Below are 57671 nucleotides of genomic sequence, written 5' to 3' on the forward strand. Positions count from 1 at the left end.
CTGCGCCCATGGCACTTCAACATCATTGTCGCAGCCCCGACCCGCGGTCACGAGCGGGGGCTCCTATCTTTTTAGTGCCCTCGGATTGGGTCATAGTGTCTGTTCGCGCCAAAACATCGGCGTTGCCATGGCCCAGATGCGGCACTTGGGGACGTTCCTTTTGTGCCGGCACTTGGGGACGGTCCTTGCAACAATCTGTCGATTGAACGTCGTTGTGCGTTCGCGCTATCATGCATGGTTACAATTGGTTAGCCGTGGCAAACGGTTAGCCAAGGTAAACTAAATGCAACGCCCTGTGGGCGTCGGGGGAGGAGCACGGACGTGAAGCTCGATACACTCGAGATTGGAAAGGACGCCGTTGTCGCATCGGTGGCATCGGACGATCAGGCACTCCGACAGCATATTTTGGACATGGGTCTAACGCCGGGCACCGAAGTCACCATGATGAAGTACGCCCCCATGGGTGACCCGCTCGAGATCCGCCTACGTGGCTACGAGTTGACGCTGCGCAAGGACGATGCCGCACGCATTGAGCTCGTGGATGTGCACGACACCGATACCGGCCCGCGCGTTAACGCCGCAATCGGCACGACGGACCACCCGGCCCTGGGCGAGGGGACGTATTCACCCCGTGCGGCAAAAACGGCCGTGCCCGAGGGCGCGCCGCTGCATTTTGCCCTTGCCGGTAACCAAAACTGCGGCAAGACCACGCTGTTCAACCAGCTTACGGGCTCCAACCAGCACGTCGGTAACTTTCCCGGCGTGACGGTCGACCGCAAGGACGGCACCATTCGCAACCACCCCGAGGCGAGCGTTACCGACCTGCCCGGCATTTACTCCCTGTCGCCGTACACAGGCGAAGAAGTCGTGAGCCGTCAGTTCATCCTCGACGAGCGCCCGGACGCCATCATCGACATCATTGACGCCACCAACATCGAGCGCAACCTGTACCTGACGCTGCAGCTTATGGAGCTCGACCGCCCCATGGTCATCGCGCTCAACATGATGGACGAGGTGACGGCCAACGGCGGCGCCGTGGACGTCAACCTGCTCGAGAGCCTGCTGGGCGTGCCCGTTGTCCCCATTAGCGCTGCCCGCAACGAGGGTATCGGCGAGCTGGTGGATCATGCCTTGCACGTGGCGCGGTTCCGCGAGCGTCCCGGTCGCCTGGACTTTTGCGCACCCGATGGTCCAGACGGCGGTGCGCTGCATCGCTGCATCCACGGCATCGCCAACCTTATCGAGGACCATGCCGCGACGGCGCACATTCCCGTGCGTTTTGCGGCGACCAAGCTGGTTGAGGGCGACGAGCTGGTGACCGAGGCGCTTCACCTGGATCGCAACGAGCTCGACGCTATCGAGCACATCATTACTCAGATGGAGGGCGAGGCCGGCACCGACCGCCTGTCCGCGCTGGCCGATATGCGCTTTAGCTTTATCGGCGACGTGTGTGGGCGCTGCGTCGTCAAACCGCACGAGAGCCGCGAGCACGTGCGCTCCGTCAAGATCGACCGCATCCTGACGGGCCGCTACACGGCCATTCCGGCGTTCCTGGTGATCATGGGCCTCGTCTTTTGGCTGACGTTTGGCGTGATCGGCGCGGCGTTGCAGGGGCTCATGGAGGACGGCATCGCTGTCATCATCGCCTCGGCCGATGCGGGCCTCAAGGCGTTCGGAACCAACGACGTGGTGCGCTCGCTGGCTGTCGACGGCGTGCTTACGGGCGTGGGCAGCGTGCTGACCTTCCTTCCGATTATCGTCGTGCTCTTCTTGTTCCTCTCCATTCTGGAAGACTCCGGATACATGGCACGCGTGGCCTTTGTCATGGATAAGGTGCTGCGTCGCTTTGGCCTGTCGGGCCGCAGCTTCGTGCCTATGCTCGTCGGTTTTGGCTGTACCGTGCCGGCTATCATGTCGACCCGTACGCTCCCATCCGAGCATGACCGCAAGATGACGGTCATGCTCACGCCGTTCATGAGCTGCTCGGCCAAGTTGCCGGTCTATGGTCTGCTGTGCGGGGCGTTTTTCCCACAGGCGACGGTTCCCGCCATGGTCTCGCTCTATCTGATTGGTATTGCGGTTGGTTGCATTGCGGCTTTGGTGCTCAACCGTACGGCATTTAAGGGCGACCCGGTGCCGTTTATCATGGAGCTTCCCAACTACCGCCTGCCGAGCGTCAAGACGACGGTGATGCTGGCATGGGATAAGGCCAAGGACTTTATTACCAAGGCCTTTACCATTATCTTTGCCGCTACCGTGGTCATCTGGTTCCTTCAGACGTTCGATATCCGCTTTAATGTGGTCGCCGATCAGTCGCAGAGTCTGCTTGCCGGTCTGGGTAGCATCATCGCGCCGGTGTTGACCCCGCTCGGTTTTGGCGACTGGCGCGCCTCGACGGCGCTCGTCACGGGACTCATCGCCAAGGAGAGCGTCATCTCGACGCTCACGGTGCTTTTGGGCGCAACGTCGCCCGCGGTGCTGTCAACCATGTTTTCGCCGTTTACCGCTTACGTGTTCCTGGTCTTTACGCTGCTGTACCCGCCCTGCGTGGCGTCCATCGGCGCCGTCAAGAGCGAGCTGGGCACGCGCTATGCCGTTGCTGTGTTCGCGTTTCAGGTGACGGTCGCCTGGATCGTGGCGTTTGTCGTGCATTCGGCGGGCATATTGCTGGGTTTGGCTTAGTTATTTATTGACGGCGCAACCTCTGTGTATTGAGTTGATTGCGGCCCCGCATCTGTACTGACGGATGCGGGGCCGTTGCTATATAATCGCCCACCGCCCAAGACAATCGGAGAGGTTTCCTACATGACTCAGGCAAGACAAGATGGCATCTCACTCAAGCAGTGGCTCCCGCTTATTGGGCTCGCCTGTTGCGCGTTCGTATTCAACACGTCGGAGTTCATGCCCATCGGTCTTCTGACTGATATTGCCGCATCGTTCTCGCTCACGGAGGCCCAAGCAGGCATCATGATCTCGGTCTACGCCTGGGGCGTCATGCTGCTGTCGCTGCCGCTTATGGTGTTTGCCTCGCGCTTTGAGTTCAAGCGGATGCTGCTCGGCGTGCTCGCCGTGTTCTCGCTGGGCCAGTTCCTGTCCGCCGTGGCGCCCACCTATCCTATTTTGGTTTGCGCACGTCTGGTGGTCGCCTGCGCGCATGCCGTGTTCTGGTCGGTCGCCTCGATTATGGCCTCGCGCCTGGTCGACAGTCGCCACGGAGCGCTCGCCATCAGCATGATCGCCACGGGCTCGTCCATCGCGCAGATCTTTGGCCTGCCGATCGGCCGCGCCATCGGGCTGGCCGTGGGCTGGCGCATGACGTTTGCCGTGGTCGGGGCCCTCTCAGCCATCGCGGTCGTCTACCAGGCCGCGGTGTTCCCGGCCATGCCGGCGGGTGAGCGCTTTACCGTCAAACAGCTGCCCGAGCTGCTCAAGAATCCGTTCCTGGTCGCGCTCTACGCGGTCACGGTTTTTATGGCGACCGGCTATTACGCAAGCTACAGCTACATTGAGCCTTTCCTGGCGCAGGTCGCACACGTCGACGCGGGCGCCATCACCATGACGCTGACGGCGTTTGGCTTCTCCGGTCTGGTGGGCAGCTGGCTGTTTGGCCGCCTGTTCGACGGGCATCGCTTCCCGTTCTTGGCTATCACGCTCTCCGGCGTGCCGGTGGCTCTGCTGCTTATGGGTCCGGTCGCATCGTCGCTCGTGGCAGTGCTTGCCGTCTGCGCGCTGTGGGGCTGCTGCGCCACGGCCTTTAACGTGGCGTTCCAGGCCGAGCTCATCAAGTACACGCCGGCGGATTCGTCGGCCGTCGCCATGTCGATCTTCTCGGGCCTGTTCAATCTGGGCATCGGCACGGGCACCGCAATCGGCGGTGCCGTGGTTTCGGGTCCCGGTATCGCTTGGATTGGCTTCGTGGGCGGGGCGATTACCGTCGTGGGCGTCATCCTCGCCATCACCGTGCTGTTCCCAGCCATCCGTCGCGCCAAGCCCGTCGCCTAATCACAACCCAGGAGGGTCGGGGTGGCTAAAAGAGCCCCGTCCCAAATTAACTACTCTGCTGGGCATACAATGGATGTCGTTGTGTTGAGCTTACCGGGAGGTTGCTATGTGGGCATACGAGACGACGTTCTATCAGATCTATCCGCTGGGCTTTTGCGGGGCTCCGCGCGAAAACGCTGCACCCGTTGCCGAGGATGAGCTCGCCCAGGCTGCCAACGCCGCGCCCAACCCCGATGCGCCCATCATGAAAATCGCCCAATGGGCCGACTACCTGCAAGAGTTCGGTATTGGCGCTGTGCTGATCAACCCGCCGCTCGAGTCTGATAGCCACGGCTATGATACGCGCAGCCTGCGCCATATCGACCGCCGCCTGGGTGGGGATGCCGATTTTGCCGCCGTATGCGAGACGCTGCACGCCCATGGCATCCGCGTGGTGCTCGATGCCGTCTTCAACCACGTCGGTCGCGGCTTTTGGGCCTTCCGCGATGTGCAGGAGCGCAAGTGGGACTCGCCCTACAAGGACTGGTTCCACATTAGCTTTGATGGCGACTCCTGCTATGGTGACGGCTTTTGGTACGAGGGTTGGGAAGGCCATTTTGAGCTTGTGAAGCTCAACCTGCAAAATCCCGCTGTGGTCGATTACCTGCTTGAGTCCGTGCGCCGCTGGGCCGAAGTCTTTGGCGTCGACGGTCTGCGCCTGGACGTTGCCTATATGCTCGATCGCGATTTTATGCGCCGCCTGCATACTTTTACCCGTGAGCTCAAGTCCGACTTTGTGCTGATTGGTGAGACGCTCCACGGCGACTACAACCAGATCGTCAACGACGAGATGCTCGACTCCTGCACCAACTACGAGTGTTACAAGGGCCTTTACTCCAGCTTTAATTCGGTCAACATGTTCGAGATTGCCCATTCGTTGCATCGCCAGTTTGGCGGCGATCCGTGGTGCATCTACCGCGGCAAACACCTGCTGTCGTTTGTCGACAACCACGATGTGCCGCGCCTGGCGAGCATCCTTACCGACAAGTCTTGCCTACGCCCCGCCTATGGCATGCTGTTTGGCATGCCAGGCATTCCGTGCGTCTATTACGGTAGCGAGTGGGGAATTGCTGGCGAAAAGGGCGGCCCCGATGGCGACTGGGCGCTGCGACCTGCGCTCGATGAGCCTGCGCCCAACGAGCTGACGGCCTTCATCAAGCAGCTCACGCACCTGCGCTCGGCCGACGACGCGGCGGCCCGTGCTCTCAACTACGGTGCCTATCGCAACGTGGTGATCCAGAACAAGCAGCTGCTGTTCGAGCGCGCCTGCGACGACGCGACGGTGCTTGTGGCGGTCAATGCCGTGAACGAGCCCTATACCTTTGGAGCCGGCGAACTCAACGGCTCCTTCGTCGACCTACTTGCCGACGATGCTCCCACGGTCGAGCCGACGGGTACCCTTGAGCTTGCACCCTACGAGGTGCGCTATCTGCTGAGGGCCTAGCTCGTGGCCGCGCCGGACGAGGGCTATCAACATATTGAGCATGGGTTTGAACCCGTGTTTGACGAGCGCTCGCGCGTTTTGGTGCTCGGGTCGTTTCCCTCGGTGCTTTCGCGTGCCAATGCCTTTTATTACGGTAACCCTCAGAATCGCTTTTGGCGCGTGATGGCCGCATGCCTCGGTGTGCCCGTGCCGCCCAACGAGGGCGACCCTTTGGCAAGCGGTGAGCCTGCGACGCTCGACGCCTCGATTGTCGCCAAGCGCTCCATGCTGCTGAACGGCGGCGTGGCCCTGTGGGACGTGATCGAGAGCTGTGACATTAAGGGCTCGAGTGACGCGAGCATTCGCAACGTTGTGCCGGCACATATCGAGCGCATTACCGGCGCAGCTCCCATTGAGCAGGTGATATGCAACGGAGGTACAGCTGGCCGGCTCTACAAGCGCTATCTACAAGAACGCACCGGGCTGCCCGCCATCGTCCTGCCCTCGACGAGTCCCGCCAATGCCGCCTGGCGTCTGGAGCGTCTTGTTGAGCGTTGGCACGAAGCCGTTGACTGGGCCGCTCTCTAATTTAGATATCTGATTGGGCGCGGGCGCCGAGGCGTTTCAGAACGCCTCGCCAGATCGGCGCGGGCACGGCTGGCTCGGCGCAAACCATGCCGTCGACGTTGACGTTGACGGCATTGCCGCCGCCAAGTCGCTGCGCATGCTCAATGGAGCATCCCATGCGCACAGCGCCCACAAGCTTATCCATCGCTTCCGAAAATGGTCGGCGCAAGAGGCCCATGCGTGGGGAATGGCGAAGCGCCGCAATACCGCTGCCGGCACAGACGACAACGCCGCCACACCACAATTGGTCATGGCGCTCACATGCCTCGTGCAGACGAACGGCGGTCCCGCGCGCCTGCTTAGCGCCCTCTTGTGCGGCTCGAATCGCGGCATAGACGCGCGTTCCCGTACCGCCAAAGCGCTCAAGCGCCTGCTCGATAGCTGTCAACGTCTCATCGTCAGCCACATCTTCAATGGCCAGCACGATGCCATCGACTGCACCGGCATCATCCGCTTCTAAATCGATCGGGCGGGGGAGCGTGGTGCCAGAAAGCTGAGTATAGGCGGCGATGGCATCCTGCAGATCCCAGAGCAAAAACTCAAGATCGGCGCTATCGGGAATGCTGATATACGCAATGGTTCGCAACGTTTTTGGTACATCGCCGCGTGTGGTCGTCTCCATGCCGCCTCCTTTCCGGTTGGTTTCCGTTTAGGTTACACCGTCTGGCGGTACATCGCCGCGCTATCCTAGTGCAACCCTTACGAAAGGAACGCCATGCGTCTGCCCATGAACACCTCGCTTGCCACGCTCAAGCCCTCCGGCATCCGTCGGATTAACGCGCTCGCTGCCCAGTACCCAGGATGCATTGCGCTCGCGCTCGGCGAGCCCGATTTTTCCACGCCCGATATGATTAGCGCCGAGGTGACCGCTTCGTTGGACCGCGGCGACACGCACTATCCGCCCAACAACGGTCGCCCCGCCCTGCGCGAGGCGCTGTCTGCCTACATGGGGAACGCGGGCCTGGCGTTTTCGGCCGACGAGGTCATCCTGACCGACGGCGCGACCGAGGCCCTGTCGGCAGCATTCATGGCTATGCTCAACCCCGGCGACGAGGTCATCATCCCCACGCCGGCCTTTGGCCTATACGAGAACATCGTCGTGGCCAACCACGCCAAAGCGGTCTTTTTGGATACGGAGCCTGCGCAATTCCAGATTGACGAGGGCGCACTTCGTGCCTGCGTAACGCCGGCGACCAAGGCCATCGTCATCTGCACGCCCAACAATCCTACGGGCTGCATCCTCAACGCGGCATCGCTCGACGCCGTGGCGCGCGTAGCGGAGCAGGCGGGCATCTACGTGGTCTGCGACGACGTATATAACCGCCTGGTCTATGTGGATGGCTACGAGCGATTTGCCCAGCGCCACCCGGAGCTGCGCGAGCAGACGGTCGTTATCGAGAGCTTCTCCAAGCCCTGGGCCATGACCGGCTGGCGCTTGGGCTGGCTCGCAGCCGCAGCCCCCGTCATCGCCGAGATCGCAAAGGCCCACCAATACTTAGTATCGAGTGCCGTCTCCTTTGAGATGGACGCCGCAGCGCGAGCCCTGACCGTCGACCCAACCCCCATGCTCAAAGTCTACCGAGCCCGTCGCGAACGCGTGCTCGCAGCCTTAGACGCCATGGGCCTCGACGTAGTGGAACCGGCAGGAGCCTTCTACGCTTTCCCGAGCATCAAACAATTCGGCCTAACAAGCGAAGACTTCTGCATCAAAGCCATCAAAGAAGCCAACGTAGCCCTAGTTCCGGGTGACTGCTTCGGCACCGAAGGCCACATCCGCCTAAGCTACTGCGTCTCCGACAAAGATCTGGACGAAGGCCTAAATCGCCTGTCCACCTTCATTTCAACCTTATAGCCCAACGGGACGCAATACATCAGCCCACCGACCCAAGCATTATGAGTGGGGCGCGTCGCTCAACGGGCGCGAGGATTCGCAGCAAAGGCAACGTAGCTCCGGCCGGGAGGGGCAGGGCGAGTTTTCCGTAGATTCCGCACGAGCCGAAGGCCACTTAATGTGGCCTTCGTGCGAGCCCAGGACTTGACCGAGCGGAAAACTCGCCCTGCCCCTCCCGGCCGGAGCGTATGCAGGGTTTGTGTACGAATCCTCGCGCCCGTTGACCGACGCCGGGGTCCCCGCCATAATACTTTCGGTTCACGCACGAATCCGCTGCCAGAGACAGCCGGTGCAAACGGGCATCGCCCGCGAGCTTAATGGGATATCCCGCCAGCCGAGGTGGTCGAGTAGATATGTCTTCTCGCCCCCGTCGCTCATGCAGCGCGGGGGCTTTCTTTTTGGACATGCCCCCGTCACGTCCTTGTGGCGGACCGTGCCCGGAAAGAATTCGAGGAGGTGTAATTCATGCCCCAGCAGTACAAAATCGACAAGGTTGCAGAGATCGAGTCCCGTATCGCCGAGAACGCCGGTCTGTTCGTCGTCAACTACAACGGTCTGACGGTTAAGCAGGCTCAGGAGCTGCGTCATCAGCTTCGCGAGTGCGGCGCCGAGATGAAGGTCTACAAGAACAACCTGGTCAAGATCGCTCTCAAGAACCAGGAGCAGCCCGAGCTCGACGAGATCCTCGCCGGCCCCGTCGCTTATGTGTTCTACGAGACCGAGCCGGTCGAGGCCGCTAAGACCCTTAAAGACTTCTCCGCTAAGTCCAAGGGCGTCCTTGAGATCAAGGGCGGTATCTCCGACGGCAAGGTCGTTTCCGCTGATGATGTTAAGGCTATCGCCGAGCTGCCCACCAAGGACCAGCTTCTCGGCCAGATCGCCGGTCTCATCTCCGGTTTCGCTCGCGACATCGCTGTCTGCGTCAACGGCGTTTCCTCTGGTCTCGCTCGTTCGATCCAGCAGGTCTCCGAGCAGAAGGCAGCCTAGTCGCTGTTTTCACCCGCGGCGGCAACGCCGCACCCCTGGCGCATTCGCGCCGTGTTTTAACTGATCTCCGTGCACAGACACGGAAACCGAAAGGACTTAGAAATGGCTAAGCTTACCACCGATGAGATCATCGATGCTCTTAAGGAAATGACCCTTCTCGAGGCTTCCGAGCTCGTTAAGGCTATCGAGGACACCTTCGGCGTTTCCGCCGCTGCTCCTGCCGCCGTTGTCGCCGCTCCCGCTGCTGGCGCTGCTGAGGCCGAGGAGAAGACCGAGTTTGACGTCGTGCTCGAGGGCTTCGGCGACAACAAGATCCAGGTCATCAAGGCCGTCCGTGAGCTCACCAACCTTGGCCTGAAGGAGGCCAAGGAGGTCGTCGAGGGCGCTCCCAAGGCTGTTCTCGAGGGTGCCAAGAAGGAGGACGCCGAGGCTGCCAAGGAGAAGCTCGAGGCTGCTGGCGCTGCTGTCACCCTCAAGTAATCAGGCTTTCTCGCCAGATTTCTTTGCAGACGGGGTTCGCATTGCGAACCCCGTCTTTTTCGTTTTGATCCCTCTATTTTGTTGGCTCGGCATACAAATTGCTGCCGCTTGCGGTGCTTTGGCGTTGCTACCGTTGGGCGATAAAATTGCACCATTCGAGCAATAATTTGCGTTGACCTGCTGAAGAATGGCGCTTGCCTACATTAACGTTAATTAACGGCGGTAAGATAAACCGGTATCGCAATTTGGTCTGCGGCCGCCGTGCCGCACGCACAGGGCGCATCCTGCGCCTGCGAAAGGATCCTTGAATAACATGAAGGCAATCATCCCCGCCGCCGGTCTTGGCACGCGTTTTCTGCCTGGCACCAAGTGCACGCCTAAAGAGATGCTGCCGGTGCTCGACAAACCGGTCATCCAGTACGTCGTTGAGGAGGCGCTCGACCCCGATGAGGTCGACGATGCTATTATCGTCACCTCTCCTGGCAAGCCCGAGTTGCTGAGCTACTTCCAGCCCGATCGCTCGCTCGAGAACCTGCTTCGCGAGCGTGGCAAGGACGCCTACGCCGACGCCGTCGCCCATGCTGGTGGTATGCCGGTCGACTTCCGTTATCAGTACGAGCCCAAGGGCCTTGGCCACGCCATTCGCTCTGCCGCCGACGCTGTGGCAGGGGAGAACTTCCTGGTTCTTCTGGGCGATTACGTTGTGCCCAACCGTGACATCTGCGACAAGATGCTTGCCGTCTCCAAGGAACACGGTGGCGCTTCTGTTATCGCCGTTGCCGCGTGCGCTCCCGAGGAGGTCAGCCGCTATGGCGTTATCGCCGGCGATCGCGTGGGCGCTCTCGAGGGCTTCGAGAATGCCGCCGACGACGAGCCCGGTGCCGTTTGGCGTATCGGCGGCCTGGTCGAGAAGCCCGCTCCCGAGGCGGCTCCGTCCAACCTGTACATCGTCGGTCGCTACCTGCTGAGCCCGTTGGTCATGGATCTGCTGGCCGATCAGCAGGCCGGTAAGGGCGGCGAGATCCAGCTGACCGACGCCATGGCCCGCTCGCTCGACCGCGAGGCCATGTATGCCGTCGTCATCGACCCGCTGTCGGGCTACGATACCGGTACCCCGTCTGGCTGGATGGCTACCAACGCCCTCATGGCTGCAAGCGATCCTCGCTTTGCCGGCGCCTTCTGGGATGCCATCGACGAGCGCGGCGGTTTGATGCGCAAATAAGCCTTTCGGGCATCGACATTTACGGGTGCGGACTTCGGTTCGCGCCCGTTTTTTTATAAGAGCTGCGATTGCCAGCCTTCTGTTCACAGAAAATATATGAACAGGTGTTCGATACACATACATTTACCTGCGCATTTTCTGTCGAAAAACTTTGCTACTCCAAAAACTCAATCGCGTCAAGGCTTTTCTTGCTCAACGGTCGGTACCTGATAAACTATTAGGTTGCGATAACTGGCGAAGCTATGCCTCGCCAATCCACCGAGCATTTCCGTGAAGGAGGAAAAACCTGGTGACCTACGCATACACTGCCACTGAGCGCAAGCGCGTCAGCTTCGGGAAAATCCCGGAGGCCATGGAGCTCCCCAACCTTATCTCTGTTCAGAGGGAATCCTTTGAGCGTTTTAAGGACGAGGGCCTTCGTGAGGCGTTCAAGGAATCCAGCCCCATCCAGAGTCAGAACCATGTTCTCGAGGTTACCTTCGGCGAGCATCAGTTCGGCGACCCCGCGCACACCGTCGAGGAGTGCCGCGAGAAGGACATGACCTATCAGGCCCCGCTTCTGACTGACGTCCGTCTCACCAACAAGGAGACCGGCGAGATCAAGGAGCAGCTCGTCTTTATGGGCGACTTCCCCATGATGACCGATCAGGGCACCTTCATCATCAACGGTACCGAGCGTATCGTCGTCTCGCAGCTCGTCCGCTCCCCGGGCGTGTACTACAGCTCCGAGATGGATTCGGGCAAGCAGATCTACAAGGCTCAGATCATCCCGTCCCGCGGTGCCTGGCTCGAGTTTGAGGTCGACAAGCGCGACCAGCTCATGGTCTCCATCGACCGTAAGCGCAAGCAGAGCGCCACGATGTTCCTGCGCGCCCTTGGCATCGCCGTCACCAACGACGATATCATCGAGCTGCTCGGCAACTCCGATGTGATCAAGCGCACCCTCGAGCGCGATACCGCCCTCACTCGCGAGGACGCCCTCATCGAGATTTACCGTCGTCTGCGCCCGGGCGAGCCTCCCACCGTGGATGCTTCCCGCAGCCTGCTCGAGGGCCTGCTCTTCAACCCGCAGCGCTACGATCTGGCCCGCGTCGGTCGTTACAAGGTCAACAAGAAGCTCAACCTCACCACCGAGGAAGAGGTCACGGTGCTCACCGACGAGGACATCGTCGCTACGCTTCGCTACCTGCTGTCCCTCGCTGCCGGCGAGCAGGGCTTCAAGGTCGACGACATCGACCACTTTGGCAACCGCCGCATTCGCACCGTCGGCGAGCTCGTCGCCAACCAGTTCCGTATCGGCATGAGCCGTATGGAGCGCGTCGTCCGTGAGCGCATGAGCTCCCAGGACATCGACGAGATCACCCCGCAGTCGCTCATCAACATCCGTCCGATCGTGGCCTCTATCAAGGAGTTCTTCGGTTCCTCGCAGCTCTCGCAGTTCATGGACCAGGCGAACCCCCTGACCGGTCTGACTCACAAGCGCCGTCTGTCCGCACTCGGCCCTGGCGGCCTTGCCGGCCACAAGTCGGGCTCCAGCCGCCGCACCAACGTGCCGACGGCCGTCCGCGACGTTCACAACTCGCACTACAGCCGCATGTGCCCGATCGAGACCCCCGAAGGCCCCAACATCGGCCTGATCGGCTCGCTCGCCCTCTACGCCCGCGTCAACGAGTATGGCTTCATCGAGGCCCCGTTCCGTCGTGTCGAGAACGGCGTTGCCACCGACCAGATCGACTGGATGACCGCTGACGAGGAAGAGAAGCACGTCATCGCGCCGGCCAACACGCCGCTCGATCCCAAGACCAACGAGTTCATCACGACCGATGCCGAGGGCAAGATCGTCCGTCCGCATACCGTGATCGCCCGTACCCGCGACTTCGACGGCTCCTTCGGCGCTCCCGCCGACGTGCCTGTCGAGGACGTCGACTACATGGACGTCTCGCCGCGTCAGATGCTCTCCGTCGCAGCCACGCTGATTCCGTTCCTCGAGCACGACGACGCCAAGCGTACGCTCATGGGCGCCAACATGCAGCGTCAGGCCGTGCCGCTGGTTCACCCCGCCGCTCCCTATGTCGGTACCGGCATGGAGCGTCGCGCCGCCCTGGACTCTGGCGAGGTTACCCTGGCCAAGAACGCCGGCGAAGTCATCTATGCCGACGCCTCCAAGATTATCGTCAAGCACGCCGGCGGCATGGACGAGTATCACCTGGCCAAGTACCAGCGCTCCAACCAGTCCACCTGCATCAACCACCGTCCGCTCGTGCGCGTCGGTGACACCGTTGAGCAGGGCGAGCCTCTGGCCGACGGTCCTTCGACCGATCATGGCGAGCTCGCACTGGGCCAGAACCTCACCGTGGCATACATGCCGTGGGAAGGCTTCAACTACGAGGACGGTATCGTCGTGTCCGAGCGCCTGGTGGCCGAGGACCTGCTGACGACCATCAATATCACCCGTCACGAGATCGACGCCCGCGACACCAAGCTCGGCCCCGAGGAGATCACTCGCGAGATCCCGAACCTCTCCGAGGACATGCTTGCCAACCTCGACGAGGACGGCATCATCCGCATCGGCGCCGAGGTCGGCCCTGGCGACATCCTGGTCGGCAAGGTCACGCCTAAGGGCGAGAGCGCTCTGACCGCCGAGGAGCGCCTGCTGCGCGCCATCTTCGGTGCCAAGGCTCACGATGTTCGCGACACCTCCCTTAAGATGCCTCACGGCGCTTATGGCCGCGTCATCGACGTCGTCCGCTTTAGCCGCGAGAACGGCGACGACCTGGCCCCCGGCGTCAACGAGCAGGTGCGCGTCTACGTCGCCCAGCGTCGTAAGATCCAGCAGGGCGATAAGATCGCCGGTCGTCACGGCAACAAGGGCGTTATCTGTAACGTTCTGCCGGTCGAGGACATGCCCTACATGGCTGATGGTACCCCGATCGACGTTATCCTCAACCCGCTGGGCGTTCCTTCGCGTATGAACGTCGGTCAGCTGCTCGAGTGCCACCTTGGCTGGGCTGCTGCCTGCGGTTGGGATACCGAGGATGCCGACTCCGACAAGTATGTCCCCGGTCCGTTCTTCGTCTCGACGCCCGTCTTCGACGGCGCCAAGGAGGACGAGATCGCCGAGGTCATCCGTCGCGCCAACAAGAACATGCTCAACAAGGCCACCGCTGCCTTTGGCGATCACATGCGCCCCGAGTTTGTCACCCAGCTTGACGAGCGCGGCAAGACCCGCCTGTTCGACGGCCGCACCGGCGAGGAGTTCCGCGAGCCCATTACCGTGGGTACGTCCTACATCCTCAAGCTCGGCCACATGGTCGACGACAAGATCCACGCCCGTTCGACCGGCCCTTACAGCCTGGTTACCCAGCAACCGCTGGGCGGCAAGGCTCAGTTCGGCGGCCAGCGCTTCGGCGAGATGGAAGTTTGGGCACTGTACGCATACGGTGCTGCCAACGTCCTGCAGGAGATCCTGACCGTCAAGTCCGACGATACCGTGGGCCGCGTCAAGACCTACGAGTCCATCGTCAAGGGCGAGAACGTCCCGGTTCCGGGTATCCCCGAGTCCTTCAAGGTTCTCGTCAAGGAGATCCGTTCCCTCGCACTGGACATCGAGCCCATGCACGATGCCGACGAGGACGCCTCCGCCCCTGTGACCGCCGAGGAGACCTCTGCTCTCGACGACCTGGCTGCGCTCGCCGGCGTTGACACCGACGTCGAGGCCCAGGATGCCGAGACCGCCGAGGCACCCGAGGCTGTCGCCGCCACGACCACTGATAAGGAGTAGTTGACTGTGGCAGATTTCGAAGCTACTGATTTTGACTCGGTAAAGATCTCCCTTGCCTCCGCCGACCAGATCCGTTCCTGGTCGCACGGTGAGGTCAAGAAGCCGGAGACCATCAATTACCGTACCCTCAAGCCCGAGAAGGACGGCCTGTTCTGCGAGAAGATCTTCGGTCCCGCCAAGGACTGGGAGTGCTCCTGCGGCAAGTACAAGGGCATCCGCTTTAAGGGCATCGTCTGCGAGCGCTGCGGCGTCGAGGTCACCTCGGCCAAGGTTCGTCGCGAGCGCATGGGTCACATCGAGCTCGCCGCTCCCGTGTCCCACATCTGGTACTTCAAGAGCCCCACGAGCTTCCCGATGAGCCGTATGCTCGACATCAAGTCCAAGGACCTCGAGAAGGTTCTGTACTTTGCCAGCTACATCATCACCGAGGTCGACTACGAGGCTCGCGAGGCCGACGCTGACGACCTGCGCGAGGAGCTCGCCGCCGATCTGGAAGAGATCGATGCCGAGTGCGCCCGCCAGATCGAGTCCCTCAAGGAGCAGGGCAACCCCGAGAACTTTGACGAGTTCTCCGACGAGGAGCCGCTGACCCCCGAGGAGATCGCCTCTGGCATCGTCGACATCGAGGAAGAGTGCAAGGACGAGAAGCAGCTCCGCACGGACGCCTTCAACGCCTTCATGAAGCTCACCGAGCGCGACCTCATCTCCGATGAGCCGCTGTTCCGCGAGATGACCCGTTACTACTCCATGTACTTCAAGGGTGGTATGGGTGCCGAGGCCGTCCGCGACCTGCTCGCTGCCATCGACCTCCCCTCCGAGGCCGAGAAGCTCAAGGCCATCATCGCCGACGAGGATTCCCAGAAGCAGAAGCGCGAGAAGGCCGTTAAGCGCCTCGAGGTCGTTGACGCCTTCCTGAAGGGCGGCAACAGCCCCGCGAACATGATCCTGGATGTCATCCCGGTCATTCCGCCCGATCTGCGCCCGATGGTCCAGCTCGACGGCGGCCGCTTCGCCGCGTCCGACCTCAACGACCTGTATCGTCGCGTGATCAACCGTAACAACCGACTCAAGCGCCTGCTCGACCTGGACGCCCCTGCGATCATCGTGAACAACGAGAAGCGCATGCTCCAGGAGTCCGTGGACGCCCTGTTCGACAACGGCCGTCGTGGTCGCCCGGTCTCTGGCCGTGGCGGTCGCCCGCTTAAGTCGCTCGCCGAGGCCCTCAAGGGCAAGCAGGGTCGTTTCCGTCAGAACCTGCTGGGCAAGCGTGTCGACTACTCCGGCCGTTCGGTAATCGTTACCGACCCCAAGCTGCTGTTGCACCAGTGCGGTCTGCCCAAGACCATGGCACTGGAGCTCTTCAAGCCCTTCGTCATGAAGCGCCTGGTCGAGCTCGGCAAGGTCGAGAACATCAAGGGCGCCAAGCGCGCTATCGACCGCGGTGCCACCTTTGTGTGGGATATCCTCGAAGAGGTCATCGACGGTCGCGTCGTGCTGCTCAACCGTGCACCGACCCTGCACCGTCTGTCCATCCAGGCCTTTGAGCCGGTGCTGGTCGAGGGCAAGGCTATCCACCTGCACCCGCTGGTCTGCTCGCCCTTCAACGCCGACTTCGACGGCGACCAGATGTCTGTCCACGTGCCGCTGTCCAGCCAGGCTCAGGCCGAGGCTCGCGTGCTCATGCTCTCTGCGAACAACCTGCGCTCGCCGGCATCCGGCAAGCCGGTTAACATCCCTTCGCAGGACATGATCATCGGTGTGTACTACCTCACCCAGGTCCGCGACGGCCTGCCCGGCGAGAACCACGTGTTCGCCAGCTTCGACGACGCGCTACACGCCTATGACTGCCGCTCCGAGGTCGACATGCAGGCCAAGATCCAGGTTCGCGTGTCCGCCGAGAACGCCAACGTCATCAACGAGGACGGCACCCGTATCTTCCGCGTCAAGAACGGCAAGAACGAGTTCGTCGACTACGACGTCACCGGCAACAAGACCGCGCGCTTCGAGACCTCTATCGGCCGCATCATCTTCAACCGCCAGTGCCTGCCCGAAGACTACGAGTTCATGAACTACAAGATGGTCAAGGGCGATGTGGCCAAGCTGGTTGCCGACTGCTGCGATCGTTACCCCGAGGCCAAGGTCGGCCCGATCCTCGACGCCATCAAGTACTCCGGCTTCCACTACGCTACCCGCGCCGGCCTCACCATCTCGGTGTGGGACGCTCTCATCCCTGCCGAGAAGCAGGAGCTGCTCGATCGCGCCCAGGCCAACGTCGACCAGATCAACGAGTACTTCGAGGAGGGCTTCATCAACGAGACGGAGCGCCACATCGAAGTCGTTAACGAGTGGACCGCTTGTACCGACAAGGTCGCAGCGCTCATGCTCGACTTGTTCGACGAGGAGAACCCGCTCTACATGATGGCCGACTCCGGCGCCCGTGGTTCTAAGACCCAGCTGCGTCAGCTCGGCGGCATGCGTGGCCTGATGGCAGACATGTCCGGCGAGACGATCGACCTTCCCATTAAGGCGAACTTCCGCGAGGGCCTGCTGCCGCTCGAGTACTTCATTTCGACCTACGGCGCCCGTAAGGGCCTGGTCGATACCGCATCCCACACCTCGGACTCTGGTTACCTGACCCGTCGTCTGGTCGACGTGGCCCAGGACGTCATCGTCCGCGAGGAGGACTGCGGTACGCACGAGGGCGTTACCTACAACCTCATCATCCCCGGCACCACCGACCTCAACGCCGACCTCGTCGGCCGTTGCTTCATCGAGGACGTTGTGGCTCCCGATGGCACCGTGCTCTTTGAGCAGGACGGCTACATCGAGAAGGTCGCCGACATCCAGAAGATGGTCGATGCGGGCCTCAAGAAGGTCAAGCTTCGCGCGCTGCTCACCTGCCGCTCCAAGTACGGCGTGTGCCAGAAGTGCTACGGCTGGGATCTTTCCACCCGTCGTCCGGTCGCCATCGGTACCGCGGTCGGCATTATTGCCGCCCAGTCCATCGGCGAGCCCGGTACGCAGCTTACGATGCGTACCATTCACTCCGGCGGCGTCGCTGGCGTCGACGATATTACGCAGGGTCTGCCTACGGTCAGCCGTATGTTCGATATCGTCGGCAACGTCAACGAGAAGATCCTGGGTCGCGAGGCCGAGCTGGCTCCGTACTCCGGCCACCTCTCGATTAAGCCCGAGAAGTCCGAGTACGTGTTGACGCTCACCGACTCCGAGGATCACACCCGTGTCCTCGACGAGCGCCGCGTCCCCGCTTCGGTGCGCTTTATGCCCGAGATCGAGGACGGCTGCGAGGTTCGCGCCGGCGATCAGATCACTAAGGGCTTCGTCAACTTCCGCAACCTGCGCAAGCTGACCGACATCGAGTCGACGATGCACACCTTCGTCGAGAGCGTTAAGGACGTATACACCAGCCAGGGCGTCGACCTGAACGACAAGCACATCGAGGTGCTCGCACGTCAGATGCTGCGTCGCGTTCAGATCACCAACCCCGGCGACTCCAAGTACCTGCTTGGTCAGTACGTCGACCGCTACGAGTTCGCCGACGAGGTCGAGCGCGTTGCCCGTCTGGGCGGTCAGGCTCCCGTGGCCGAGCCCGTCATCCTGGGTACGCTCAAGGTCGCGTCCAACATCGACTCCTGGCTGTCGAGCGCTTCGTTCATCCGTACCGCTGGCGTCCTTACCGAGGCTGCCATCGAGGGCAAGGTCGATCACCTGCTCGACCTTAAGTCCAACGTCATCGTCGGTAAGAAGATCCCGGCCGGTACCGGCCTCAAGCCGTACGCCAACGCCAAGCTGACGTATCGCACGGCCGACGGCTATGTTGACATCGACGGTCCGGCTTCGCCCAACGCCAAGTCGCTGCCCGAGTGGGCTCCGGTTGAGCTCAAGGACCTGGACGAGCAGCTCCCGCAGCAGCTCGACTGGGCCGGCTACGACGAGTTCGGTGGTGCTGACGGTTCGTTCACCCGCAACGGCCATACCATCTCCGCCGAGAAGGCTCGCCTGTACCTGTTCGACGACCTGGGCGTGTCGCAGCGCTGGACCAACAAGTTCAGCGAGGTCGGCATCGAGACGGTCGGCGACCTGGTCGGCAAGTCCGAGGAGGATCTGCTGCGCATCGATGGTATCGGTGCCAAGGCGATCGAGGAGCTCCGTGACGGCCTGGAGGCCCACGACCTGCTCTACATCCTCGAGAACAACGACGACGTTGCCGACGAGGAAGACCTCTCGCAGCTGCTGCAGATGGTCTTTAGCCCCGACGGTCCGGACGATATCCTGCTGGGTACCTCCGCTCCGACGCATCACGCCGACGCCGACGAGGAGCTCCTGGGCGCCCCGATCGACGACAAGAAGGCTCCCGCCAACGGCGCGATCAACGAGGACATGGCTTCCCTCGACGAGCTGCTCAACCAGCTCGTGGACACTGACGACGCCGAAGAGGCCAAGGACAACGACGAGGAGTAACTAGTTCCGCCGTTCTAACGAACGGCGGCGACCTCCGTCGCTGCGCGGCCCCCAGAGCTACAATCTGTCATTCAAAAGGCAGGGCATGACCAAAAGGTCAATGCCCTGCCTTTTTCATGCCACCTTGTACGCTCTGGGGGCCGCTCGCTTGCGTATGCTCAACCTGTTGCGTTCCGTTGATCCCTTGCCAATAAGGGACAGGCTTATTTTGGTAGGTTTTTCCTGCTTGAATTTGAAACATTTCGTTCGGTCAAAGCGTATCTATGGTGAGGGCCTCAACAAGAAACATCAGCATCACCGGGAGGTGATTATGGAAGAACAAGCATTTAGACAGGCGGTCGAGGATCACCGTGATGTCGTGTTTCGAATCGCATTGACGTACCTGCGCGATCGTGCCGACGCCGACGATGTTGCCCAGGATGTCTTTCTTAAGCTGCTTAAAAGCGATGGACACTTTGAAAGTTGGGAGCATCTTCGCCGCTGGCTTATCCGGGTCACGATCAATGAATGCAAATCGCTCTTTCGAAAGCCATGGAGGCGTGTGGAGGATATTGAGAACCTGGCCGATTCGCTTTCGGCGGCGCAGGATGAGACCAAGGCGGTCCTGTCAGACGTTATGCGACTTCCGGAGCGATTCCGCGTCCCCATCGCGCTCTATTACTATCTGGGCTTTTCGACCTCAGAGATTGCCGAGTTACTGCATGTGCCAGCCGCGACCGTTCGAACGCGTTTAGCTCGCGGTCGATCGAAGCTCAAATTCATCCTAGAGGAGGGCGACCGTGAAATCCAATCAAATCAAGCAGGCCTTCGAGTCCATCCAAGCCGATAGCGATCTTGCCGATCGCGTTCTTAATGCAGCTGAAGGCGAGCCGCTTCGCAAAAGGGGTCATGCTAAGCCCCTCTATGTTGCGGTTATCGGGTGTCTTGTCGGAGCGTTGGCGACCGGAGGGGTCGCCTACGCCGTTATCAATTCCAGCTATTTTGCCTCAGCCTGGGGAAACCACGGCAACGGGGATTCCATTACCTGGACTAATGGCGGCTCATCGGGGACTAAATACACCTACACCAGAGAGTTTGGTGACGGCATTGTGCCCCAAAGCCTGGAGGGCACAGTCCAGAAGGTTAATCTGTCCGTCGAGGGTAACGGCTATACGCTTGATATCCATGAGATGGCTATCGATAAAAACGGTTGCGGTGCCGTGACGTTTACGCTGTCCAATCCAAATGGCGTTAACTACTACAAGCCGGCAGCAGAGACAGGCGAACTTGTTCTCTATGGTGAAGAAGAACAAGGCATCGGCACGCCCAGCATGAACTTCGGCGAGGAATGGGCTGACACACGCTGCACAATTGATAAAGACACATCAAGCGACACGGTCATTAACGGCACGATGTACTTTGCATCTTGGAATCGCGATCGAGATTTACGACGCGCTGTCACTTGGAATATCTCCTGGACAGAGGGCGAAGGCGAGGATGCGAAGCCGTTCGAGGCATCGACGCCCGAGTTTAGCGTCGGAGCGTACGTCGATACAAAGGAACTCCGCTCCGATGACTCGCCTCTCGAGATCAGCCCGTTTTCCATCCAGACGCACATCGATGATCTGGGCATTGACGCAGTCACGAAAAAGTTGACCGTTACCTACAAGGATGGATCGGAGCAGATTATCGAAGATGATACTGCGGGCGCGTACAATTTCTATGTCTCGCTGACGCGCAATAGCGGAGAGAACATCTCGGTGCCGACAAAACTGATCAATGTCGATCAAGTGGTCTCGGTAACCCTTGAGGGCACGAGGTACACATCAACAGGAGAGACCGAAACAGAAGTACCCTTTACCATCGTTTATTCGTAAAGTCTGGGCCGCTTCCCAAGGGGGGAAGCGGCCTTTTTAGCGTTATATGGACGAGTGGATTGGACGTTATTCGTCTGATTCTCGGAAGAACGTAGCAAATGGATGCGGATCACCGTGAAGAGTGGCGTTTTTCCAGATAAAACCGACCAAAATAAACCTGTCCCTTTTTGGCAGGGAACGTTGCCCCGACGAGCACGTCGGATTCCCGGGCCGGGCGGCACAGGGGTTAAGTTTGTCGCGAGTTCCGCACGCAAAGGAAAGCACTTAATGTGCTTTCCGTCTTGCGCAGGACTGTAGAGCAGCAAACTTAAACAGCGGGCGGCCCGTTCCGGGAATCTGCCCCCGCGCACAGAAGGGGATTCCTTTTGTGTAGGCTTTGCGGAAATGTGCCAATTTTGGGATACGCCCGGCGGCGTGGTCTGTTGACGGCACAGCTAACGCCACGTATCCTATCGAACTGCGTGTTTCGTAGGGGGATGCTGACCCCTCGATTCAAGCCGTTGCACTTTACAGAAAGCTGGAATCATTCGAGAAGGAGTACGCTTTGCCTACTATTAACCAGCTGGTTCGCCAGGGCCGTCGTTCCGTGCCCAAGAAGTCCAAGAACGCTGCTCTGCAGCACAACTCCCAGAAGCGCGGCGTGTGCACCCGCGTCTTCACCACGAGCCCCAAGAAGCCGAACTCGGCTCTTCGTAAGGTTGCCCGTGTTCGCCTCGTCAACGGCATCGAAGTTACTGCTTACATCCCGGGTGAGGGCCACAACCTGCAGGAGCACTCCATCGTGCTCGTCCGCGGCGGTCGTGTCCGTGACCTCCCTGGTGTCCGTTATCACGTCATCCGTGGCGCCTACGACGCTGCTCCGGTCCAGAACCGTATGCAGGCCCGTTCCAAGTACGGTGCTAAGCGCCCCAAGGCCAAATAAGCCAGATAACGTTTTGATACTTTCGCCGTGTGCCGCCTAAGCGCCGCACGGTAGACACTTAAGGAGATTTCACATGCCGCGTCGTGCAGCAGCTAATCGTCGTGAGGTTCAGCCTGACGCCGTTTACAACAACCGCCTGGTGACTCAGCTCATCAACAAGGTCCTTCTTGACGGCAAGAAGGCCACCGCTGAGCGCATCGTTTACACCGCTTTCGAGATCGTTGCCGAGAAGTCCGAGGGTGGCGACGCTCTCGCTACCTTCAAGAAGGCTATGGACAACGTCAAGCCTACGCTCGAGGTTAAGCCCAAGCGTGTCGGTGGCGCTACCTATCAGGTCCCGATGGAGGTCAACTCCCGTCGTTCCACCGCTCTGGGTATCCGCTGGATCGTCAACTTCTCCCGCGCTCGCAAAGAGAAGACCATGGCCGAGCGTCTCGCCAACGAGATCCTCGACGCTTCCAACGGCCTGGGCGCTTCCGTCAAGAAGCGTGAGGACGTCTTCAAGATGGCCGAGGCCAACCGCGCGTTCTCTCACTATCGTTGGTAAGTTAAGGTAAGGAACTAACATGGCTAAGCCTAAGTACAAGCTTTCCGATACCCGTAACATCGGCATCATGGCCCACATCGATGCCGGTAAGACCACCACGACCGAGCGTATTCTTTACTACACCGGTAAGACCCACAAGATCGGTGAGGTCCATGAGGGCGCTGCCACCATGGACTGGATGGTTCAGGAGCAGGAGCGCGGCGTAACCATTACCTCCGCTGCTACTACGTGCTTCTGGAACAAGGACGGTAAGGACTACCGCATCCAGATCATCGACACCCCGGGCCACGTTGACTTCACCGCCGAGGTCGAGCGCTGCCTGCGCGTCCTCGATGGCGCTGTCGCCGTCTTCGACGCCGTTGCCGGCGTTCAGCCCCAGTCTGAGACCGTTTGGCGTCAGGCTTCTACCTTCAACGTCCCCCGCATCGCCTTCATCAACAAGTATGACCGCGTGGGCGCTGACTTCTTCAACGCTATCGAGACCATGAAGGATCGTCTCGACGCTAACGCCGTGGCCGCTCAGGTCCCGATGGGCGCCGAGGACAACTTCTGGGGCGTCATCGACCTCGTCACCATGACTGCATGGGACTTCAAGGCCGACGAGAAGGGTATGACCTACCCCGAGCCGATGGACGAGATCCCGGCTGAGTTCGCCGACATCGCTGCCACCAAGCGCGAGGAGCTCCTCGACGCTGCTGCCAGCTTTGACGACGAGCTCATGGAGAAGATCCTCATGGAGGAGGACTTCACCGTCGAGGAGCTCAAGGCCGCTCTGCGCAAGGGCGTTCTGGCCAACGAGCTCAACCTCGTCTTCGTGGGCTCCGCCTACAAGAACAAGGGCGTTCAGGAGCTGCTCGACGCTGTCGTCGACTACCTGCCCAGCCCGCTCGACGTTGAGGCCGTCACCGGTACCGATCCGGACACCGGCGAGGAGATCCAGCGTCATCCTTCCTTCGACGAGCCCTTCTCCGGTCTGGTCTTCAAGATCATGACCGACCCGTTCGTCGGTAAGCTCACCTATGTCCGCGTTTACTCCGGCCGCGCCGAGTCCGGCTCCTACGTGGTCAACGCTTCCAACGGTCAGCGCGAGCGCCTCGGCCGCATCCTCGAAATGAACGCCGCCGAGCGTATCGACCGTGACGACGCTGCCGCCGGTGACATCGTCGCTTGCGTCGGCTTCAAGAACTCCACCACCGGTGACACCCTGTGCGAAGAGGGCAAGGAGATCGTTCTCGAGAAGATCGAGTTCGCTAAGCCCGTTATCGACGTTGCCATCGAGCCCAAGACCAAGGCCGAGCAGGACAAGATGTCCCTGGCTCTGACCAAGCTCGCCGAGGAGGACCCGACCTTCCAGGTGTCCACCAACCACGAGACCGGCCAGACCATCATCGCCGGCATGGGCGAGCTGCACCTCGAGATCATCGTCGACCGTCTGCTCCGCGAGTTCAAGGTTGACGCTAACGTCGGTAAGCCCCAGGTTGCCTACCGCGAGACCGCTGGTCACGACGTCGAGAAGGCTGAGGGCAAGTTCGTCCGTCAGTCCGGTGGTCGCGGTCAGTACGGCCACGCCGTCATCAAGCTCGAGAAGATGGAGGAGGGCTTCGGCTACGAGTTCGTCAACGCTATCGTCGGCGGCGTCGTGCCCAAGGAGTACATCCCGTCCATCGACAAGGGCATCCAGGAGGCCCTGAACACCGGTGTTATCGCCGGCTTCCCGGTCCTCGACGTTAAGGTCACCCTGTTCGACGGTTCTTACCACGAGGTCGACTCCTCCGAGGCCGCCTTCAAGATCGCCGGTTCCATGGCTATCAAGGACGCCCTCAAGAAGTCCGATCCGCAGCTGCTCGAGCCGATCATGGCTGTCGAGGTCGAGACCCCCGAGCAGTACATGGGCGACGTTATGGGCAACCTCTCCGGTCGCCGCGGCAAGATCGAGGGCATGGAGGATCGCAAGAACAGCAAGCTCATCCGTGCCAAGGTGCCGCTGGGCGAGATGTTCGGTTACGCTACCGACCTTCGCTCCCAGACCCAGGGCCGTGCATCCTACACGATGCAGTTCGACTCTTATGAGCCCGCGCCCAAGTCCATCGTGGACGAGGTCATGAGCAAGAACGCCTAAGTTCGAGCTCCCTGTTACGTAATCCGCGAGAACATCTCTCGCACTCTTTGGAGGTTTAAGTTGGCTACCCAGAAGATCCGCATTCGCCTCAAGGGCTATGATCACGAGGTCGTCGATCAGTCCGCGAAGCTCATCGTCGAGACCGCTCAGAAGACCGGCGCTCGCGTTTCCGGTCCTGTCCCCCTGCCCACCGAGCGCAACCTGTACACGGTTATCCGCTCGCCGCACGTGAACAAGGACTCCCGTGAGCAGTTCGAGATGCGCACCCACAAGCGCCTCATCGACATCCTCGACCCCACCTCGGGCACCGTTGATTCGCTCATGCGTCTCGACCTCCCCGCTGGTGTCGACATCGACATCAAGCTCTAAGCGATATCGCTCATAGCTTAAAGGGCCTCGCTGCCGTTTCGGTAGCGGGGCCCTTTTGTTTTGAATGATGGTTTGGACTGCCGGGTAATGCTGCCGAGTAGGTGGTTGCGGCGCCCTATTCGCTCAAGGGACGCAGCGATGCCTCCTCAAAATGGAAGGATCGCAAGTCGTCTTCCGTTTCGATGCACGCGCGACCAAAGTCATCGACCGTTTTAAAGATGCCTCGCGTCAGCTCGTCTCCAGCGGGGGAGCGGGCGATAACGTGCTTCCCAATCCAATTGAGGTGAGCGATATATTCGTCGTGGACGGGCGCGAGCGGACCGGCGTCTTCTTCCTTGGCGTTGAGGCGTTCTGCCCAGGCATCTACAGCGTCTATAACTGCGTGATAGACCTCATCGAGGAGCATGTCGACGGCGGGAACGTTCTTGTTGAGGTCTGACAGGCCGATTGCGGGCAGGCCGCCATCGGGAACCTCCGCGGGCACATAGTTCACGTTAACGCCGATGCCACAGACCGCAAAGGGGTTGCCTTCGTTATCGCGTGCGGCCTCGACCAGAATGCCGCCGAGCTTGCGTCCTCGCGCGACAAGGTCGTTGGGCCATTTAAGGCGAATCTCGTTTGCAAGACCCTGCTTTTCGAGTGCTTCGAGCACCGCTAGGCCGCTGACGGCGGCAAGACCAGAGAACTTTGCAGGATTAACGCATGGGCGCAGGACAAGCGAAAGCAATAAGTTGCCGGCGGTTGAATCCCACTTGTGGCCGCGCCGGCCGCGTCCTGCTGTTTGAGCCCGGGCGGCAAGTCCTGTGCCGTGCGGCGCTCCCTGTTTTCCTGCTTCGAGCAGGTCATCGTTGGTCGATCCGGTTACGTCGACTATCGTTAATTGGGCATTCATAACGGTTGCTACCTCCTAAGTTAATAAGGCAATCGCGTAATGGTGTCGAGAGATAGACACTATGTGAAGCCTTTGTCGCATTTGGACAATTTAATGTTAATACGTCAACAACGACTAAAATGCGCTATCCTCTCTTGGTCGATGTAAACACGTCAACAATCCAAAGGAGGTTAGTGATGGGTTTCACGATTCTTGGAACAGGCTCGGCGCTTCCTAAGCGCAGTGTTTCTAATGACGAGATGTCTGAGTTCCTCGATACCTCGGATGAGTGGATTTTTACCCGCACAGGTATCAAGAGCCGCCACGTCTGCACCACCGAGTCACTTGACGACCTTGCCGTAGCGGCGAGCGAGCGGGCACTCCAGGTGTCCGGAATCGACGCGAGCCAGCTGGATCTGATCGTCTGTTCGACGACGACGGGTGACCACCTTGTTCCCGCTGAGGCGTGTGCCGTTGCTGAGCGACTTGGCGCGACGTGCCCTGCCTTCGATGTCTCGGCGGCCTGCGCCGGCTTCGTATTTGCGCTCGATGTCGCCGAGGGCTATATCGCCCGCGGTCGCGCCGAGCGCGTGCTTGTCGTTGCTGCCGAGCAGATGACGCGCGCGCTCGACTGGACCGACCGTGCCACCTGTGTGCTCTTTGGCGATGGGGCAGGCGCCGCAGTGATTGAGGCTGGGGGAGACAGTCCCCTTGCCGTTGAGCTTTCGACGGCGCCCGACGTCGAGACGTTGCGCGTTCCCGGTCTGGTCGGCACCTCGCCGTTTAAGGCTTCCGCAGATAGCGCGAGCGTGCTGTCCATGAATGGCCGCCGCGTGTTCAAGTTCGGCGTCAACGCCATCTGCGACACGGTCAACAAGCTCGCCTGCGACGCGAGTATCGCGGTCGAGGACATCGATCATTTTGTATTCCATCAGGCTAACGAACGAATCCTGAGTCAGGCGGTCAAGCGTCTGGGCGTGCCAGACGAGCGTGTGGTTCGAACGCTGCGCGAGACCGGCAACATTTCGAGCGCATGCATTCCACTTGCCCTCGACCGGCTGGCAAACGCCGGTGCACTTCACACGGGCGACACCATCGCCTTGGTTGGATTTGGCGCCGGTCTGGATATAGGTGGCTATCTGCTTCGTTGGAAGTAGTCGCACATAGGAAATAAAAACGCCCTAGGGCACAACCAAAGGAGAACTACCATGGCAGATCAGAAGACCTTCGAGCGCGTTTGCGACGTTATCCGCGAGACCGCCGGTCTTGACGATGTCGAGGTGAAGCCCGAGTCCACGCTCGAGGAGATTGGTCTCGACAGTCTGGGTACCGTCGAGATCCTCGTCGCCGTCGAGGACGAGTTTGGCATTCAGCTCGATACCGAGGAGAACCCCAAGACGGTCGGCGAGTTCGCCGATACGGTCGAGGCGGCATTGGAGAAGTAGAGATGCTCAAGACTCCTCTCTGCGATCTGCTCGGCATCGAAAAGCCCGTGTTCCAGGGCGGCATGGCCTGGATTGCCGACGCCTCACTGGCATCGGCCGTATCCGAGGCGGGCGGCCTAGGCATCATCGCGGCTATGAATGCCGACGCCGACTGGCTTCGCGACCAGATTCATGAGCTGCGCACCAAGACGGATAAGCCCTTTGGCGTTAACGTCATGCTCATGAGCCCGTTTGCCGACGAGGTTGCACAGGTTGTGATCGATGAGCAGGTGCCCGTTGTGGTGACTGGTGCCGGTAATCCCACCAAGTACATGAAAGCTTGGAACGATGCGGGCGTCAAGGTCATCCCCGTTGTGGCTTCGGTGGCGCTCGCCCGTCTCGTGGCGCGTCGTGGAGCCACAGCGGTTGTTGCCGAGGGCACCGAATCGGGCGGCCATATTGGCGAGACCTCGACGATGGCACTGGTGCCGCAGGTCGTCGATGCGGTCGACATTCCCGTAGTGGCTGCCGGCGGTGTTGCCGACGGCCGTGGCGTGGCGGCCGCCTTTATGCTGGGCGCTGCCGGCGTCCAGGTGGGTACGCGCTTTCTCGTTGCAAATGAGTGCACCGTCTCGGAGCAGTACAAGGAGATGGTCCTGAAGGCCAACGACACTTCGACGCGTGCGACCGGCCGCTCGACGGGACATCCGGTGCGCGCCCTCAAGAGCCCCTTCACCAACGCCTACGCCAAGAGCGAGGCGGCGGGCGTAAGTGTCGAGGAGCTCGGGGCCATGGGCACGGGCGCCCTTCGCAAGGCCGCCAAGGACGGCAATTACGAAGAGGGCTCGTTTTTGTGTGGACAGATTGCCGGCATGGTCAACGAGCGCCAGAGCGCACGCGAAATCGTTGACGACCTGGTCGATGGCGCCGAGCGCGTCCTGAAGGGTGCGTCCGCATGGGTAGCGTAGCGTTTCTGTTTGCCGGCCAGGGTGCCCAACACCCCGCGATGGGCGTCGACCTGATCGAGACATCGCCGGCGGCCGCCGAGGTGTTCGCCATTGCCGATGAGGCGCGCCCGGGGACGAGCGAGCAGTGCCGGAGCGCCTCCAAGGAGGAGCTCTCGCAGACCGAGAACACGCAGCCTTGTGTGTTCGTGCACGACTTGGCTGTCGCCGTCGCCCTGCGCGAGCGCGGCGTGGTGCCTGCCGCCTGTGCGGGATTCTCGCTGGGCGAGGTCGCTGCACTCGCCTTTGCGGGGGCATTCGATGCGCGAGCGGGTTTTGAGCTCGTGTGTGAGCGCGCGGCATTGATGGCCACGGCGGCCGAGCGTCACCCCGGCGGCATGCGCGCCGTCATCAAACTTGATGCTGCGCAAGTCGAGAACCTGGCTGCGCAGGCCGGCGAGGACTGCTGGCCGGTCAACTACAACAGTCCCCAGCAGACGGTTGTGGCCGGAGCGCCCGATGCGCTGCAGACCCTTGACGTCCTAGTAAAAGAGGCTGGCGGCCGCGCCATGAAGGTCGCGGTGTCGGGTGCATTTCATAGCCCCTATATGGCCGAGGCGACCTGTGGCCTTGCCGCATATATTGAGGCCGGTCACGCGCCGTCCCCGTTGCTCATTCCTGTTTTGGCAAATATGACAGCGGCGCCCTATCCGGCAGACCCCCAGACGGCATCGAATGTCTTGGCCAATCAGGTGAGCCATGCCGTACGCTGGGTCGATACGCTGCATGCTCTGCAGGATCAAGGCATCGACACATTTATTGAGGTCGGCCCCGGCAAAACGCTGTCCGGCCTGGTCAAGCGTACGCTGAGCGACGTTCGTGTGTATTCGTGCGAGACGGCCGAGCAGGTCGCAGCTATTGCCGACGAGCTCGCATAGTCCACAGGGCTGTAACCCGAAAGGAATGACATGGGCAACTTGAACAATGGCGCGCTCGAGCGCAACGACTCACGTCGCGTGGCACTGGTCACGGGCGGCTCGCGGGGTATCGGCTGCGCCTGCGCTATCGGTCTGGCGGAGGATGGCTACGATATCGCCGTCGTCTATGCCGGCAGCGTCGATGCGGCGCGCGAGACGTGCGACGCCTGCGAGGCGGCTGGCGCCGCGGCGCGCTCATATCAATGCGACGTGGCCGACCCCGCTGCCGTCAACGCGTGCGTGGAAGCGGTCCTCAACGACTTTGGCTCCATTTGGGCGCTCGTCAACAACGCTGGCATCACCCGCGATGGCCTGCTCATGCGCATGGGCGATGACGCCTTCGATCGCGTGCTCGATGTCAATCTTAAAGGAACGTTTAACACGACGCGCGCGCTCACCAAGACCTTTATGCGCCAGCGCGGCGGCTGCGTCGTCAACATGAGCTCGGTCGTGGGCCTGATGGGCAATGCCGGGCAAGCCAACTACGCTGCCTCCAAGGCGGGCGTGATCGGCCTGACCAAGGCGGTGGCGCGCGAGCTTGCGCCCCGCGGCGTACGAGTGAACGCGGTTGCCCCCGGGTTTGTCGAGACGGATATGACGGCAAAGCTCTCGGAGAAGGTGCGTACGGTAACCGAGGAGCAGATTCCCCTTAAGCGCATGGCGCGCCCCGAGGAGGTGGCCGGCGTGGTGCGCTTTCTGGCGAGTGATGCGGCTGCCTACATTACGGGTGAGGTCGTGCGCGTCGACGGCGGAATGGCGATGTAGAAACCAGGGCCGAAGAACGGCTTGGATGAGGAGACCATGATGGAACAGAGAGTTGCAATCACCGGTATCGGTGCCGTGTCGCCGCTCGGCAACACCGCGCTTGCCACCTGGGCGGCCATGTGCGCCGGAACGTGCGGCATCGGTCCGATCACGCACTTCGATACCGATGCGTTTGCCGTCAAGGTGGCAGCAGAGGTCAAGGGCTTTGACGGCAACGAGTACTTTGGCAAGCGTGACGCCAAGCATCTCGACCCCTGCGTTCAGTTTGCGATGGCGGCTTCGGACGAAGCCATGCACGATGCGGGCTTTGATGTCGAAGGCGCCATCGATCGCGAGCGCCTGGGCGTCTACGTGGGCTCGGGCGTGGGCGGCATGCAGACGCTCGTCGACAACGTCCATACGATTGCCGACCGTGGGCCCCGCCGCGCATCGCCCTATATGATCGCGATGATGATCCCCAACATGGCATCGGGCAATATCGCAATCCGCCACAAGGCAAAGGGCCCGACCCTGCCCGTGGTGACCGCGTGCGCAACCTCGGCCCATGCGGTGGGCGAGGCGTTCCGCGCCATCAAGCACGGCTATGCCGACGCGATCCTCGCGGGCGGCGCCGAGGCTGCAATTATCCCCGATGCCGTTGCGGGCTTTACGTCCTGCCGCGCATTGACCACCAACCCCGATCCCGCGACGGCCTGCCGTCCGTTCGATGCAGACCGCGACGGCTTTGTGATGGGCGAGGGCGCCTGCGTGCTCGTGCTCGAGAGCATGGAACATGCGCAGGCGCGCGGTGCGCACATTTATGCCGAGGTCGTGGGCTACGGCAACACCGATGATGCCTATCACATCACGAGTCCTGATCCCGAGGCTGCCGGCATTGCCCGCGCGATATCGCTGGCGGTGACCGAGGGCGACGTCAAGCCTTCCGAGGGTCTCTACATCAATGCCCACGGCACATCGACCAAGCTCAACGATTCGTCCGAGACGGCGGGCATTAAGCGTGCGCTCGGCGAGGACGCGGCGCGCGCCGCGCACGTCTCGTCGACTAAGTCGATGACCGGCCACATGATCGGTGCCACGGGCGCCATCGAGGTCATGGCCTGCGCCATGGCGCTCGAGCAGGGCGTGGTGCCGCCGACCATTAACTACCGCACGCCCGATCCCGCCTGCGATCTTGACTACACGCCCAATCGCGCAGTTCGCGCCGACCTTACCTGGGCGCTTTCGACCAACCTAGGCTTTGGCGGGCACAACGCCGCCATCGCGCTGCGTAGATATACGAGGAGCTAGAGCATGGATTCCAAAAGACTTGCCGAGATAGCCGATGTTATGGAGGACCGCGGCCTCACGCGCGTGCGCGTTGAGGAGCCCGATGGCACCGCGGTCGAACTCGAGCGCGCGAGCGCCGCACAGCCGGTTGCCGTGCCCATGCCCATGCCGAGCGCTATGGCCGCTCCAGTTGCAGCTCCCACAGTCGCGCCTGCCGCACCGGAGCCCGCCGCGCAGACACCTGCCGCCGCACCGGAGCCCAAGGGCACCGAGGTGACCGCTCCCATGGTCGGCGTTTTCTATGCTGCCCCGGCGCCGGGCGACGAGCCGTTTGTGCACGTGGGCTCTAAGGTCAAGGCCGGGGAGACCCTCTGCATTATCGAGGCCATGAAGGTTCTCAACGAGGTGACGGCCGAGGCAGACGGCGAGGTGCTCGAGATCTGCGTGGCCGACGGCGACCTCGTGGAGTTTGGCAGCTGCCTCATGAGGATCGGATAGGTGATATCCATGAACAAAGAAGAGCTCAAGAAGCTGTTACCGCATCGCGAGCCGATGCTTTTGCTCGACGAAGCCGAGCTGGTGGGCGACGAGGCCCACGGCAAGATCACGATTACGGGCGACGAATACTTTTTGCAGGGGCATTTTCCGGGAAACCCGGTGGTCCCCGGCGTGATCCAGTGCGAGATGCTCGCCCAAAACTGCTGCGTGTTGCTGATGGGCGATGAGGAGGCGCGCGGCGCGACGCCGTTCTACACGAGTCTGGACAAGGTGCGCTTTAAGCGTCCGGTGCGCCCGGGCGATACGGTGGATCTGGTGTGCTCCATCACGCGTGCGCGCGGGCCGTTCCGCTTTGCGACGGGTACTGCAAGCGTCAACGGTGAGGTCTGTTGCCGCGCCGACATGTCTTTTGCACTCATGCACGAAAGTTAAGGAAGGCTTCATGTTCGACAAAGTGCTCATCGCCAACCGCGGCGAAGTCGCGGTCCGTGTTATCCGCGCGTGCCGCGATATGGGCATCAAGACCGTCGCCGTTTATTCCACGGCCGATGCGGACGCGCTGCACGTGCAGCTTGCCGACGAGGCGTATTGCATCGGCGGTCCGCGTCTTGCCGAGAGCTACCTCAACGACGATGCTGTGCTCACCTGTGCCGTAAAGTCGGGAGCTAAGGCAATTCATCCCGGCTATGGCTTCTTTTCCGAGAAGGCGAGCTTTGTACGCGACTGCGACAAGTATGGCCTGGCTTTTGTCGGTCCTTCGGCCGAGGTGATCGACAGCATGGGCGACAAGGACGCCGCACGCCGAACGGCTGCCGCGGCGGGCGTACCCATCGTGCCGGGCTGCGATTTGCTCAAAAGTCCCGAGGAGGCGACGGCCGAGGCCGAGCGCATTGGCTGCCCCGTGCTTATTAAGGCGCGTGCGGGCGGCGGCGGTCGCGGTATTCGTAAGGTCGAGCGCGTGGAAGATGCGGCAAAGGCCTTTATTGAAGCACGCGCCGAGGGCGAGGCCGTTTTTGGCGACGGCGAGTGCTACATGGAGAAGTTCGTCGCGCCGGCGCATCACGTTGAGGTGCAGATTATGGCCGATAAGCAGGGCCATGTGTTTTCGCTCGGCGAGCGCGAGTGCTCGGTGCAGCGGCGCAACCAAAAGCTAATCGAGGAGAGCCCCGCGCCGTGCCTCGACGGACACGACGACATTCGTGCTCGCATGCACAAGGCAGCGCGTGACCTGGCTCGTGCCGTCGGCTACGAAGGAGCCGGTACCATCGAGTTCCTGTATTCGGACGACGGCAATTTCTACTTTATGGAAATGAACACGCGCTTGCAGGTGGAGCATCCGGTTACGGAGTTTGTGACCGATACCGACTTGGTCAAGTGGCAGCTGCGCGTGGCAGCCGGCCAGCCTCTGCCCTTTGAGCAGGAGGACATGCCGGTCCGCAACCACGCCATGGAGTGCCGCATCAATGCCGAAACGCCGGACTTTCTGCCGTCATGCGGAACGGTCACCGCGTTGCGTGTGCCGGGTGGTCCGCGCGTGCGCTGGGATTCCGCCATGTTTACCGGTGCGAAAGTTCCGCCGTACTACGACTCCATGCTTGGCAAGCTCATCGTGTGTGCGCCCACGCGTGACGGCGCTATTCGTAAGATGCGCTCGGCCCTGGGCGAGCTCGTGATTGAGGGCGTGAGCGAAAACAGCGAGCTTCAGCTCGACGTGCTGGCAAACGACGAGTTCTTGTCGGGCATGTACCACACCGATCTGATGGGGCATCTCTATGCTGATGAATAGAAAAGCGAAAACGGTCAATGTCCTTGAGGGGCCGATAACCGAGTCGTGCGCCGAGTTTCCCGCACGCCACGTGTTTATCAAGTGCCCGGAGTGCCGCCGTGTGATCGATGAGGCACGCCTGCACGACAACCTCGAGGTCTGTCCTCGTTGCGGCAAACACTTTCGCGTGAGCGGTCGCGCGCGCATGCGCATGACGGTCGACGAGGGCACGTTTGAGGAATGGGATGCCAATCTGGCGTCGGAGGACTTCCTCTCGTTTCCCGGCTATGCCGACAAGCTCAAGAACGTGTGCGAGCGTTCGGGCGAGCGCGACGCCGTTGTGTGCGGCAGGGGCAAAATCTGCGGTTGCGATACCGCGCTCTTCTTTATGGACGCCAACTTTATGATGGGCTCGATGGGTTCCGTGGTGGGCGAGAAGATCTGTCGCACATTTGAGCGAGCGACCGAGCTTGGATTGCCAGTTGTCGGCTTTACCGTTTCGGGCGGTGCACGCATGCAAGAGGGCGTGACATCGCTTATGCAGATGGCCAAGATTTCTGCGGCGGTTAGGCGCCATAGCGAGGTGGGCGGCCTGTATATCACGGTGCTCACTGATCCCACGACCGGAGGCGTAACCGCGAGCTTTGCCATGGAGGGCGATATTATCCTGGCCGAACCCGATGCCCTGACGGCATTTGCCGGCCCGCGCGTGATCGAGCAGAACATGCACAAGCGCCTGCCCAAGGGATTCCAGCGCTCCGAGTTTTTGCTGGAGCACGGCTTTTGCGATGCCGTTGTTCCGCGTGGCGAGATTGCGCTCACGGTAGGCGAGCTGCTGGCACTGCACGAAGGGCACGCGCCCGGCCTGGGGGCACCGCATGAGATCGTGCATACGGGTCGTCGCGGCAAAAAGCTGGGACACTTGTTCAAACGCTCGACCGCACCAAAAACCGCGCTCGAGATTGTCAAGCAGACCCGCTCGGCAGATCGCGCCACGGCGGGCGAGATGATCTCGCTGGGCCTGGATGGATTTGTGGAGCTGCACGGCGACCGTTACTTTGGCGACGACGCCGCCGTGGTGGCTGGCATTGGCTGGAAAGACGGGCGACCCGTGACGGTCATCGCCATCGAGCGCGGTACCACGACCAAAGAGCGCATGCGTCGCAACTTTGGTATGGCACATCCCGAGGGCTACCGCAAAGCGCGTCGCCTGATGCGCCAGGCCGAAAAGTTTGGTCGACCGGTTCTGTGTCTGGTTGATACTTCGGGCGCGTTTTGCGGCATCGGTGCCGAGGAGCGCGGCCAGGGCGAGGCGATTGCCCAGAATCTCATGGAGATGAGCGGCCTCAAGACGCCGATTGTCTCGGTGGTGACAGGCGAGGGCGGCTCTGGTGGCGCGCTGGCGCTGTCCGTGGCCGACCGCATCCTGATGCTCTCGAGCTCGGCCTATTCGGTCGTGAGCCCCGAGGCCTGTGCGTCGATCCTGTGGAAGGATACCGAGCGCGCGAATGAGGCCGCCGAGGCGCTGAAGCTCACGGCCCCCGATCTGTTGGCGCTCGGCATCATCGACGGCATTGTTGACGATAGGGGCCTGTCGCATGAGGAGATCGCCGGTGCCGTCATGTCCTCGGCATTTGATGCCTTCGATACGCTTGGGCAGCTCGACGACGCAGCCCTCACAAACCTCCGCTACGAAAAGTACCGCGCAATCGGTCAGTACCGCACGATGTGACAAAGGGAAAGCTCGCATGTCACATTGGGAAAGGCGTTCCATGTCACAAGTTTCTAACACCTCGTTTACAACAACGGTTTCATCAAACGCCATGGCCGTGGTGGACTATCTGTCCAAAAGCATGATGTCGGCGCTGCCGTTTATTGTCTGCGCGGCGTTGTTCCGCACCGTCGCCGTCATTATGGGCGAGGGCATGCTGGGCCTGTGGTCTGCCGATTCCGAAATCTATCGCCTGTTCTACAGTTGGCTCTATAACGCCGGCTACTACTTTTTGCCCATTTATCTTGGTTGGGCGGCCGCCCGTCAGCTCGGTTGCTCGGAGCAGCTGGGCATGATGCTGGGCGGCGTATTGATTGCGCCCGATCTGCTTAAGCTCGTCGATGCCGCATCGACGACGGGGGCATCGATGACTTCCGTGTATGGTCTGCTTCCCGCGCCGGTCAACGATTACACGACGACTGTTATTCCGGTTCTCATCTCGGTGCCCGTGCTATGGCGAGTGGAGTGTTTCTTTCGGCGCGTTATCCCCAAGGCCGTGGCGTTTTCGTTCGTTCCGTTTGCAACCATGCTTGTCATGGTTCCGGTTTCGCTGTGCATTACGGCGCCGGCGGGCAGCTATCTGGGCATGCTGTTGGGCCAGCTTATGTTTATGCTTGGCAATTCCGGTGGCATCGTGTCGCTGCTCACGCTCATGGGGCTTGCCGCGGGCTGGGAGTTCCTTAAGATTGCGGGTGTCAGCAACGTTGTCCTATCGCTTGCCTATGCGCAGTTTATGAGTGTGGGAACGGATTCGTGCATCCTGATTGCCGCGACGATGGCAACGTTCGCCGTTTGGGGCATGCCCTTTGGCGCGTCGCTTCGCGTTGCGGATAGGGACGAGAAGGCGCTTATGCTGGGCTACTCGATCTCGGGCGTACTTGGTGGCGTAAGCGAGCCGGCGCTGTACGGCTGCGGCTTCAAATACGGCAGGTGCCTCACATGTATGGCCATCGGCGGCGCCGTCGGAGGCCTTGTTGCAGCCGTGGGCCACGTTACGGCCTATACCATCGGCATGACGAATGTCCTCATGGTCATTGGCTTTGCCACGGGCGGTATCTCGAACCTGCTGTGGTGCTGCGCTGCCGGCGGCACGGCATTTGCGGCGTCTGCGGCGCTGAGCTACTGCTTTGGCGTGGTGCCGACGAAGGGGCAGGCGGCAGAAGACGGAGCCGATTCACCCAAAACTTCGAAGAGCGTGGCCGAGGCAAGCGCATAAATCGATCGACAAGGGGACAGCCCCGCATGTCACATTCCAAGGCCGTGGCCCGTGTGGGTTGCGGCCTTTTGTATCTGGGGGACAAAGTGGCTACACTACAATCCGTTTGAGCAATAGATATATAGGTAGTACCGTGGGGGCGGATGCAGATGGTCGAGTGGATTGTTAAGCGCGCGCAGGGCGACCGTGCACGTGTGGGTACGTTGACGGGCATGGTGTGTATTGTCGCCAATGTGGCACTATGCGCTGCGAAGGGTGCAATTGGCGTGCTGTCGGGATCGGTTTCGATCGTAGCGGATGCCATGAACAACCTGTCCGATGCCAGCTCGAATATCGTGAGCGTGCTGGGCTTTAAGCTGGCGAGCAAGCCGGCCGACCCCGAGCATCCGTACGGCCACGGTCGCTACGAGTATCTCTCGGGTCTGGTCGTGGCGGCACTCGTGCTGCTGATTGGCGTTGAGCTGGTGAAGTCCTCGGTTGAGCGCGTCATCCACCCCGAACCTGTCGAGTTCTCGCTTGCCCTGGTGGCGGTCCTGGTGCTTTCGATGGTCGTTAAGCTCTGGATGGCGGCCCTCAACCAAAAGCTCGGCAATCGCATTGAGTCCGAGACGCTGCATGCGACCGCGCAGGATTCCAAGAACGATGTCCTTGCCACAGGCGCCGTGCTGGCATGTGCGATTGTTTCGCAGGTGACGCACATCAATCTTGACGCATGGGTTGGCCTTGCCGTTGGCGCCTATATTGGCTGGAGCGGCCTTGAACTTATTCAAGATACGGTGAGCCCGCTTTTGGGCCAGTCGCCCGATCCTAAGCTGGTCAAGCACATTCGAGACAAGATCATGAGCTATCCCGGCGTTTTGGGCGTTCACGATTTGATGGTTCACGACTACGGCCCGGGCAGGAAGTTTGCAAGTGCGCACGCCGAGATGGCGGCCGAGGCCAGCCCGCTGGAAAGCCACGACACGCTCGATAACATCGAGCAGTCGTTTAGGGTCGAAGACGGCATGATTGTCACGCTCCATTACGACCCCATCGTGACCGACGACCCTAAGGTGGCGAGCATGCGTTTACGCATCAATGCCATGGCCCAACAGATCGATAGCCGCCTTTCAATTCACGATTTGCGCTGTGTGCCGGGTCCTACGCACACCAACGTGATCTTCGACTGCGTGCGTCCCTCGGATCTGCAGATGAGTGCCGAAGACTTAAAGCACGCGCTGGCACAACGGGTCGAATCGGAATACCCCAGGTCGATTGCCAAGATTACGATCGACGAAGACTACGTAGGACATACCCACGAGTAAGGCTGTGCCGGCAAAGCAGGTTATGCAGAAGGGGAGAGCATGAAGAAACTGTATCTACTCCGCCACGGTCAGACGGAGTTCAACGTCAAAAAGCTGGTCCAGGGCCGCTGCGATTCGCCGCTGACCGACCTTGGCCGCAAACAAGCGGGAATGGCAGCCGCATGGCTCAAGGCCCACGACGTTGTCCCCGACAAAGTGGTCTCTTCGCCTTTGGGTCGAGCCATGGACACAGCTCAGCTCGTCGCTACCGAACTCCTCGGCCCGGACGCAGCAGTCGAGCCCTACGAAGGCATCATCGAGCGCTGCTACGGCACCTTCGAAGAGGGCCCACACGACGCGCTACCCACCGACGTCTGGGATCCGGGCGAGGACTTGGTCCCCTTCGGAGGAGAGGGAAGCCGCGCGCTGCAAGAACGCATGGTAGGTACCCTCACCAATCTCATGGGCTCCGAGGGCATCGAAACCCTCCTAGCAGTAAGTCACGGCAGCGCCAGCCGCCAATTCATCAAGGCTGCAGTCCCAGAGGGCTTCGAGCTCCCAGCAAAACTCCCCAACTGCGCCATCATGATCTTCGATTTCGATGATGCGCGAGAAGAGGACGATACGCCCCAACGCAAGTTCACCCTCCAGCAAATAGTGGACCCCCAACAAAGTCATTAGCCTGAGCGAGCAAGGTTTAGCAGACATCTACGTGGCGTTCCCAGTGTGCGGCGGAGGGGGCGGGCCTGAGGCATATTAAGGTTGTCGCGAGTTCCGCACGAACAGGAGAGCACTTAATGTGCTCTCCGTCGTGAGCAGGACTGTAGAGCAGCAACCTTAATATGCCTCAGGCCCGCCCCCTCCGCCGCACACTGGGAACGTGCCACGCACTTTACCTGCGTAAACAATGTGAGTGAAATATGAATCTCGATGGATACGCCCGCAGCCGTGTATACTAAACAGCTGTGTGAAACCAGGGGAGTATTCTGGCTGGACAAAATGCCTGCTTAATAGGGTTGTCAGGTAGTCCGGACGCAATACAAGGCTGGGGAGCACGTCGTGTAAGTAGTGGTCCTCTAGGGGCGTACGCTCGGTGGTGTACGCATTGTCCCAAGACCACGCGAGAGTTGGGATCATATCTTGATCAGCATGATTCTCGGCCGCAAGATTGGCATGACCCAGGTTTGGGACGAGGACGACAACGTCGTTCCCGTCACGGTCATCCAGGCTGGCCCCTGCGCTGTCTCGCAGGTTAAAACTCAGGCAACCGACGGCTATGACGCCGTCCAGATCGGTTTCGGCGACATCAAGGCCAAGAACGTGAACAAGCCCATGGCTGGTCACTTCGCCAAGGCTGGCGTCGAGCCTGTTCGCTTCCTTCGTGAGGTCCGCGTCGAGAACGGCGAGGAGCACAAGGTCGGCGAGGTCGTCACCGTCGCTGATTTCGCTGATGTCGAGAAGGTCGACGTCATCGGTACCTCCAAGGGTAAGGGCTTCCAGGGTCGCATCAAGCGCTGGGGTCAGCGCCGCGGTCCTATGACGCATGGTTCTCACTTCCAGCGTCACCCCGGTTCTATCGGTCAGTGCGCCTATCCTGCGCGCGTCCTCAAGGGCGTCAAGATGGCCGGTCACATGGGTAACGAGCGCGTTACCGTCAAGAACCTTTCCGTTGTCCGCATCGATGCCGAGCAGAACCTCATCTTGGTCAAGGGCGCTGTCCCGGGTGCCAAGAATGGTCTCGTCGCCATCCGTATGGCCTAAGGGCCCAGCCCATTTAGCCCAGCGTCATACCAAGGAGAACACTTAAATGGCAAAGTTTGAAGTAAAGAACAGCGAGGGCAAGAAGGTCGCCGAGGCCGAGCTCGCCGCTGAGGTGTACGGCATCGAGCCGAACATCCACGTTATGCACCACATCGTCAAGTGCCAGATGGCCTCTTGGCGTCAGGGCACCCAGTCTGCTAAGGGTCGCTCTGAGGTTTCCGGTGGCGGCAAGAAGCCTTGGCGTCAGAAGGGCACCGGCCGTGCCCGCCAGGGTTCCATCCGTGCTGCCCAGTGGCGTCACGGTGGCGTTGTCTTCGCCCCCAAGCCCCGTTCCTACGCTAAGCGTATGAACAACAAGGAGGTCAAGCTGGCTATGCGCTCCGCGTTGTCCGCCAAGCTGGCCGATGGCGAGCTCGTGCTCGTCGACGACTACGGCTTCGAGAAGCCTTCCACCAAGGCTGCCGTCGCCATGCTCAAGGCTCTCAGTCTTGAGGGCAAGCGTCTGACCATCATCGTTCGCGATGAGGACGTCAACGCCTACCTGTCGTTCCGCAACATTCCCAAGACGTTCATCATCACCGCTGACGAGGCCAACACCTACGATCTCGTCAACAACAACGCTGTGCTGATGCCCGCCGACATCGCCGCTCACTTCGGGGAGGTGCTTGCATAAATGACCGCCCACGAGATCATCATCCGTCCGATCGTGTCCGAGCGTTCCTTCTCCGGCATGGAGCTGAACAAGTACACGTTCGAGGTCGCCAAGGATGCTAACAAGTATCAGATCAAGGACGCTGTCGAGGAGATCTTCGGCGTCAAGGTCGTTCGCGTGAACACCCTGACGGTCAAGCCCAAGACCAAGCGCGTGCGCTATGTCGCCGGCAAGACCCGTTCTTGGAAGAAGGCCATCGTCACGCTGGCCGAGGGCGACACCATCGAGGTCTTTGGCAACCAGGCCTAAGACTCGCTGCTGTTGAGTGAGCTCATGCCTCCCAAATAGGGGAGGCGAGAGCTCAAGGTTTTGGGCGTATAAAATGGACACGCCCGGAACCGTGTATACGTCCGGTGTCATCGCACCCGAGGCAGAACCTCGAATCCCTGTCTGCGATGGCTAACGGATTCCTATTGAAAGGGATTGTAATGGCTGTAAAGCACCTTAAGCCGACCTCCGCTGGTAGGCGTTGGCAGACGATCTCCGATTTCTCCGAGATCACCTGCACCAAGCCCGAGAAGTCTCTTCTCGAGCCCCTGCCCAAGAAGGCCGGTCGTAACAACAACGGCCGCATCACCACCCGCCACCAGGGCGGCGGCGTGAAGCGTCGTTACCGCGTGATCGACTTCAAGCGCAACAAGGACGGCGTGCCCGCCAAGGTTGCCACGATCGAGTACGATCCGAACCGTTCCGCTCGCATCGCTCTGCTGCACTACGCTGACGGTGAGAAGCGCTACATCCTGGCCCCCAAGGGCCTCGAGGTCGGTCAGACCATCATGTCCGGTTCTGACGCCGACATCAAGTCGGGCAACGCTCTGCCCCTCGCCGACATTCCCGTCGGTACGCTCATCCACGCCGTCGAGTTCCAGCCGGGCAAGGGCGCTGCTATCGCCCGTTCCGCCGGTAACTCCTGCCAGCTGATGGGTAAGGAGGGCAAGTACGCTATCGTCCGTATGCCTTCCTCCGAGATGCGCCGCATCCTCGTTACCTGCCGCGCCACCGTCGGTGAGGTCGGCAACGCCGATCACTCCAACATCGTCATCGGCAAGGCCGGCCGTAAGCGTCACATGAACGTGCGCCCGACCGTCCGCGGTACCGTCATGAACCCTGTCGACCACCCGCACGGCGGTGGCGAGGGCAAGAACCACACCTCTGGTCGTCCCTCCGTTACCCCCTGGGGTAAGCCGACGAAGGGCCTTCGTACGCGCAAGAAGAAGAAGGTCTCGAACCAGCACATCATTCGTCGCCGTAAGAAGTAATTTCGGATACCGAGTTTTAGGAGAAAGCACTTATGAGCAGAAGTCTCAAAAAGGGCCCGTTCGTGGAGACTCGCCTTCTCTCGCGTATCACCGCGATGAACGAGGCTGGCAAGAAGGACGTCGTGAAGACCTGGTCCCGCGCGTCCACCATCTTCCCCGAGATGGTTGGTCACACCATCGCCGTCCACGACGGCCGCAAGCATGTGCCCGTGTATGTTACCGAGTCCATGGTTGGTCACAAGCTCGGCGAGTTCGCGCCGACTCGTACGTTCCGTGGCCACAAGGCCAAATAGGGGGTTAACCGTAAATGGCAACTAAGTCTATTGAAACTGAGGCCACCGAGGTTCGCGCCGTCGCTAAGTACGTGCGTGTTTCCCCCAGCAAGGCCCGCCTGGTGGTCGATCTGATCCGCCGCAAGCCTGTCGCTCAGGCCTTCGACATCCTCCACTTCTGCGACCGCGCCGTCGCCGTGGATGTCGAGAAGGTTCTCCGTTCCGCCGTTGCGAACGCCGAGAACAACAACGGTCTGCGTGCCGACAACCTGGTTGTCGCCGCTGCCTATGTTGACGAGGGTCCGACGCTTAAGCGCATCCGTCCCCGCGCCAAGGGTTCCGCTTCTCGCATTCTGAAGCGTACTTCCCACATCACCGTCGTCGTTGCTCCTCGAAAGGAGGCGTAAAGCTGTATGGGTCAGAAAGTCTACCCCACCGGCTTCCGTCTTGGCATCACCGAGAACTGGCGCTCCCGCTGGTTCGCAGAGAAGGATTACGCTAAGACCCTCGGTAACGATCTCGAGATTCGTAAGTACCTCGAGAAGCGTCTTTCCCGCGCAGCTGTCTCCCGCGTCGAGATCGAGCGCGCTGGCGACAAGGTGAAGGTCATCATCCTCACTGCTCGCCCCGGCGTTGTCATCGGTAAGAAGGGTGCCGAGATCGATACCCTCCGTACCGAGCTCGAGAAGGTCGCTGGCGTCTCCAAGGGCCAGCTCTCCGTCGACGTTGTCGAGATCAAGCGCCCCGAGCTCGACGCCAACCTCGTTGCTCAGTCTATCGCCGAGCAGCTCGAGGGCCGCGTTGCCTTCCGTCGCGCTATGCGCAAGGCTGTCCAGTCCGCCCGCAAGGCCGGCGCTAAGGGCATCCGTATCCAGTGCTCCGGTCGTCTCGGCGGTGCCGAGATGGGCCGTCGTGAGTGGTACCGCGAGGGTCGCGTGCCTCTGCACACCCTCCGTGCCAAGATCGACTACGGCACGGCTGTCGCCAGCACCACCATGGGCGCTTGCGGCGTGAAGGTCTGGATTTACCTGGGCGAGAAGCTCCCGGGTCAGCCTGTTCCCAACCCTGCACTCGAGGGCTCTTCCCGTCCTCGTCGTCGTAACTCCGAGAGGAGGGGTCAGTAGTGCTTGCCCCTAAGCGTATTCTTCACCGCAAGGTGCAGCGTGGCTCCATGAAGGGCCAGGCCAAGGGTAATACCGAGCTGCATTTCGGCGAGTTTGGTATCCAGGCTCTCGAGGCCCATTGGATCACCAACCGTCAGATCGAGGCCGCTCGTATTGCCATGACCCGCTACATGAAGCGTGGCGGTCGTGTCTACATCACGATCTTCCCCGATAAGCCCATCACCAAGAAGCCTGCCGAGACTCGCATGGGTTCTGGTAAGGGTAACCCCGAGGAGTGGGTGGCCGTCGTCAAGCCCGGCCGCATCATGTTCGAGGTCAAGGGTGTTCCCGAGGAGGTCGCTCGCGAGGCTCTGCGTCTTGCGCAGCACAAGCTCCCCATCAAGACCAAGATTGTTGCTGCTAAGAACGCTGAGCAGCGCATCGAGAAGGAGATGGCTGAGGAGGCCGCTCTCGAGGCCAAGTGGGCTGCTGAGGACGCCGCCGCCGCCAAGGAGGAGAACTAATGAAGCCCGCAGAGATTCGTGAGCTCTCGGACGCTCAGCTCGTTGAGAAGCTGAAGGAAATGCGCGCCGAGCTCTTTAACCTTCGTTTCCAGATGGCCACCAGCCAGCTGGACAACACCGCTCGCGTCAACACCGTGAAGAAGGACATCGCTCGCGTCCTCACGGAGCAGCGCGCCCGCGAGATCGCAGCGGAGAAGTCCGCTGTCGCCGAGTAGGACCTAAGGAGAGAACATGACTGATTCGCGTAACTCGCGTAAGGTCCGTACGGGTGTCGTTACCTCCGTCTCCGGTGCCAAGACCATTGTTGTCACCATCACCGAGCGCAAGCGTCACCCCAAGTACGGCAAGATGATGACCAGCTCCAAGAAGCTGCACGCTCACGACGAGGAGTGCACGGCTGGCGTGGGCGATACCGTCCGCGTTATGGAGACCCGTCCTATGTCCAAGATGAAGCGTTGGCGCCTCATCGAGGTCGTCGAGCGTGCTAAATAAGCAGTCGCTCTTACGACTTGTACGTTTCCGAAGATGTGCGTATGCCTGGCTTGCATACCACGGGCCGTATAAAGGCTGCGCACCTCTCTTCGGTTCTTAGTTCGGAGGAACATCTACCATGATTCAGATGCAAACCATGCTGAACGTCGCCGACAACTCCGGCGCTCGCAAGATTCGCTGCATCAAGGTGCTTGGCGGTTCCAAGCGTCGTTATGCAGGCATCGGCGATGTGTTCATCGGTGCTGTCCAGGAGGCTACCCCTGGCGCCAACGTCAAGAAGAAGGACGTTGTCCGTTGCGTCGTCGTTCGCACCGTTAAGGAGATCCGCCGCAAGGATGGCTCCTACATTCGCTTTGATGAGAACGCCTGCGTTGTCATCAACAACGATGGTTCGCCCGTCGGCACCCGTATCTTCGGGCCCGTCGCTCGCGAGCTTCGTGACAAGAAGTACATGAAGATCGTCTCGCTCGCTCCCGAGACCCTGTAGTTAGGGGAGATATATGTATATCAAGAAGGGCGATAAGGTCCAGGTTCTCTCTGGTAAGGATCGCGGCAAGCAGGGCGTTGTCCTGCGTGCTCTCCCCGCCGAGAACAAGGTCGTTGTCGAGGGCGTTTCGGTCGTCAAGAAGGCCGTCAAGCCCAACGCTGCCAACCAGCAGGGCGGCATCGTTTCGCAGGAGGCTCCTATCGACGCCTCCAACGTCAATCTCGTTTGCCCCGAGTGCGGTAAGGTTACCCGCGTCGGTCACGAGAAGGACGGCAAGAACAAGCTGCGCGTCTGCAAGAAGTGCGGCCACAAGTTCTAAGCTGCCCGCAACATCAAGTTGCTAGCAAAGGCCCGGATGCCCCAAGGCACCCGGGCCTTTTTCTATCCCTACTCATTGGGGACAGACTTAAATGACTTGTCGTTGGGGATGTTCTTAAACGGCTAGTTGATGGGGACAGTCTTTAGATTTGTATATCTGGCCATCTGGGATAGGCTTCAACGAAAGCGGCACCTAGGGACAGTCCTTTGATGTCTGGTGCCCCCAGAGGGGTGAAGTAATGCAGCTGGCTCTGTCTTTAGGGCTATGGTGCTCCGCCCCTATATGTTTCACAAGGTTTGTCGCATGCGCATTTACGCGCAGAGTCTTGCGCGATGATGCGCATGGCCGCGCAAATATCTGCTAACTATGGTTAAATAATGACCGATAAACAAATAACACGCAAATACAAGCAAATGCGCGCGCATTTGTGCGAATATAAGGCTGTTGGAAATGAAGGACTTCCGATGACTCAGGAGGCACATAATGGCAGATTCCAAACAGGCTCCGCTCGACGCCGAAGCAGCCGCAAAAGCAGCGTTCACTTCGGTCCAGGACAAGCCATTCCCCGATGATATCTTTACGGCTCCCGAGCTTCGTTGGGCTGTGATCGGGTGCGGCGTTATCGCCAACCAGATGGCCCAGTCTCTCGCTCTTGCCGGTCGCAAGCTTGCGGGCGTCGCCAACCGCACGCTGTCCAAGGCTCAGGCTTTTGCTGAGCAATATGGCATCGAGAAGGTCTATGAAACGGTCGAGGACCTCTACGCCGATCCGAACATTGACGCAGTCTATATCACCACGCCGCACAACACGCATATCACCTACCTGCGAGCCGCTCTGGCAGCTGGTAAGCACGTACTCTGCGAGAAGGCCATTACCCTCAACTCTGCCGAGCTCGACGAGGCCCGTGCCATCGCCGACGAGCACAACGTGGTCCTTATGGATGCCACCACGGTGCTCCACATGCCCTTGTATCAGGAGCTGCGCCGCCGCATGGATGCCGGCGACTTTGGACGCATGAACCTCGCCCAGCTCAACTTTGGCAGCTACAAGGAGTACGGCGACCTGACCAACCGCTTTTACAATCGCAACCTTGCTGGCGGTGCCATGCTCGATATTGGCGTCTATGCCCTGTCCGTCATGCGCCTCTTTATGGCAAGCCAGCCCGCTGAGGTCGTTTCGCTGGGCAACACCTGCGAGACTGGCGTTGACGTCGCGGGTGGCATCGTCTGCCGAAATGCCGAGCAGCAGCTGGGCGTCGTGAGCCTTACGCTCCACTCCAAGCAGCCCAAGCGCTCGGTCATCAGCTTCGACAAGTGCTACATCGAGGTCAATGAATATCCGCGTGCCGATCACGCGACCATCGTGTGGACTGCGGACGGCCACCGCGAGGAGGTCCACGCCGGCACCGAGGCTTACGCCCTGTGCTATGAGATGGCCGACCTGGAGAAGGCCGTTGCCGGCGACGACTCCAAGCGCGAGCTGCTGGATTATGCTTCTGATGTTATGGAGCTTATGACCAAGCTCCGCGCCGACTGGGGAGTTGTGTACCCCGAGGAGGAGTAAGCGATGCTTGCGGAAGATAGGCTCAACGCGATCGTGTCGATGGTGCAGCAGGCCGGCTCGGTTACCGTGCCGGAGCTTGCCGAAGCCCTGGGCGTGACGGCGTCTACCATTCGGCGCGACCTGCAGACGCTCGACCGAGCTCATCGCATCGCCAAGGTCCACGGTGGAGCGACGAGTCTTGAGCGCGCGCACGTGACGCGCGACCTAACGCTTAATGAGCGCAGCGACCTCCATAACGACGACAAGGAGCGTATCTGCGCCCGTGCGGCGGCGCTTGTGGAGCCCGAGAGCTTTGTATACATCGACTCGGGCTCGACGACGCTGAGGCTCATCGAGCATCTTCCACACCTTGAAGATGTCACCTATGTGACCGATTCCGTGCTCCATGCTCAGCACCTTGCTTTGCGCGGCATGCGTACCGTGGTGTTGGGCGGCGAGCTCAAACCCGAGACCGAGGCGCTCGTTGGCCCCGATGCCTTGGCAACCTTAGACCGCTACAACTTCAACTGTGGCTTTTGGGGCTCTAACGGCATTGCCGCCGAGCAGGGCTTCACGGCGCCCGATATCGAGGAAGCACAGGTCAAGCGTATCTCGATGCGCCATACCGCCAAACGCTTTGTAATCTCGGACGCCAGTAAATTTGGCATGGTGGCGCCCGTCAAGTTCGCGGACTTCCGCGACGCAACGATTATCACTGCGGGCGAGGTCCCCGCCAAGTACCGGGCAATGGACAACGTCATCACTGTCTAACAGCGAGACAAGGCCAAAACCACCACGAAGGTGCCTGTCCCCATTGTGGTGGTTAGTAACGAAAATCGAGTAGTTTTCTCAATAGAAAAGCGGCAACGTCCATCACGGGCGTTGCCGCTTTCGTTGTCTGCCGGTTTGTCTAAGTCTGTAACAACTGGACCGTTAAAAGTGGGCTAGGTGTTACAGATTGAGATTTTCCCTTAAGGGGGATTTGAATGTCTCGATCTGTAACAGATAGACCGGAAAATGGGTTCTAACTGTTACAGATCGAGACATTTTGGGACCGCGGTTGAACCATTGCGGCAAAACCACCACAAAGGTGCCTGTCCCCATTGTGGTGGTTTAGGGCTCCCAGGGGCAGGGGGCTTCGATGTGGATGTGCTCGCCGGTTACGGGATGCGTGAAGGACACGCTGTGGGCGTGGAGCATCAGGCCGCAGGGGCGCGGCGTTCCGTACAGGTCGTCGCCAACCAGGGGATGATGCTCGCTTGCCAGGTGCACACGGATTTGGTGCTTGCGGCCGGTGAGCAACTCGACATCGATATACGAGCGCGCGGGCAGGCCACGACGGCTCTTAAGACGTTTGAGCACCTTCACGCGAGTTTGAGACGGCTTGCCGCTGGCGCCGACGCGCATCTTTCGGCTGTCGTGACGGTCGCGGGCGATGGGCTTGTCGATGAGCTTCTCGTTCCAGTCGATCTTGCCCTCGGCCAGCGCCAGATAGTGCTTTTCGAAGGCGTGGTCGATGACCATTTGGTCAAAGGCGGGCTGCGTCTGTTTGTCGAGCGAAAACAACACCACGCCGGTGGTGTTGCGGTCCAGGCGGTTGAGCGGCTGCATGTCGGTCGCGGCAAAGCCGTCACCCATCGCCAGCAGCAGGTCGCTGGCGTAGTCGGTGAGCGTGCGCTCGCCGGTGCCGTCGCCGTGGACGATCATGCCGGCGGGCTTGTCGATGGCCATGAGCCAGGCGTCGCAGTAAAGGACTTGAGGTTCTTCGTTCACGTGTAAGCCTTTCGGTTAGCTAATTCCCACAAACATGCAGCCCGAGGTGGCGCCGCGCAGGCGGGCGGCGGGCTTGCGGCCGGCCTGTGCTGCTTCGACGGCACGACGGACGCGGGCGACGGCACGGCCCACCTCATCTGTCTCGAGCAGCGTTCCGTCTACCATGAGACGACGCACGCCGGCATCGAGCAGCTGAGGAACCTGCGGCGTGAGGTCGATGGGGTAGGCGTCGTACAGGCGAGAGCGGCCATGGATGTCGGTGCGTACGGGCATGACCTTGCCGTCGATATTCTTGAGTGACAGCTTGCGGGCGCGCAGGCGGCAGTTAGCGCAATCGTGGATGCAGCCATTGGCCACCTGCAGGATGCAGTGCTCACTCGTCATAACGCGCGGGCGGCCGAACACAGTGATGCCCAGGGCTGCGGGCGCCGCGGCGCCGAGCGAGACAATCTCGTCGAGCGTGATCTCGGGCGAGAGCCAAAACGCACCGGCTCCGCGCTCGGCAAGCGCCTCCATGCAGGGCGTGTTGTGCACCGGCAGGCAAGAGCGAATCTCGGCCGTGGCGCCAACCTGGGCGGCCAGGGCAAGCTCAGAGATGTTGCCAATAGCGACCGTGGCGCCGGCAACAACCCACGGGTCGATGCGTACGTGGTCAACGGCGCGGCAGACCTCGTCGAGCACGGGTACGATGCCCTGCTCAAATGTATCGGCGGGGGAGAGCTCGGCCGCATCGAGCGTGTCGGTGGTCATATAGATGCGCGTTGCACCCTCCGCGCGCGCTGCCTCGGCGGCCTCGAGCGAGGTGATGGTGGCGCAGATCTGCGGCTCATCGCGGTAGTGCTCGGGCACAGGGCGGGAATCTCTGGTTGCAATCGCCGGCAACTCGAGCGTTTTCGCGCGCTCCTCGTATGGCGACAGAATGGCCTCCTCCAGCGCCTTACAAGCGGCGGCGCGCACCTTGTGCACGGCGGAGAAGCCCATGCCGCAGCCCTCATCGAGCGCCACATCAAAGCTCGCGGCCTCAAAGGGAGAGGAGCCCATGCGCCCGACGTGCTCAACCAGATCGGATGCCTCGACGGCGCGGGTCTTGGCGGCCTCGACGGTGAAGCCCGTGGCGGTGGCGGTGAGCGCGGGGTTGTCACAGCAGGTGAGTGTGACAGTAAACGGCTCGCCCAGGCGCGCCACGACGGACACGTCAACAGCTCGGCGGCGCAGCACATCGCGCTTGAGCGCGGCGCCGGCGGCGTCAATGGCGCTCTGGCTTCGAATCACGCGCACGCGGCAGCCCTCGGGCATGCTACGGGGCACGCGGCACTCAATGATGTCACCGGCGGCGGTATCATCGGCGGCAATGGTGGTCAGGAACTGGTCAAACTCGTTATCGTGGCGAAGCTCCAGCAGGTCGCCTTTGCCCACGGGCTCAAACAGCTCAATGCGGGCGATGGCGGCGCGGCGACGGCGGTCGTCGGACTTGAGGCCGCGCACATCGCGGTTGGCCGGGCGGCTGCCCAGCACCGTGCCCACGATCTGGCCGCGGTTGTTGGAACGCTCATAGCTCATCATCTCGTCGCCCGAGGTGCCGTCCTGATAGGCGTGCGTAAAGTCGCGGTTGAAGCAGCGCTTGAGCTGGCGCTGGCGGGCGGCTTCCTCGTCCTTGGCAACGGCGGCTCCGGATAGCATGTCGTCAATTTCGTGACGATACACATCAACGATGGAGTACACGTAATCGGGTGCCTTCATGCGGCCCTCGAGCTTGAGCGATGCGGCGCCGGCGTCATACAGACGGCGAACAAGCTGTGAGGTGTTGGTGTCACGCGGGCACAGCGCGCGCTCGCGACCGGCAGGGGAGAGCGCGCGAACGTTCTCGTCGATCAACTCGTAGGGCAGGCGGCAGGGCTGGGCGCACATGCCGCGGTTGGCCGATCGTCCCGCCATGGCAAAGCTCGACAGCAGGCACAGGCCCGAGTAGCAAAAGCAGATGGCGCCATGGCTGAAGACCTCAAGGTCCACATCGGGCGCGGCATTATGAATGGCGGCGATCTCGTCGATGGAGAGCTCGCGCGAGAGAGTCACGCGGTCGGCGCCCTGCTCGCGGCACCAAAGGGTTCCGCGGTCGTCGTGGATGTTCGCCTGGGTCGAGATATGTGTCTCGATGCCGGGCATGGTGCGCTTGACCTCAAAGAACAGACCCCAGTCCTGGATAATGAAGGCATCGGCGCCCAGCGTGGAGCAGCGATGAATGAGTTGCAGCGCATCGCCCATCTCGGACTGCTTGATGACGATGTTGACCGTGACGTAGACGCGCGACCCGGCTAGATGCGCGGCGCGGCAGGCCTGCTCAAAGGCCTCGTCGGTAAAGTTGGTGGCCTTGCGGCGGGCGTTGAAGCTGCCCATGCCGCAATAGATGGCGTCTGCCCCCGCGGCGAGTGCGGCGGCAAAGGGCTCGGGCCCTCCGGCGGGCGCCAAAAGCTCGGGTCTGCGGTTGGTGGTTCGACTGGCGGTTGCGGTCATATCCTGCCTTTCAAAATGCTCAGATATTCAAAAGTATAGTGGTGCCGTCGCGGCAGGCGATGCCCGTGCTCCAAGCGGGATAAAGTCTTCAGCAGCTTAGGCTGGCTGACCCCGTGGAGAACCGTTCAGCGGTTCGGGGAAACCGTTGGGCGATAAAATATTCTCGCAGGCTGATAATATTCTTGCATCAAACAGAAACCTTGAGTACTATCCCAATCAAGCGCGGTGTTCAGACCGAACTGTGCCTCCCGGTGCGAACGCCGCGCTCACGCTCTCTATTTGATTGTAAGGAGAAAAACATGAGCAAGACCGTCGTGTCTTCCGATAACGCACCCGCAGCCATCGGCCCGTATTCCCCCGGTATCCAGGCCGGCAACATGGTGTTCCTGTCCGGCCAGCTGGGCATCGATCCCGCAACCGGCAAGATGCCCGAGGGCGTCGAGGCCCAGGCCAAGCAGTCCCTCGCCAACGTCGAGGCCCTGCTGACCGCTGCCGGCGCCACCTTTGCCGATGTCGTCAAGACCACGGTCTACCTGGCCGACATCGCCGACTTCGCCGCCGTGAACGAGATTTATGCCTCCAAGTTCGAGGCCCCGTTCCCCGCGCGTAGCGCCTTCCAGGTTGCCGCCCTTCCGGCTGGCGGTCTGGTCGAGATCGAGGTCGTCGCCGCCCTCTAAGGCGTTGGCCACAACTAAACATGACATGCAAAAAGACCCTGCAGCGCGTGTGAGCTGAAGGGTCTTTTGTCAAGTGACGGATCGCTTGTGGAGCCGCGCTCCATTTTGCTCGTTAGCCCTCCTTGCGGACTTTTTGCAGGTAGCGGTAGACGCTGGGCTCCGAGATGCCCAGCGCGGTGGCGGCGCAGGCCACGGCACCCTTGAGCATGAAAACCCCGTTGTCGTTGAGGTGGCGAATGACGTCCACGCGGTCGCTCTGACCAAGCGACGCTACATCCAGCCCGCGCGCGCTCAGCAGCTCGGCAATACTGCGGTCGATGAGCTCCTGCGTGGACTCCGAAAGGCTTTCGACCTCGATAGGGGCGGGCTCCGTGCGCGTCGGCGCCGCGTCGAAGCATGCCATGAGCTGCTGCGCCATGGCGTTGATGGAGCGCACGGTCGAGAGGTCGGTGTTGACGCAAAGCATGCCGACGATCTCGTTGTCCTCACGGATAAAGTACGTCGCCGACTCCAACGTCTTGCCACCGGCACCGCGTCCCTCGTAGCCCGTTATAAACGGCAGGTCGCGATACTTGGCGTCGTGCATGATCTTGAGTGCCAGATCGGTAGCGGGACCGCCGACCTTGCGGCCGCTCACGATACCGTTGCGGATATCGACGATGGCGTGGTCGGGATCCGAGAAATCGTGCAGGACGATCTCGCTGTTTTTGCCGAGTATCTGCTCCAGGAAATCGACCATCGGCAAAAAGCGACGTACGGTCTCGTTCACGGGCAACTCCTTTGGGTGAAATCGGAAATGTTCATAACAATTTTTTCTCATGGTAACACGCTGCCCATCATCTCGTATATCCGCAGGTACATTGCGTAATGCAGACGAACGGTAGGAATTTAGCGGTAAACGGTTGACCAAAAGAAATGTTAGATGTTATTTTGACCAGACACTTTCCTGACCTGCGGAAATGCGTAATTTCAGCTGAAGAATAGTCTGATAACAAAAAATTATTATTGAGAATGAGAATCATCTTTAATACGATATGCAATGAAGGCACAACCTCAACCCCGCACTGCGTCACAATAGAGCGTCAGATGCGAAAACAACTACTTCGAGGATTGGTGGTCAAATGACCCAGGAGACGGTTACGAACGGCACTGAAGCCCTGTTCACTCGCGAAGGCATGCCTCCCGTTAAGGAAATGATCCCGTGTGCCCTTCAGCACGTACTGGCATCGTTTGCCGGCATCATTACCCCGGCGGTCATCATGGCCGGCGTCTACGGCTTTAATAGCCAGCAGAGTACCGACATCATCCAGGTCGCGCTCATTCTTTCGGCGATCGACACGGCCCTTCAGGCCTTCGCTCCCTTCCGTCGCATCGGCGGCGGCCTGCCCATCGTCATGGGCGTTTCGTTCGCGTTCCTGCCGGCCCTGCAGGCCATGGGTGCCTCGGGCTTTAGCTTTGGTGCGCTGCTGGGTGGCGAGATCGTCGGCGGCGCCGTCGCGGTCCTCTTTGGTCTGGCCTACAGCAAGATCAAGTGGCTGTTCCCGCCCGTCGTGACCGGTACGGTCATCTTCTCCATCGGCGTTTCGCTGTATCCCACGGCCGTCAAGTATATGGCCGGCGGTATGGGTACGCCGCTGTGGGGCACCCCGCAGGCCTGGTGCGTCGCTCTTATCACCTTCGCCGTGGTCTTTGCGCTCGCCAACTTTGGCAAGGGCACGCTCAAGCTGGGATCCGTGTTCTTTGGCATGATCGTTGGCATGATCGTCTCCATCCCCTTTGGCATGATCGACTTCTCCAGCGTCGCCACCGCTCAGGTCTTCGCTCTTCCCAAGCTCATGCCCTACGCGCTCGAGTTTGATCCCGAGGTCTGCATTACCCTCGCCGTCGTGTTCCCCATGGTTGCCATCCAGGTTATCGGTGACGTCTCCGCCGCCTGCCTGGGCTCCATCGACCGTATGCCCACCGAGCGCGAGCTCTCCGGCGCTATCGTGTCCCAGGGCCTCACCTCTATGGTCGGCGGTCTGCTGGGCGGTCTTCCCACCAGCGCCCTTGGCCAGAACGTGGGCATCATCTGCTCCAACAAGGTCGTCAACAAGTGGGTCTTTGTGATCATCGCGGCCGTCTTTGCCATCGCCGGTCTGTTCCCGCAGCTCTCTGCCGTCCTTTCCGCTATCCCGCAGCCCGTCATCGGCGGCGCGACCGTCGGCGTCTTTGGCACCATCACCATGAACGGCGTGCGCATGTTCACCCGCGAGGGCCTCACGCAGCGCACTACCACTATCGTCGGCACCTCCGTCGTCTTTGGCCTGGGTATCTGGATGGCCAGCGGTTGCCTTGCCGGCGAGGGTATGCCCACCTGGGTGTCCACCGTCATCGGCTCCAATGCCGTAACCCCCACCGCCATCATGGCCATCGTCCTTAACCTGATCCTTCCGCAGACGCCGGTCGTGGCTCAGCACATCGATGCTGCCAAGGACGCTGCCGTGGATCTGGTCTTGCCCGAGAGCAAGAAGTAAGCAATTCGGTGCTATTCGTCGGCGGACGCATCGCCTCGTCCGCCGACGTCATGCGGCGCCAAGCCGCACTTCAAAGGGTTTGCCCCTTTGGTGAAGCGTTGACGGGAGAGGGCCCGTTTCCGGTGTAGGCCGGCGCTTCGCACTCCGCTATGTCAGAGGTGTCAAACCCCGCCCCTGATGTTGAAGGGAGCATTTATGCTTCTGGTCGCTAACGGTTCCGTCTTTACTCGCAACGCTCAGACCCCGTTCATTCCAAACGGTGCGGTCGCCATTGACGGAAATACGATCGTCGAAGTGGGCCCCGAGTGCGAGCTCAAGGCCAAGTACCCGGATGCCGAGTACGTCGACGCCCAGGGCAACCTCATCATGCCCGGACTCATCAACTGCCACACCCACATCTACTCGGGTCTGGCCCGCGGCCTTGCCATTAAGGGCTGCAACCCCACCAACTTCTTGGAGAATCTCGAGCAGCAGTGGTGGAAGATCGACGACAACCTGACGCTCGACGGCACCAAGGCCAGCGCCTATGCTACGATTTTGGACTCCATCCGTGATGGCGTCACCACGATCTTCGATCACCATGCGAGCTTCTGCGAGATTCCGGGAAGCCTCTTTACCATTAAGGATGCAGCTCAGGAGCTGGGCATGCGTTCGTGCCTGTGCTACGAGGTCTCCGATCGCCGCGGCCAGGAAAAGTGCGACCAGGCCATTGCCGAGAACGCCGAATTTGCCCAGTGGGCCGCCAAGGAGCGTCGCGATAACGACAACCACATGATCGCCGCCATGTTTGGCGGACATGCTACCTTTACGCTTTCGGACGAGACCATGGATAAGATGGCCGAGGCCAACAACGGCCTGACCGGCTTCCACATCCATGTGTGCGAGGGCATGAACGACGTGTGGGACTCCCGCCTCAACCGCGGTGGCATCAGCCCCGTCGAGCGCCTGCTGCAGCACAACCTGCTGGGTCCCGACACCATGCTGGGCCACTGCATCCACGTGACGCCTGCCGAGATGGATATCGTCAAGGAGTCCGGCACTTGGCTGGTCAACAACCCCGAATCCAATATGGGCAACGCCGTGGGCTGCGCCCCCGTGCTCGAGTTCTTCCGCCGCGGCATCCCCGTGTGCATGGGCACCGACGCCTACACCCACGATATGCTCGAGAGCCTTAAGGTCTTCCTGATTATTCAGCGCCACAACGCCGCCATGCCCAACGTGGGCTGGTGCGAGGCCATGACGATGCTGTTCGAGAACAACGCCAAGATGGCGAGCAAGTACTTCGATCGCAAGCTCGGTGTGCTCGAGGCCGGCGCTGCCGCCGACGTTATCGTTATGGACTACAAGCCCTTTACGCCGCTGAGCGAGGAGAATATCGACGGCCACATGCTCTTTGGCATGATGGGCAAAAACTGCCGTACCACCATCATCAACGGCCGCGTCCTGTACAAGGATCGCGAGTTTGTCGGTATCGATGAGGAAAAGATTAACGCGTGGACCATGGCTGAGTCCAAGAAGCTCTGGAGCGCGCTTAACAATCGCACCTACTAATTCACAAGTAGATTCACGCGCGTCGGATGTTTCGCCGCATCTGACGCGCGTATAGGCGGCCTCCGCGGGGTCGCCGGCGCTGTGCTAGCGCTACACCGTATTTGCGCCCGCCGCGCGGTCTCGCCGGGCGTTACAGAGAGGAGCTCATTATGAGCGACATCATGAGGCCGATCCCGTTTTCGCAGCTGATGAACTGGATCATCGAGGAGCACAAGACTCAGGGCGCCGTCTTTGGCGTGCGCAAGATGGTCACGACCAACCAGGAGGGCGCGCTTCCCATTTTTGACGAGCGCATCGAGACCCCGTTTGGCCCGGCCGCCGGCCCCAACACGCAGCTTGCCCAGAACATCGTGGCATCCTATGTGGCCGGTTCCCGCTTCTTTGAGCTCAAGACCGTTCAGGTTATGGACGGCGAGGAGCTCTCCAAGTGTGTGAACAAGCCCTGCATCGTGGCGCAGGACGAGTGCTACAACTGCGAGTGGTCGACCGAGCTCGAGGTTCCGCAGGCCTTTGCCGAGTACGTGAAGGCATGGTTCGCCTGCCACCTGATCGCTCGCGAGTACGGCCTGGGAAGCCCGGACGGATTTGTCTTCAACATGTCCGTGGGTTATGACCTGGAGGGCATCAAGAGCCCCAAGGTCGATGCCTACATCGAGGGCATGAAGGATGCCAGCGGCTCCGACGTCTGGAACGAGTGCCGCGCATGGGCGCTTGCCAACCTGGACAAGTTTGAGCATGTCGACGCCGCGTTTGTCGAGTCCATCCCGGCACGCGTCTCCAACTCCATCACCGAGTCCACCCTGCACGGCTGCCCGCCGGCGGAGATCGAGCGCATCGCGACCTACCTCATCACCGAGAAGGGCCTCAATACCTACATCAAGTGCAACCCCACGCTGCTGGGCTATGAGTTTGCACGTCAGCGCCTCAACGAGCTGGGCTTTGACTACATCGTCTTCGATGACACGCACTTCCGCGAGGACCTGCAGTGGGCCGACGCCGTGCCCATGTTCGAGCGCCTGATTGCCCTGTGCGCCGAGCGCGGCCTGGAGTTTGGCGTCAAGCTGACCAACACGTTCCCCGTCGACGTGACGAGGAACGAGCTGCCTTCCACCGAGATGTACATGTCCGGCCGTTCGCTGTTCTCGCTGACCATCGAGGCTGCCCGTCGCATTACCGAGCAGTTCGATGGCAAGCTGCGCATCAGCTACTCCGGCGGTGCTACGGTCTACAACATCCGCGCCCTGTACGATGCCGGCATTTGGCCCGTCACCCTGGCGACCGACGCGCTCAAGCCCGGTGGCTACGAGCGCTTTAGCCAGACGGCCGGCGAGTTTACCGACCTGGATGGCAAGCCGTTCGCGGGTGTCTCTCTCGAGGCTGTGACTGCGATCCAGACCGACTCACTCACCAACCCGCTCTACAAGAAGCCGCTGCGTCCGCTGCCCGACCGCAAGGTCGCCGGCAAGAGCCCTCTTTCCGATTGCTTTACCACGCCGTGCCGCACGAGCTGCCCCATCCAGCAGGATATTCCCGCCTACCTGGCGGCCGTTGACGAGGGCCGCTACGAGGACGCACTCAACATCATCATCGAGCGCAACGCCCTGCCGTTCATTACCGGCACCATCTGCCCGCATCCCTGCGGCCGTGCCTGCGAGCGTGCGTTCTACGAGCCCGAGGGCGCCCAGATTCGCGCCAGCAAGCTCAAGGCCGCCCGCGAGGCCATGACCGCCGTGCTGCCCAAGCTGCGCGCCCAGGCCATCGCCAACGACGGCGAGCGCAACGTTGCCGTTATCGGCGGCGGCCCGGCCGGCCTGGCGACGGCGTTCTTCCTGACGCGTGCCGGCGTGCCCGTCACCATCTTTGAGGCCCGCGATTCGCTCGGCGGCGTGGTCCGTCACGTGATCCCCGAGTTCCGTATCGCGAGCGACGATATCTCCCACGATGCCGAGCTCTGCCTAGCCTTTGGCGCCAAGGTGCAGCTCAACGCTCGCGTTGATTCCATTGACGAGCTCAAGGACCAGGGCTTTACCGACGTGGTCGTGGCCACCGGTGCCTGGATGCCCGGCTCTGCGGGCCTGGGCGAGGGCGCCGAGCTCGACGTGCTGGAGTTCCTCGAGGCCGCCAAGAAGGGCGAGAAGCTCGAGCTGGGCGAGGACGTCGTGGTCATTGGCGCCGGCAACACCGCCATGGACGCGGCCCGCGTGGCCAAGCGCCTGGCCGGCGTGAAGAACGTGCGCCTGGTCTACCGCCGCACCAAGAAGCAGATGCCCGCCGATGAGGAAGAGCTCGATCTTGCTCTTGCCGACGGCGTTGAGTTCTGCGAGCTGCTGGCACCTAAGGCACTCAACGGCGCCGTGCTGACCTGCGATGTTATGGAGCTTGGCGAGCCGGATGCAAGCGGCCGCCGCAGCCCCGTCGCCACGGGCGAGACCGTCGAGCTTCCCGCCACCACGGTGATCTGCGCCGTGGGCGAGGGCATCGACGCCAGCCTGTACGATGCCGCGGGCGTCGAGCACGACCGTCGCGGCCGCCTTGCCGCCACCTCCACCGGCGTCGAGGGCGTCTGGGCTGCGGGCGACTGCCGTCGCGGTCCTGCCACCGTGGTTGAGGCCATCGCCGACGCCGCCGAGGTCGCCCGTGCCATC

At 61.0% G+C, this 57671-nt stretch carries 51 protein-coding genes and 1 pseudogene (1 of these 52 running past the window's edge); 47 read left to right on the forward strand and 5 right to left on the reverse strand.

The window, feature by feature from the left end; all coding sequences use genetic code 11:
* Positions 1 to 321: 321 nt before the first annotated feature.
* From feoB to AAA021_RS07935, 4 genes are all read left to right on the forward strand, one after another.
* Positions 322 to 2682, forward strand: coding sequence for a ferrous iron transport protein B (gene feoB / locus AAA021_RS07920; protein ID WP_138374761.1), 2361 nt, complete (start codon positions 322 to 324; stop codon positions 2680 to 2682).
* A 123-nt stretch (positions 2683 to 2805) separates the two neighbouring features.
* Positions 2806 to 4002 (forward strand): MFS transporter, encoded by a 1197-nt coding sequence (locus AAA021_RS07925; protein ID WP_148331894.1) that lies wholly within the window; start codon positions 2806 to 2808, stop codon positions 4000 to 4002.
* Between the two features lie 106 nt (positions 4003 to 4108).
* Complete coding sequence (locus AAA021_RS07930; RefSeq protein WP_349088773.1) at positions 4109 to 5485, forward strand: alpha-amylase family glycosyl hydrolase; 1377 nt, start codon at positions 4109 to 4111, stop codon at positions 5483 to 5485.
* 3 nt (positions 5486 to 5488) lie between these two features.
* Positions 5489 to 6052: a uracil-DNA glycosylase family protein gene (locus tag AAA021_RS07935; protein ID WP_349088774.1), complete on the forward strand. Its 564-nt coding sequence runs from the start codon at positions 5489 to 5491 to the stop codon at positions 6050 to 6052.
* Position 6053: 1 nt separating this feature from the next.
* Here the strand turns inward: AAA021_RS07935 and AAA021_RS07940 are convergent, their stop codons facing one another.
* Positions 6054 to 6713: a hypothetical protein gene (locus AAA021_RS07940; RefSeq protein WP_349088775.1), complete on the reverse strand. Its 660-nt coding sequence runs from the start codon at positions 6711 to 6713 to the stop codon at positions 6054 to 6056.
* A 93-nt stretch (positions 6714 to 6806) separates the two neighbouring features.
* Between AAA021_RS07940 and AAA021_RS07945 the strand changes: the two genes are divergently transcribed.
* The 12 genes from AAA021_RS07945 (at position 6807) to rpsJ (ending at position 24747) form a co-directional block, all read left to right on the forward strand.
* The gene (locus tag AAA021_RS07945; RefSeq protein ID WP_349088776.1) at positions 6807 to 7943 is read left to right on the forward strand and encodes an aminotransferase class I/II-fold pyridoxal phosphate-dependent enzyme; all 1137 of its coding nucleotides are present in this window, start codon (positions 6807 to 6809) and stop codon (positions 7941 to 7943) included.
* 504 nt (positions 7944 to 8447) lie between these two features.
* Positions 8448 to 8969 (forward strand): 50S ribosomal protein L10, encoded by a 522-nt coding sequence (gene rplJ, locus AAA021_RS07950; RefSeq protein WP_349088777.1) that lies wholly within the window; start codon positions 8448 to 8450, stop codon positions 8967 to 8969.
* A gap of 102 nt (positions 8970 to 9071) precedes the next feature.
* Positions 9072 to 9449, forward strand: a complete 378-nt coding sequence (gene rplL / locus AAA021_RS07955; protein ID WP_006235005.1) for a 50S ribosomal protein L7/L12 — start codon at positions 9072 to 9074, stop codon at positions 9447 to 9449.
* A 313-nt stretch (positions 9450 to 9762) separates the two neighbouring features.
* A complete protein-coding gene (locus tag AAA021_RS07960; RefSeq protein ID WP_349088778.1) occupies positions 9763 to 10671 on the forward strand; it encodes a UTP--glucose-1-phosphate uridylyltransferase in 909 nt (302 codons plus the stop codon).
* Positions 10672 to 10960: 289 nt separating this feature from the next.
* Positions 10961 to 14452: a DNA-directed RNA polymerase subunit beta gene (locus AAA021_RS07965; RefSeq protein ID WP_255413475.1), complete on the forward strand. Its 3492-nt coding sequence runs from the start codon at positions 10961 to 10963 to the stop codon at positions 14450 to 14452.
* Between the two features lie 6 nt (positions 14453 to 14458).
* Positions 14459 to 18934 carry a DNA-directed RNA polymerase subunit beta' gene (locus AAA021_RS07970; protein ID WP_349088779.1) on the forward strand — a complete coding sequence of 1492 codons (4476 nt, stop codon included), beginning with the start codon at positions 14459 to 14461 and terminating at the stop codon, positions 18932 to 18934.
* A gap of 154 nt (positions 18935 to 19088) precedes the next feature.
* A complete protein-coding gene (locus AAA021_RS07975) occupies positions 19089 to 19763 on the forward strand; it encodes an RNA polymerase sigma factor (RefSeq protein ID WP_349088781.1) in 675 nt (224 codons plus the stop codon).
* Positions 19714 to 20790: a DUF4179 domain-containing protein gene (locus tag AAA021_RS07980; protein ID WP_349088782.1), complete on the forward strand. Its 1077-nt coding sequence runs from the start codon at positions 19714 to 19716 to the stop codon at positions 20788 to 20790. The genes AAA021_RS07975 and AAA021_RS07980 overlap by 50 nt, the downstream gene beginning before the upstream one ends.
* A gap of 544 nt (positions 20791 to 21334) precedes the next feature.
* Positions 21335 to 21712 carry a 30S ribosomal protein S12 gene (rpsL, locus tag AAA021_RS07985; RefSeq protein ID WP_006235012.1) on the forward strand — a complete coding sequence of 126 codons (378 nt, stop codon included), beginning with the start codon at positions 21335 to 21337 and terminating at the stop codon, positions 21710 to 21712.
* Between the two features lie 73 nt (positions 21713 to 21785).
* The gene (rpsG, locus tag AAA021_RS07990; RefSeq protein ID WP_006235013.1) at positions 21786 to 22259 is read left to right on the forward strand and encodes a 30S ribosomal protein S7; all 474 of its coding nucleotides are present in this window, start codon (positions 21786 to 21788) and stop codon (positions 22257 to 22259) included.
* 19 nt (positions 22260 to 22278) lie between these two features.
* Positions 22279 to 24378 carry an elongation factor G gene (gene fusA / locus AAA021_RS07995; RefSeq protein WP_152067423.1) on the forward strand — a complete coding sequence of 700 codons (2100 nt, stop codon included), beginning with the start codon at positions 22279 to 22281 and terminating at the stop codon, positions 24376 to 24378.
* A gap of 60 nt (positions 24379 to 24438) precedes the next feature.
* A complete protein-coding gene (rpsJ, locus tag AAA021_RS08000; protein ID WP_022094184.1) occupies positions 24439 to 24747 on the forward strand; it encodes a 30S ribosomal protein S10 in 309 nt (102 codons plus the stop codon).
* Positions 24748 to 24862: 115 nt separating this feature from the next.
* On the opposite strand, the gene AAA021_RS08005 is transcribed toward rpsJ, so the two are convergent.
* Positions 24863 to 25639, reverse strand: coding sequence for a biotin--[acetyl-CoA-carboxylase] ligase (locus AAA021_RS08005; RefSeq protein WP_349088784.1), 777 nt, complete (start codon positions 25637 to 25639; stop codon positions 24863 to 24865).
* A gap of 176 nt (positions 25640 to 25815) precedes the next feature.
* On the opposite strand from AAA021_RS08005, the gene AAA021_RS08010 reads away from it, so the two are divergent.
* The 27 genes and pseudogenes from AAA021_RS08010 (at position 25816) to AAA021_RS08140 (ending at position 46769) form a co-directional block, all read left to right on the forward strand.
* Positions 25816 to 26775: a beta-ketoacyl-ACP synthase III gene (locus tag AAA021_RS08010; protein ID WP_349088786.1), complete on the forward strand. Its 960-nt coding sequence runs from the start codon at positions 25816 to 25818 to the stop codon at positions 26773 to 26775.
* Positions 26776 to 26826: 51 nt separating this feature from the next.
* The gene (locus AAA021_RS08015) at positions 26827 to 27063 is read left to right on the forward strand and encodes an acyl carrier protein (RefSeq protein ID WP_349088787.1); all 237 of its coding nucleotides are present in this window, start codon (positions 26827 to 26829) and stop codon (positions 27061 to 27063) included.
* A gap of 2 nt (positions 27064 to 27065) precedes the next feature.
* Positions 27066 to 28010: an enoyl-[acyl-carrier-protein] reductase FabK gene (gene fabK, locus AAA021_RS08020; protein ID WP_349088789.1), complete on the forward strand. Its 945-nt coding sequence runs from the start codon at positions 27066 to 27068 to the stop codon at positions 28008 to 28010.
* Positions 27998 to 28924: an ACP S-malonyltransferase gene (locus tag AAA021_RS08025; RefSeq protein ID WP_349088790.1), complete on the forward strand. Its 927-nt coding sequence runs from the start codon at positions 27998 to 28000 to the stop codon at positions 28922 to 28924. Before fabK ends, AAA021_RS08025 begins: the two co-directional genes overlap by 13 nt.
* Positions 28925 to 28954: 30 nt before the next feature.
* A complete protein-coding gene (gene fabG, locus AAA021_RS08030; RefSeq protein WP_349088792.1) occupies positions 28955 to 29728 on the forward strand; it encodes a 3-oxoacyl-[acyl-carrier-protein] reductase in 774 nt (257 codons plus the stop codon).
* Positions 29729 to 29767: 39 nt separating this feature from the next.
* Positions 29768 to 31015, forward strand: a complete 1248-nt coding sequence (fabF, locus tag AAA021_RS08035; protein ID WP_349088794.1) for a beta-ketoacyl-ACP synthase II — start codon at positions 29768 to 29770, stop codon at positions 31013 to 31015.
* 3 nt (positions 31016 to 31018) lie between these two features.
* Positions 31019 to 31492 carry an acetyl-CoA carboxylase biotin carboxyl carrier protein gene (gene accB / locus AAA021_RS08040; protein WP_022094191.1) on the forward strand — a complete coding sequence of 158 codons (474 nt, stop codon included), beginning with the start codon at positions 31019 to 31021 and terminating at the stop codon, positions 31490 to 31492.
* 9 nt (positions 31493 to 31501) lie between these two features.
* Positions 31502 to 31924: a 3-hydroxyacyl-ACP dehydratase FabZ gene (gene fabZ, locus AAA021_RS08045; protein ID WP_099432064.1), complete on the forward strand. Its 423-nt coding sequence runs from the start codon at positions 31502 to 31504 to the stop codon at positions 31922 to 31924.
* Positions 31925 to 31934: 10 nt separating this feature from the next.
* A complete protein-coding gene (locus AAA021_RS08050; RefSeq protein WP_035137491.1) occupies positions 31935 to 33278 on the forward strand; it encodes an acetyl-CoA carboxylase biotin carboxylase subunit in 1344 nt (447 codons plus the stop codon).
* Entirely contained in the window at positions 33265 to 34989 is a 1725-nt protein-coding gene (accD, locus tag AAA021_RS08055) for an acetyl-CoA carboxylase, carboxyltransferase subunit beta (protein WP_349088796.1), read from the forward strand. Before AAA021_RS08050 ends, accD begins: the two co-directional genes overlap by 14 nt.
* 40 nt (positions 34990 to 35029) lie before the next feature.
* Entirely contained in the window at positions 35030 to 36244 is a 1215-nt protein-coding gene (locus AAA021_RS08060; RefSeq protein ID WP_349088797.1) for a PTS transporter subunit EIIC, read from the forward strand.
* Positions 36245 to 36393: 149 nt separating this feature from the next.
* The gene (locus AAA021_RS08065; RefSeq protein ID WP_349088798.1) at positions 36394 to 37548 is read left to right on the forward strand and encodes a cation diffusion facilitator family transporter; all 1155 of its coding nucleotides are present in this window, start codon (positions 36394 to 36396) and stop codon (positions 37546 to 37548) included.
* A gap of 39 nt (positions 37549 to 37587) precedes the next feature.
* Positions 37588 to 38208, forward strand: a complete 621-nt coding sequence (locus AAA021_RS08070) for a histidine phosphatase family protein (protein WP_349088800.1) — start codon at positions 37588 to 37590, stop codon at positions 38206 to 38208.
* Positions 38209 to 38667: 459 nt separating this feature from the next.
* The gene (rplC, locus tag AAA021_RS08075) at positions 38668 to 39288 is read left to right on the forward strand and encodes a 50S ribosomal protein L3 (RefSeq protein WP_035137484.1); all 621 of its coding nucleotides are present in this window, start codon (positions 38668 to 38670) and stop codon (positions 39286 to 39288) included.
* Between the two features lie 46 nt (positions 39289 to 39334).
* Positions 39335 to 39961 carry a 50S ribosomal protein L4 gene (gene rplD, locus AAA021_RS08080; protein WP_349088801.1) on the forward strand — a complete coding sequence of 209 codons (627 nt, stop codon included), beginning with the start codon at positions 39335 to 39337 and terminating at the stop codon, positions 39959 to 39961.
* Positions 39962 to 40249, forward strand: a complete 288-nt coding sequence (gene rplW, locus AAA021_RS08085) for a 50S ribosomal protein L23 (protein WP_022094197.1) — start codon at positions 39962 to 39964, stop codon at positions 40247 to 40249.
* Between the two features lie 179 nt (positions 40250 to 40428).
* On the forward strand, positions 40429 to 41259 hold the full coding sequence (rplB, locus tag AAA021_RS08090) for a 50S ribosomal protein L2 (protein ID WP_349088803.1): 831 nt from the start codon (positions 40429 to 40431) through the stop codon (positions 41257 to 41259).
* Positions 41260 to 41291: 32 nt separating this feature from the next.
* Positions 41292 to 41552, forward strand: coding sequence for a 30S ribosomal protein S19 (gene rpsS / locus AAA021_RS08095; protein ID WP_006235035.1), 261 nt, complete (start codon positions 41292 to 41294; stop codon positions 41550 to 41552).
* A gap of 14 nt (positions 41553 to 41566) precedes the next feature.
* Positions 41567 to 41938: a 50S ribosomal protein L22 gene (rplV, locus tag AAA021_RS08100; RefSeq protein ID WP_006235036.1), complete on the forward strand. Its 372-nt coding sequence runs from the start codon at positions 41567 to 41569 to the stop codon at positions 41936 to 41938.
* Between the two features lie 6 nt (positions 41939 to 41944).
* On the forward strand, positions 41945 to 42655 hold the full coding sequence (gene rpsC / locus AAA021_RS08105; RefSeq protein ID WP_006235037.1) for a 30S ribosomal protein S3: 711 nt from the start codon (positions 41945 to 41947) through the stop codon (positions 42653 to 42655).
* Positions 42655 to 43050 (forward strand): annotated as a pseudogene (gene rplP / locus AAA021_RS08110) (50S ribosomal protein L16); the annotation flags it as partial. The gene rpsC and the pseudogene rplP, both read left to right, overlap by 1 nt.
* A gap of 107 nt (positions 43051 to 43157) precedes the next feature.
* A complete protein-coding gene (rpmC, locus tag AAA021_RS08115) occupies positions 43158 to 43373 on the forward strand; it encodes a 50S ribosomal protein L29 (RefSeq protein WP_006235039.1) in 216 nt (71 codons plus the stop codon).
* A 16-nt stretch (positions 43374 to 43389) separates the two neighbouring features.
* On the forward strand, positions 43390 to 43650 hold the full coding sequence (rpsQ, locus tag AAA021_RS08120; RefSeq protein WP_006235040.1) for a 30S ribosomal protein S17: 261 nt from the start codon (positions 43390 to 43392) through the stop codon (positions 43648 to 43650).
* A gap of 118 nt (positions 43651 to 43768) precedes the next feature.
* The gene (rplN, locus tag AAA021_RS08125; protein ID WP_006235041.1) at positions 43769 to 44137 is read left to right on the forward strand and encodes a 50S ribosomal protein L14; all 369 of its coding nucleotides are present in this window, start codon (positions 43769 to 43771) and stop codon (positions 44135 to 44137) included.
* 13 nt (positions 44138 to 44150) lie between these two features.
* Complete coding sequence (rplX, locus tag AAA021_RS08130) at positions 44151 to 44456, forward strand: 50S ribosomal protein L24 (RefSeq protein WP_006235043.1); 306 nt, start codon at positions 44151 to 44153, stop codon at positions 44454 to 44456.
* A 483-nt stretch (positions 44457 to 44939) separates the two neighbouring features.
* Positions 44940 to 46019, forward strand: coding sequence for a Gfo/Idh/MocA family oxidoreductase (locus AAA021_RS08135; protein WP_349088805.1), 1080 nt, complete (start codon positions 44940 to 44942; stop codon positions 46017 to 46019).
* Positions 46020 to 46022: 3 nt separating this feature from the next.
* Complete coding sequence (locus AAA021_RS08140) at positions 46023 to 46769, forward strand: DeoR/GlpR family DNA-binding transcription regulator (protein WP_055309388.1); 747 nt, start codon at positions 46023 to 46025, stop codon at positions 46767 to 46769.
* A gap of 342 nt (positions 46770 to 47111) precedes the next feature.
* On the opposite strand, the gene AAA021_RS08145 is transcribed toward AAA021_RS08140, so the two are convergent.
* Together AAA021_RS08145 and AAA021_RS08150 are read right to left on the reverse strand one after the other, a co-directional pair.
* Positions 47112 to 47771, reverse strand: a complete 660-nt coding sequence (locus tag AAA021_RS08145; protein WP_232049565.1) for an RluA family pseudouridine synthase — start codon at positions 47769 to 47771, stop codon at positions 47112 to 47114.
* Positions 47772 to 47786: 15 nt separating this feature from the next.
* Positions 47787 to 50282 (reverse strand): U32 family peptidase, encoded by a 2496-nt coding sequence (locus AAA021_RS08150; protein ID WP_349088806.1) that lies wholly within the window; start codon positions 50280 to 50282, stop codon positions 47787 to 47789.
* 299 nt (positions 50283 to 50581) lie between these two features.
* Here AAA021_RS08150 and AAA021_RS08155 point away from each other — a divergent pair, with 299 nt between their 5' ends.
* Positions 50582 to 50959, forward strand: coding sequence for a RidA family protein (locus AAA021_RS08155; RefSeq protein ID WP_055285184.1), 378 nt, complete (start codon positions 50582 to 50584; stop codon positions 50957 to 50959).
* A 112-nt stretch (positions 50960 to 51071) separates the two neighbouring features.
* Here the strand turns inward: AAA021_RS08155 and AAA021_RS08160 are convergent, their stop codons facing one another.
* Positions 51072 to 51728, reverse strand: coding sequence for a PAS domain-containing protein (locus AAA021_RS08160; protein ID WP_349088807.1), 657 nt, complete (start codon positions 51726 to 51728; stop codon positions 51072 to 51074).
* Between the two features lie 352 nt (positions 51729 to 52080).
* On the opposite strand from AAA021_RS08160, the gene AAA021_RS08165 reads away from it, so the two are divergent.
* The 3 genes from AAA021_RS08165 to ygfK all read left to right on the forward strand — a co-directional run.
* Complete coding sequence (locus AAA021_RS08165) at positions 52081 to 53475, forward strand: solute carrier family 23 protein (protein ID WP_035137475.1); 1395 nt, start codon at positions 52081 to 52083, stop codon at positions 53473 to 53475.
* Positions 53476 to 53670: 195 nt separating this feature from the next.
* Positions 53671 to 55026 carry a putative aminohydrolase SsnA gene (ssnA, locus tag AAA021_RS08170; RefSeq protein ID WP_349088809.1) on the forward strand — a complete coding sequence of 452 codons (1356 nt, stop codon included), beginning with the start codon at positions 53671 to 53673 and terminating at the stop codon, positions 55024 to 55026.
* 149 nt (positions 55027 to 55175) lie between these two features.
* On the forward strand, positions 55176 to 57671 hold the 5' portion of the coding sequence (ygfK, locus tag AAA021_RS08175) for a putative selenate reductase subunit YgfK (RefSeq protein ID WP_349088810.1). It continues 504 nt past the right edge of the window; only the first 2496 of its 3000 coding nucleotides appear in the window; it begins with the start codon at positions 55176 to 55178; the stop codon falls past the right edge of the window.

This window comes from Collinsella sp. CLA-JM-H32, from assembly GCF_040098165.1.
Classification (GTDB): Bacteria; Actinomycetota; Coriobacteriia; order Coriobacteriales; family Coriobacteriaceae; genus Collinsella.

Coding starts and splice junctions, on each gene's coding strand:
- rpsQ (WP_006235040.1), top strand. CDS start 43,390: ATGACTGATTCGCGTAACTCGCGTAAGGTCCGTACGGGTGTCGTTACC.
- ssnA (WP_349088809.1), top strand. CDS start 53,671: ATGCTTCTGGTCGCTAACGGTTCCGTCTTTACTCGCAACGCTCAGACC.
- rpsS (WP_006235035.1), top strand. CDS start 41,292: ATGAGCAGAAGTCTCAAAAAGGGCCCGTTCGTGGAGACTCGCCTTCTC.
- rplN (WP_006235041.1), top strand. CDS start 43,769: ATGATTCAGATGCAAACCATGCTGAACGTCGCCGACAACTCCGGCGCT.
- AAA021_RS08140 (WP_055309388.1), top strand. CDS start 46,023: ATGCTTGCGGAAGATAGGCTCAACGCGATCGTGTCGATGGTGCAGCAG.
- AAA021_RS08010 (WP_349088786.1), top strand. CDS start 25,816: ATGGGTTTCACGATTCTTGGAACAGGCTCGGCGCTTCCTAAGCGCAGT.
- AAA021_RS07960 (WP_349088778.1), top strand. CDS start 9,763: ATGAAGGCAATCATCCCCGCCGCCGGTCTTGGCACGCGTTTTCTGCCT.
- rplX (WP_006235043.1), top strand. CDS start 44,151: ATGTATATCAAGAAGGGCGATAAGGTCCAGGTTCTCTCTGGTAAGGAT.
- rplD (WP_349088801.1), top strand. CDS start 39,335: ATGGCAAAGTTTGAAGTAAAGAACAGCGAGGGCAAGAAGGTCGCCGAG.
- fabZ (WP_099432064.1), top strand. CDS start 31,502: ATGAACAAAGAAGAGCTCAAGAAGCTGTTACCGCATCGCGAGCCGATG.
- AAA021_RS07930 (WP_349088773.1), top strand. CDS start 4,109: ATGTGGGCATACGAGACGACGTTCTATCAGATCTATCCGCTGGGCTTT.
- fabK (WP_349088789.1), top strand. CDS start 27,066: ATGCTCAAGACTCCTCTCTGCGATCTGCTCGGCATCGAAAAGCCCGTG.
- fusA (WP_152067423.1), top strand. CDS start 22,279: ATGGCTAAGCCTAAGTACAAGCTTTCCGATACCCGTAACATCGGCATC.
- AAA021_RS08155 (WP_055285184.1), top strand. CDS start 50,582: ATGAGCAAGACCGTCGTGTCTTCCGATAACGCACCCGCAGCCATCGGC.
- rplV (WP_006235036.1), top strand. CDS start 41,567: ATGGCAACTAAGTCTATTGAAACTGAGGCCACCGAGGTTCGCGCCGTC.
- rplB (WP_349088803.1), top strand. CDS start 40,429: ATGGCTGTAAAGCACCTTAAGCCGACCTCCGCTGGTAGGCGTTGGCAG.
- AAA021_RS08005 (WP_349088784.1), bottom strand. CDS start 25,639: ATGAATGCCCAATTAACGATAGTCGACGTAACCGGATCGACCAACGAT.
- AAA021_RS08165 (WP_035137475.1), top strand. CDS start 52,081: ATGACCCAGGAGACGGTTACGAACGGCACTGAAGCCCTGTTCACTCGC.
- fabG (WP_349088792.1), top strand. CDS start 28,955: ATGGGCAACTTGAACAATGGCGCGCTCGAGCGCAACGACTCACGTCGC.
- AAA021_RS08135 (WP_349088805.1), top strand. CDS start 44,940: ATGGCAGATTCCAAACAGGCTCCGCTCGACGCCGAAGCAGCCGCAAAA.
- AAA021_RS07940 (WP_349088775.1), bottom strand. CDS start 6,713: ATGGAGACGACCACACGCGGCGATGTACCAAAAACGTTGCGAACCATT.
- rpmC (WP_006235039.1), top strand. CDS start 43,158: ATGAAGCCCGCAGAGATTCGTGAGCTCTCGGACGCTCAGCTCGTTGAG.
- rpsC (WP_006235037.1), top strand. CDS start 41,945: ATGGGTCAGAAAGTCTACCCCACCGGCTTCCGTCTTGGCATCACCGAG.
- AAA021_RS08150 (WP_349088806.1), bottom strand. CDS start 50,282: ATGACCGCAACCGCCAGTCGAACCACCAACCGCAGACCCGAGCTTTTG.
- AAA021_RS08065 (WP_349088798.1), top strand. CDS start 36,394: ATGGTCGAGTGGATTGTTAAGCGCGCGCAGGGCGACCGTGCACGTGTG.
- rplW (WP_022094197.1), top strand. CDS start 39,962: ATGACCGCCCACGAGATCATCATCCGTCCGATCGTGTCCGAGCGTTCC.
- AAA021_RS07975 (WP_349088781.1), top strand. CDS start 19,089: ATGCTCAACCTGTTGCGTTCCGTTGATCCCTTGCCAATAAGGGACAGG.
- AAA021_RS08050 (WP_035137491.1), top strand. CDS start 31,935: ATGTTCGACAAAGTGCTCATCGCCAACCGCGGCGAAGTCGCGGTCCGT.
- AAA021_RS08070 (WP_349088800.1), top strand. CDS start 37,588: ATGAAGAAACTGTATCTACTCCGCCACGGTCAGACGGAGTTCAACGTC.
- fabF (WP_349088794.1), top strand. CDS start 29,768: ATGGAACAGAGAGTTGCAATCACCGGTATCGGTGCCGTGTCGCCGCTC.
- AAA021_RS08060 (WP_349088797.1), top strand. CDS start 35,030: ATGTCACAAGTTTCTAACACCTCGTTTACAACAACGGTTTCATCAAAC.
- AAA021_RS07945 (WP_349088776.1), top strand. CDS start 6,807: ATGCGTCTGCCCATGAACACCTCGCTTGCCACGCTCAAGCCCTCCGGC.
- rplJ (WP_349088777.1), top strand. CDS start 8,448: ATGCCCCAGCAGTACAAAATCGACAAGGTTGCAGAGATCGAGTCCCGT.
- rplL (WP_006235005.1), top strand. CDS start 9,072: ATGGCTAAGCTTACCACCGATGAGATCATCGATGCTCTTAAGGAAATG.
- accD (WP_349088796.1), top strand. CDS start 33,265: ATGCTGATGAATAGAAAAGCGAAAACGGTCAATGTCCTTGAGGGGCCG.
- AAA021_RS08025 (WP_349088790.1), top strand. CDS start 27,998: ATGGGTAGCGTAGCGTTTCTGTTTGCCGGCCAGGGTGCCCAACACCCC.
- AAA021_RS08015 (WP_349088787.1), top strand. CDS start 26,827: ATGGCAGATCAGAAGACCTTCGAGCGCGTTTGCGACGTTATCCGCGAG.
- accB (WP_022094191.1), top strand. CDS start 31,019: ATGGATTCCAAAAGACTTGCCGAGATAGCCGATGTTATGGAGGACCGC.
- rpsG (WP_006235013.1), top strand. CDS start 21,786: ATGCCGCGTCGTGCAGCAGCTAATCGTCGTGAGGTTCAGCCTGACGCC.
- AAA021_RS07925 (WP_148331894.1), top strand. CDS start 2,806: ATGACTCAGGCAAGACAAGATGGCATCTCACTCAAGCAGTGGCTCCCG.